Here is a 57,671-nt window from a genome sequence, read left to right as displayed (position 1 = left end):
GTTCAGGCATTGATTTATAGGTGACATCCAGAGTATTGATTCGGATCATTTCCCCATACTGCTCCACTCTTCGGATGAGATCCATGAAGCTTACATAGGTGCCAGAAAAAGGAAAGGTTACAATGCTGCTCTCTATGACAGACTGCTGCCCTTCTTCACTGATGAACTCTGTTGAGGGCTGATTTCCTGTGAAAGAAAGGCTCTCCACCTCCAGATTCTCATCGATGATTTCCGTCTCCATGACTTTGATGAAATGCTCCTGATTGGTGGTGGCAAAATACTGCTTTTTATAGGCATCCAAAGAAATTGCGGTTTCGTTCAGTTTCGTAAGAAGACCTTCCTTCTGGTTGATCACAGCAAGACGCTGGGTGTATTCACTCTCCAGGGTCTGATTCTCCGTTTCCAGCACGGCGATTTCTTCCATGGTGGGAAGAAGAATAAAGGTATAGAACCCATAAATCACTGCTGCGAATCCAAGAACAATGAGAAGGACCGTTTCTCTTGTGGTAAACTGTTTTCCTGGACTTTTCTTTCTTTTATCCTTCGCCATTGACATCATCCTCCCCTTCCAGCGGCTCTTCCGGCTGCCTGAATGTGAAGCCTAAGGTAAAGCTGTAATACTCGTCATCCAGCTTCTGGATGGTTGGAATGAACTGTCCGTCAAAACGTTCATTGCCACGAAGATTATGCTCAAATTTCGCAATTAGATCATAATTGATGGAAGAACCAGAAATGTTCACACCCTCTCTTGTGAAGGTGATGGCCTGGATGGCTACGGCGTCAGGCTTTGCTAAAGAGATTTCCTTCAGCAGCAAGCTGTTTATGACTCTGGAGGCAAGGACTTCATCATGGACCTTTTCAATGTCCATCTTTTCTTTCTCCATCTCCGCCAGCTGTCCCTGAAGAGACTGGGCCTCCTCATAGGCCTTTTTATGGTTTGGATCGTTCAGCTGCCCCTGAAGCATGGCGTTTTCATCCTTTAGAGCGCTGAACTGGTGAATATAATAAAATGAAATAAGACCAAGTACTGCAAACAGCAGGATGGCAGATAAAAGTATATAGGTGGAAGAGGAAGTTTTTTTCTTCCGGCTCACCACGAGTTCATCAAAAAAATTAAAGTCTTTCATCCACGTCACCTACCTTCTGATTAAGGATGCTGCGGTATTAAGAAACAGCGGCAATGGAAAATAAGCACAATCCTTATGCAGCTCCACATTCTCGATCTCCTTGATGATTTCAGCGGAAACTCCTGTGAGATCTGAGAAGTGCTTTTCGATATTCGGAATGAGCGTCCCGCCGCCATAAAGGAAAATATGGTCAATTCTGCGGTTCATTTCACGGCTGGTATAGAATTTGAACATTTGCTCCAAGGAACCAATCCATTTCCTGATATAGTCTAAAGACTCATCACTCTCCAGAATCTTGTCCTCATATGCACCATTAATGTTCTGGATTCCACCTTCAATGGTACGGGTGAACTTCAGAATGCCCTTTTCCAGAATGTGCAGCTTGATACTGGCATCTCCGATGTCAATGTAAGCATAGGTTTCCTTTTCCAGGTCTCTGACCCTTCCGTTGATTTTCAGATTCCGGTCAAAGAGTTTGGAAATGGCGTTGGACGTAAGGTCCAGCGCAAAAGGCTCTTTGCCAAGTTCCTGGACAAACCCATGATAAAACTGTCCTTCCTTCTTTGGAAGTGCTGCCACGATGAGCTTATACTTATCCAGTTCTCCTACCTTCACCTCTTCCACCACTTTGAAATCGATGAGATACTGCTTCGGATCGATGGGGAGAAACTCCTGAAGCTCGTAACTGACAATGCCTTTCAGCTTGTCCTCCTCCACCTTGGGCAGCACCATTTCTCTGGATACCACAGACCGGTCCCCCACAGTGATGATGACTTCCTCCGCTTTGATCTTCTTCTGTCTGAGCTTTTCACTGATTTCTTTTAGAAGCGCCGCTCTGTCAAACTCCGGTGTATAGGTTTTGTCCATATCCGAATAGGTGGAAGTTTCCGGCAATCTGCCTTTCGGGGTTCTCAATGAAAAGGTGTCTTTAATGAGGAGGCTTTCCCCGCCAGTACCGCCACGCTTTTTCTTTCCAGCGGAAGTGCCCACCAGCACTTTGGTCAAACCAGCGCCCACCTCTATGACAATTCTTTCTTTATCTCCACTGCTAAACATAGATCTCTGCCCCCTTTTATCCAATATTCAAGTACCACGATAGAATCGGTTCACCATAAAAAATCACCAGCAGCGCTGACGCGCAGATGAAAGGTCCAAATGGAATGTAGTCTTTCCGTTTCTTGATCTTCAGTAGAAGTAGGAGCGATGATAGAAATCCGCCTAATACGAAAGAGAGAAACATGAGAAGCAGCGTGTTTGCTGTTCCAAAAAGAAACCCAAGTGCTGCCATGAGCTTGATATCCCCTCCGCCCATGGCTCCTTTTGTCACCACCGCGATGAAAAGGAAAAACCCGCCTCCGAGAACCATGCCATAGAGAGGATTCAATAAATCCCTGAAGGCTGCGTTTCCGAGATACACTTCCAATAGAAGGAAGATCAGCGCTGTGAGAAATATCCCCACATTCAGCCGGTCTGGAATGATGGTGTGGTCATAGTCGATGAGTGCAACAGGAAGAAGGAGCGCAATGACCAGAAGATACTTCAGTCCTTCCAAGCTGACGCCAAACTTTATCACCGTCACAAGAAAGAGCAGTCCAGTAAGCATTTCCACCAGAGGATACCGGATGGAAATTGCGGTTTTACAGGTTCTGCATTTCCCCCCAAGAAATAGGTAGCTCACTACCGGAACCAGATCATAGGCCTTCAGCCTTGTATTGCAGGACGGACAGTGGGATGGAGGAAAACTTAAGGATTCCTCCCGGGGTACTCTGTACACCACCACATTGAGAAAAGATCCGATGAGTGTGCCTAAGATGAAAGTATAAACAAGTATCAATGGATGCATGGCGCCCTCCTGCTAAATCTGTTCTTTTGTCCCTGCTTCTTTCGTAAAAATGCGGAAGCAGATTTAATCTTTCTAAAAATCAACAGAAACTCTTTGAGAATTCTGAAGAAAAAAATTATTGAACATCTCTGTATGTTCTTCTTCTAAACAAATCCACTCAGCACATTTAGAAACTATCCTACGAAAATAATCGTCTATTCCTCTTCTCTATGCGCTTCATGGATATCTTTATCTATGGATTTATGCCGTTTATGTGGTTTATTACTCTTCCAGTGAATTATATATTGATTATACCATTGTATCAGAATCATTATCAACAGAACGTTCATTATTTTAGCGGAAAATCGAATAAAAACCGGAATTCATATTCAATGATTTTTAATTATATACAACTCTTGTAACCTCATTAGCTACTTATCAGGAATCATCACGAAATATGACGATTTCAAAGTGGTATCACCCAATGAAGACTGTTCACAGGTTCTTTCACATCTTTAGTCTGCGCTTTAGATATGAACATTCCTATTTTAGCTTTCCTGACTGGCTGTTCCATGATAGATCCTGTTTTTCTCCATGACCTTCGGCCATAGGACGAAAGGGCTCGCAATGAGCAGAAGATTTGCCTCCTCCTCTTCCAGCGGCGAACTCAACAGATACCCCTGGACCAGATCGCAGGAATGCTTAGCGAGGTAATCCAGCTGACCTTCTTCCTCCACACCTTCTGCCACCACCTGAAGACCCATGCCTTTTGCCATGTTGATGATGTCCTTGGTGATGAGGGTGGAAGGGTCTCCTTTGGACAGAGGACCAATGAAGAGCTTGTCAATTTTCAGCATATCCACACGAAGTCCTTTCAGATGATGTAGAGAGGAAGATCCTACACCGAAGTTGTCCAGAGAAATAAGAACCCCCTTCTCCCGAAGCACCTGAAGCTTCTCGTTTAAGGTATCCACATGGTCCACCAGGGAATTCTCACTGATTTCAAACATAAGGCTGCTACCGTCCACCTGCTCTTTTTCCATGGTTTTCAGCGTATCATCCAGAAACTCCTCACTGAGGATCTGAAGACCAGAAATATTCACTGAGACTCTGATATGGCCATAGCCTTTGTCTTTCAGTTTTTTTGCATATCGGCAAGCCTTTGTCAGGATGATTTTACCGATGGGCAAAATGAGATCCTTCTTTTCCGCAATCTCAATAAACTTCACCGGAGGAATCTCGCCGTACTTCTTGGAGACGAATCTCGACAAAGCCTCAAAGGCCACAATGGATCCATCTTCCATGGATACCAGAGGCTGGAATACCAGATAAAAAGAGGTCATGTAATCATCAGCAATGACGCTTCTCAGTTCCTGCTCCACCACTTCCTCCATCTGAAGTTTTCTTCCGGAAAGCTCAGAGAAGAAGGCATAGTTCACCTTATCTGCTTTGCTGATGGTGGAAAGAGCCACAGAAGCTTCTTTCAGAATTCGGTCCAGACTTCTTTGGGCGTTATCTTGCTTGATCTCTGTGATGCCGAATTTCACCTTCAGGATGTCGATACCCTTGGTGGTTCTTACAGGAAGCTCCATGACCTTGGTGATTTCCTTTGTGAGGGCCACCAGCTCATTTTTAGACTCATAGTCTTCCACTAGCACCAGGAACCGGTCTTCTGTATAGCTGAAGACCTGCACAGAGAATCTGCATTCTTCGGTGATCCGCTTCACCATGACTTTCACCAAATCTTTCAGGTGCTCATTGCCGTATTCATGATGAAGATTCTTATACTCCAAAGACTGTATTAATACCACTGCCTGCTTCTTCGGCTCTTCCCCCATCCGTCTTTCCTCCAGAATCTCCCGTAAAAGCCTCTGGTTCGGCAGCTCTGACGCTTCATCAAAGTACGCAGCTTCCAGAAGCTCCTTGTTCTTTCTCTGGGTAGACAGAAGAAGGAAAATAATACCAGCATAAAGGGACACTAAAATCACGATGCCCGCGTAGGAGACTCTGTCTATGAGTCTTCTGGTGGAGGTGAAGTCTTCTCCCACCATGAGGGTCCCAATTCTTTCCTCTTCATGATAGATGGGGACATAGGTCTGGTAGACTTCCCGATCCTCTACGTTAAAAAGTTTACCGCTTTCTATATTTCTCTCTAGGAGTTCCAACACCTCTGGATCTGTGACCACCTTGGACACATTGTCCGGATCGGTGCTTGCCACCACGCTATGGGAGGGATCGATGAAGCAGAGGCAAGTGAGGGCATTGCTCTTCTTGATTTCCCCAAACGCTTCCATGAGGGCAAAACTGCTGATGAACTCATTGATGGATTCCGCAGATACCCCCACCTGGAAAAACCCGCCATCCTGGAGGCGGAAGTACCCAAATTTAAAATCCAGTCCGGATATGGTGTCGGTTCTGATCTCTTCCACATAGCTTCGTTCACTGCTCTTATAGAAGCTGTACACCGGATGCCCCTCGTAGATTGTCCATCCAATGTTTTCAGGAATCGTGGAGGCAATAATGACGCCTTCCGAGTTATAAAGATCGATGGTATCCACCTTAAGATCTTCGGCAAGTTCTGTCAGATTCTCCTCCACAAGGCCCCCATGGATGAGAAGGGTCTCTCCGGCAATCTCAATCTTTTCATTCAGAAGAGTGATGAGCGCATCCCTGGCCGCGATGTTCTTGGACACACTATAGGAATAGGCTTTTGCGGTATTCACCGAGCTTTTCATTTTCTCTTGGAACGCATACCGCTCTATACTGCTCAGCATGAGATATCCCAGAAACAGGAAGATCCCCGTGAGCACCAGTGAAGAGAGTAAAAACAGCTTAATATGGGTTTTTGAAATCTTGCTTCGTATCATCAGGTTCCAGCTCCTTTCCCTACAGCTTTCCAGTTTTTCGCACTTACAGGTATTTTATCATAGTATGCTAGGAAATTGATATGGTTTTTATCTTAGAAGAACTCACTTGAGAAAAGCTTCTTAAGAAAAGCAGAGTGAAAAATAGTAAAGTGCCCCAATGAAAAGAAGCAGCGCTTTACCCTAAAAAGGACTGTGCACTGCTTCTATTTCCATCAGACTGCTTCTTTTAAAGCGTTCACAACCTTCGGGTCCAGAGTCTCCCCTTTTTCCTGGTCCAGGTGATGAAGCGCTTCTTCTATAGAGATGGGCTTTCCATAACTGATGCCCGTGAGCCTGTCAAACTTCTCTGCTACGGCGATGATTCGAGAAATAAGAGGAATCTCCTCTCCGGTGAGCCCTTTGGGATAGCCTGTGCCGTTCCATTTCTCATGATGGGACAGGACAGCTTTTGCGATGTCAGCGGTCTCCTCAAAGGAGTTCAGGATTCTGTAGCCGATGACCGCATGGTCCTTTCGGGTGGGATAGAAGCCCAGTTCCCCTTTATTTTTTCCAAGAAGTGTGGGAATTTTCCCCACGTCATGTAGATAGGCCGCATCCTCCAGAGCTTTCAGCTCATCCGGCTTCAGCTGGAGCGTTTCGCCAATGGCTCTGGCATACTTTCTTGTGTTTTCCGCATGGGCTCTTTCTTTGGGATAGTTCATGAGCTCCGAAATGAGATAAGACAGCTGCCTTTTTCCTTCCATTTTTGCCCGCAGCGTCTTTTCCCGGTACATATTCTTCTCCGCATCACTCAGCACTTCCTCCAGGGTCATAAGATCGTCCGCTTTCACCGAAAGCCCCAAGGAAATGCTGCCCCGGACGCCTTGGAAATCTTCCATCTCCACAGCCTTCTGAATCCTGTTCATGACGACCCTTGCGTCTTCTTCCCGTGTATTTCTCAGGAAGAGATAAAACTCATCTCCCCCTACCCGAAAGACCAGATCCTCCTCCCGGATGCTGTGCTTGATCACCTCTGCGATGCGCTTAAGGAACTGATCTCCCCGCTGATGACCGAAGATATCATTGGAAAGCTTCAGACCATTGACATCCCCCACCACCACACTCATGGGGTAGTTCTCCTCCTCTTCCAGATCCGGATATACCTTATCCAGATACGCCCGGTTGTAGAGTCCTGTCAGTGGATCATGATAGGTGAGATAGAGCACTTCTTCTTCCTGCTTCTTTCTTTCTGTGATGTCAGAAAAGGTAATCACCGCACCAATGATCTTGCCGTCTCTTATTTGGGGATGGGCAGAGTACTGCACAGAGAATGAAGTGCCGTCTTTTCTGAGGAACACCTCATCCTCGCAGGTGACGGTTTCCCCCTTGGGAATGGCATCATAGATTCTGCATTCCTCTTCAGGATACACCGTACCATCCTTACGTTTATGATGAATCATCTCATGACAGTTTTTACCGATGAGATCTGACACCTTCTCATACCCTAAAATGGACAGGGCACTCTGGTTGATGAAGGTGAAGTTTCCTTCCGTGTCCATGCCGTAGATGCCGTCGGCTGAAGAGTTTAATATGAGAGTCAGTTTCTCCTTGTTCTCCAGAAGGTCTGAATTTATATCCCGGAGAGCCAGAGTGAACTCACGGCGGTCTTTTGCGTTCCATACACCAATCATAAGAAGGGAAAGCTCTTCTGCATCCGTTTTAGTATACCCCTTGGGATTGTTCGCAACACCCACCACGGCCACCACCTGGTCTTCCAGAATCACGGGCACAGTCATGAGGTTGAAGTATTCTTCCTCCACCATATTCCTCGCAGTACGTTTTTCTCGGTTGAAGATGTGGGCTTCTTTGGTTCTCACAGACTGACTCCAAAGCCCCATATTCTCCAGGCGGTAGTTCTGTTTATAGGTCCTTCTTTTGGAGGATACTTTCCCTTTCACCGCAAAATTCTCCAAGGAGAAAAACTTTTCCTTTTCATCAAAGAGATAAATATAGCCATAATCAGACCCTGTAAGCTCCAGCGCCTGATAGAGCACATAGTCAAGCTGCTCATGGGAGGAGTCAAAGTCTTTGGCAAAGGCGCTGACAAGGATCTCATTTCGCCGGATGATCCTTGCAAGCTCTTTCTCATAGGCTATGTCTTCTGTGATGTCCTCCGCATTGATGCCGATACCCGCCTTTTGACCTGGAAGCCTCACAGGAAACTTCCTTATCCTGTAGACCCTCTCCTTGGCATAAACCACTTCCTCCAGGGAAGTGCCCGTGGTAAGGACATGGTCATCCATTCTTTCCAGAGCTTCTGCCAGGTCATTTCTCTGAAGCTCCCAATCTGTTTTACCGATGAAGTCTTCTTTCTCCTTTCCATGAAGAAGGAGAAATGCCCGGTTCACCATAAAATACCTCTTCTCTTCGTCTTTAAAGGTTAAAAACCGGTGATCGGCTTCAAAAAAATCCAGCGCCAGATTCACATACTCTGTGCATTCTTTTCTTCTGCCCCGGAAACGCATGGTGTGAAAAACCAGAATACCCAAGGCAGCGGCGATCATGATCACCATCACTTCCATGGGCATCACCTGATTTGTGATACTGAGGAGACTCATTTTCATTTACACTCTATCCTTCCCACTTCTCATTTTAAAATTCCTCCAATACTGGATCAGCTCCCCTTCAGGAAGCGGTTTGCTGTAGTAATACCCCTGAATGAACTCACAGCCTTCTCTTTGAAGATAAGAAAGCTCCTCTTCCGTTTCCACACCTTCTGCCACCGTATAGAGTCCATAGCGGTGCACCATTCTGATGATGTCCGAGGTGATGAGCTCCTCTTCCGGAAGATGAGTGATTCTACTGATAAAATAGCGGTCGATTTTGACGCCATCTACATGGAGCTCTTTCAGCCGCGCAAAGGAGGAATACCCTGTGCCGAAGTCGTCGATGGAAATGGTCATGCCCATTTCCCGCAAAGTCTTCAGCTTCTCATTGATGATGTCGTAATTGCCTAAAAATACCGATTCTGTAATCTCCAGAGAAAGAGAACCCGCTGAAACATCGTTCTCTTTCAGCACCTCCCGGACTTGCCGGATAAAGTCATCTTCCAGAATCTGAAGACCAGACAGATTCACAGAGATCTTCAAAGAAATGCCCTGCTGCTTTAGTGTGTTTGAGAAGGCGCAGGCTTTTTCAAGAATCCTCATGCCCAATGGACCGATGAGTCCATTTTTCTCCGCCACATCGATGAATTCCAGTGGTGACACGTCTCCTAGAGAAGGACTCTTCATTCTAGCCAGCGCTTCCACTGAAGAGATTTCGCTGCCATGTTTCCCGATGATGGGCTGATACAGAAGATAGACCGATTCCTCGTCCTTTTTCTTCAGCACCTGTCTCAGCTCTGCCTCCAGTTTGGTTTCCCGGTCCACTTTCCGCTCCATGTCCTGATCAAAAAAGCTGAAATATAGACTCTGATGAAGCTTTGCATGATTCAGGGCAATGAGCGCATCCTTCAGCACTTTACCAGGTGTGGTGCTTTGGTCTTTGATCTCCACAACGCCAAACCGCAATGTGCTGTATCGGGACTCCTGCTCCGACTCTCCAGAAGGAGAAATCGTGGCAAGGTTTGCCAGCAGTTCTATCAGTTCCTCCGGACTCTCATAGTTTTTTACAAGAATCAGAAACTTCTCATCAGAGTGCTTGAAAAACGAAAGATTCTCCCCTTCCAAATGGCTGAATTCTCTCCCCATTTCTTCCAATAGGCGCTCTCCCTGTTCATGCCCACGTGCCATGCTGATTTTGGAGAACCTGGGCAGCTGAACCAGAATCACAGCAAGTTTTTCTTTTCTCTTGGATATGAGGAGATACTCCAATTCGCTGCGGAAATATTTGAGGTTCGGAAGTTTTGTCACCTCGTCCTCATAGGCCATGGTATGGAGCCTGGCACTTTTGTAATGATACAGATACAGCATCAGAATGGCTGCAAGATAGATCATCACAAAGACCACGGTGAAAATCCGGTTGAGTTTTTCGATCTCTTTGATGGTTCTTTCCAGTGAAAGCCCAATGACAAGTCTGCCTGCTTCCACGCCTTCCATGAGGACAGGCTCCTCCAGCTCATAAATAGCGTCCACAGGGGCTGCCTGAATCTGACCTCCGCGCAGTGAATCGATGAGGCTGTTTTTCTGCTCTTTTTTAGGAAGATAGCTGCCGGACGCTCTGCCGGTGCTGCTGCCTAGGACAATCCGGTTCTGGTCTATGTAGGTCACATAGGAAACATCCTCATCATCCTTCATTTCATTCAACATACGGTCCAGTTCAAATCCCGTAAGAAGTCCTTCCAGATGCTTTGCGCTGATCCCCACCTGAATGACCCTTCCATCTTCCAGTCTCTGGTATCCATAGAGCACCAGTTGGCTGCTGATGGTATTTTCTCTCAGAGGGTCCACGTGAAAGGAAAGACTGGACGAGATGAACTGCTGTACCGGATGACCCTTTGGCGCAATCCACCCCAGATAAGAACTGATGCTGGAATAGAGAATCTCCCCTTTAGGGCTGTAGACATCAATCTCATCCACATCAATTTCCCTGGCGATCTTTCTCAGATCCTCATTGGAAAAGTCACCTGAAAGGGTGGAAACAAGGTCCACTCCGTAGCGCAGCTTCTCGTTTATGAGCGCGCGCACTGCAGAGCTGGCCTCCACAGTTTTCCGGAGGCTATGGGTATAGCCCCTCGCAAGATTTTGCGCATTGGCCTTCAGGTCAGAGACAAAATAGTCTTCGATGCCTCTGGACATGATGATAAGACCAAGACAAAGAACCACCGTCACCAAGAACATGGATCCCTTGGCCAGCTCCTTTACTTCTCTTGGTTTTTTCAGCATTCGTTTCATCTGTCTGCCAAATCTCATGGGTCTTTATCCTCTTCTCTTTCCCTGATTCTTTCCATCTCAGGCATTTCTACCAGATATCAGCACTGCTTTTTTTGAAGTACTGTAGTTTTTATAAACTTCCCATCTTTTTCTGATGATTCTTCTTTTTATTCCACTGTATCATACCGCTTCGTATTTGAAGAAGTCTTTCTTTCATCAAATTCCTCCACAAAAAGCATCGCTTTCTCTGGTGACAGAGGTTTTGCGTAAAAATAGCCTTGAAGAGCGTCGCATCCGAAATGGATGAGATTTTTCCGCTGATGGTCTTCCTCCACCCCTTCTGCCACCACCAGGAGCCCCAGGCGATGTGCCATGGTAATCATGTCGCTGACAAGGGTTTCTTCTTTCTCCTCTTTGATCCTCCTGATGAACGCCTGATCAATTTTTATGGTGTCCAGATGAAGCTCCTGAAGCCTCATGAAAGAGGAGTATCCTGTGCCAAAATCGTCCAGGGCTACACGAATACCAGAACTTCTCAGCTTTTTGAGTTTTTCGTTCAGGTGCTGGAAATTATCCAGAAGCACCGATTCTGTGATTTCCACCTCCAGCATCTGTGGACGGATTCCTTCGGACTTGAGCTTTTTTAACAGTCCCTCACTGAAGTCCTCTTGAAGAAACTGATGTCCGGATATATTCACCGCCACCCTCAAGTGGCCTTTTCCCTGACGCCGCAGCTCCTTCATAAACTCCAGTGCGCAGTCGAGAATACAGTCACTGAGCTTTTGTATGAGCTGATTCTTTTCAGCAATCAAAATAAACTCCATGGGGGACACGGGTCCAAAACTTTTAGAATTCATTCTGGCAAGGGCCTCAAAGGCAACAACCTCTTCCTCGGTCCCGGAGAGGATGGGCTGAAAGGCCAGGTACAGGGTACTCTTGTCTTTCTTCTCGATGGCCTCCCGCATTTCATTTAAGAGGATCTCCTCCCGCTGAAAAATATCGATCATCTCTTTTTCATAGAGCATCTCCTGGAGTTCTTTCTTTCTTCCTTCTTCCAGAGCCACCGTGGCGTACTTCAGAAGCTCTGTGATCTTCTCTCCTTTGCCTGTGGTGAGCGCTCCGCCTACGGAGACCTGTATGGGTAAATCCAGATCTTTTATTCTCAGCGGCTCTTCGAATAAATCAAGCACTTTCTTCACCATCCAGTCATAGGTGATCTTCTGATCGAAGTCCTTGCATAGAAGGATAAACCGGTCCATAGAAAATCGGAAGAGTAAGAGATTTTTCTTCTGAAGCTTCTGGAGCCTTTTGGACACTTCCTGCAAAATGAGGTCTCCAAACTCATACCCGTACGCCACATTGAAATGTTTGAAGTTCAGGATGTTCACCAGCATGAGCGTGCCTTGAAAGGTCCCTTCTTCATGCCTTGCGCTCCATTCCTGAAGGTATTCCCGGTTGGGCAGGTCCGTCAGGCTGTCATAAAAGGCGATACGCCGGAGTTTTCTGTTTTTCTCATAGGATACCCGGATGCTGTATAAAAGAACTGAAAATACCAAAACCAGGACCAGCAGTCCATAGGTGGTCACAGTGCGGATGGTGGACAGGGTTTCTTCCATGGTGTAGGAAACCGCCAGGGTATCTCCGCTTTCCACATCTTCCAATCGGAGAAACACCTTGTATATCAGGTCCTCCCCTTCCGAAAGTACAGCGCCATATTCTTTTTCTCCTTTCAGGGATTCTCTGATTTCTTTGAGATCTTTTTCTGTCATATTGAGACGCTTGTCCTCCTTGGTGCTGGCAAGGACAGAAAGATCTTCTGAAAGAAGACTGATGGAGAGTGCATCCTGATTTTCCTTCATCTCTTTCAGTAAATAATCCACCTCATACTGGGCCAGAAAGGACTGAACCCGGTCCGCATTAAGCCCCACCTGAATGAGGCCTCCGGTGGGCACCTTCAGATACCCGTACTTATAGTAGTTTCCAGTGATGACATCCTGACGCAGATCTTCCACGAAATACAAGGCCTCACTTTTTAAAAAGAGATCGATGGGATGTCCCTCATAAATCTTCCAGCCCACCACTTCGGGCAGATTGGAATAAAGAAGCACCCCTTCCTCATCGTAATAGTCCAGTTCATCGATATCGAGATCTTCCGCCATCTGTTTCAGAAGATCATTGGAAAGTTCTTCCTCCCTATTGGCGGCCATACTGGAGGATATTCTTATTTTCTCCTCCAGAAGATCTTCAATGATCTCTTCTGCCTCATTGAATTTTTTTAGGCTCTGACCATAGCTTCTTGCAACTTTCAGCGCTTCCTCTTTTTTCAGCTCATAATAATGCTGACGTATTCCAGACATCATAAAAAAGCTGGTCACGAGAAAAATTCCGCAGAGTAAAATCAGCGGAATTAGATACGGCTTCAAGTCCGGTGTTTCCAGCTTTCTATTGTTTTTCATATGCATACTCCCTGACGCCCAAAGAAATACATGGATACTTATTTTCATTTTTCCCATTATATCACAGGTATTCCTATATTACAGCAGATATCGTTCTACAGAAATCTACATGTAGAGTGCCGGAGTTCGAGATTTTTTTCAACTTATAAAGAAAGAACTAAAATCCTTTCTTCTGTCCTTTCCAGGGACGTGGCGCATTTGCGAGGTATTCATCCACCGAGGGACCCGCGAGTTTTTTCAGGCGAAAGATGCCATACACATAGCTGAGGACCAGAATGATTATGGTGGCTGGAGTGCCCATGAGAAAACTCACAAAAAACAGACGGTTTAGATCTCCGCCTCGAAAGAGATTCCACTGGACAAGAAGCCTTATGAGCAGCAGCACCGACCAGATGAGGGTCACTTCTCTGTAAGCGGGTTTCACGTCTTTTCTCAGAAACCATCCCATGGGCCACCCTCTGGAGAGATGACTGAGAAGTGCAGCCAAAGGACGTCCGAATACGATGGATCCGAAAGAAACGAGAACAAGGAGTGTTCCATTAAAGAGCTTTGGAAGATAATAGTTTTCTGCACTCCCTGATAAAGCCGCATAACCTGCAGCAAAAATCACACCTAAAACGCCCAGCAGTGCATAAAAGCTTTTCTGCTTTCTTAAAATGCGGTACCCCGTCAGAAGAAGAGAGGCCATCACCGCCACCAGTGCGCTGCTGGTAAGACCTAAAGGAGACTGGAGAAAGACAAACAAAAGCGAAGGAAGAAGCGCATCCAGCGTATTTCCTTTGAGGACCATTTTCAGTTCAGACAGTATTTCTTGATACCACATGGAAGCACCCCCTAATTCTTATGGTCTGTACTTGGACAGAACCTGATCTTTTTTGGTGCCAAAGACGAAGCTCATGAGATCTCCTTTGGACTGGTAAGCGGCGATGAGCATATAAAGACTTGCGGTGAAAAAGCCTAGAATCATCAGAAGAAGAACCCAGAGGACCTTCGGAAGAATCCCCGATTCTCTATAAACAATCCAAACCGCAAAAAGAATAAATCCGGTGTAGAGATCCACTAAAGACACAATGCCCCAGGGATTTTGCATCAGTTTGCCCCCGTCTTCAAAAAAATCTCCTTGGGTGAAGCCGTAGAAAAGCACCGCCGTCATGGCCAGAACCCCGAGAAAAGAGATGATTTTAACCCATTTCATCTGAAACACACTCCTTTTTCTTTCATTCTAACACAGTCTGAAATAGTATATGGATTTTATGCAATTTATACTAACAAATATCACATAATGCAATACAAACATCCCTGTAAAGCTTTTATACTAACACATCCTGTGCTAGTATAAGGAAGGTGAAGGAGGTGCTTCCTGTGCGTATCAACAAGCTCTTATCCAATTACGGCTACTGCTCCAGAAAAGAAGTGAATCAGCACATCAGAGAAGGCGCGATTCTGGTCAACGGCGTTCCCGCCTTTGAAGGACAATGGGTGACAGAAGAAGACAGCATCCTTTTTTTAGGAGAACCGGTGAAGAAGAAACCATCCATCTATTATCTGTACCATAAACCTCCCGGGGTCATCTGCACCCTGGAGAAAGAGGAAAAAAATGGACTTGCCTCAAGGCTTCCCCTTTCCCAGTATGCTTTTCCTGTGGGGAGGCTCGATAAAGATTCTGAAGGTCTTCTTCTATTCACAAACGACGGGGACCTGGCTCAGAAGCTGCTTCACGGTGAAGGCCAAGTGGAAAAAGAGTACCATGTTACAGTAAAATCCCCCATCTCCGATGACATTCTCAGAAAGATGTCAGAGGGTGTAGACATTGGCATCGGCATCACAAAACCCTGTCAGGTGAAAAGACTGGATGAATACAGCTATTCCATCATTCTCACAGAAGGAATGAACCGGCAGATCCGACGGATGGCAGGACATTTCGGTCATGAAGTGATTTTTCTCAAGAGGATCCGGATCCTCAGCCTTACTTTATCAGATCTGAAACCTGATGAGATGAGAGCCCTGACGAAAAATGAAGTGAAAGACCTCTATTTGTCCACCGATGCTCTTCCTATAGAAGAATAATCAAAAGAAAACCTTAAGAAAAACTGCAGTCTGGAAGTGCTCCGGACTGCAGTTTTTTAGGTCTCATTCATTTTTATGCTTTTTTCATCAATTCCAGAACAATTCTTGCAGTATCTTCCAGATCCTTAATATGCAGATGCTCTTCCAACGTGTGAGGCTTTCTTTCACCAATGCCCAGGTTTACGGCATAAATACCATTCTGGTTCAGGATGTTGGTGTCGCTGCCACCACCGGAGGTGGTGGTTCTGGTCTTTATGGACAGTTCTTTGCAGGCTTCTTCCACCATCTTTACCGCCTCATGGTCTACGGGGATGGAGAATGCGCCATAAGCGTTTTCCACAGAAGTGAGGACTTCTCCACCAAACTTCTTGGCCGCTTCTACGCAGCAGGCCACCATATGATCACTCTGAACCTTCAGCTTCTCATCACTGAGGCTTCTGGCCTCTGCAAAGAACTTCACTTCCTTGGTGACGATGTTGGTGGGACCGCCTCCCAGGATGGCGCCGATGTTTGCCGTAGTCTCTTCATCGATGCGGAGAAGCTTCATATTGGAAATGGCTTCTGCTGCCATCATCACTGCGCTGATGCCCTGCTCTGGCGCAACGCCTGCGTGGGCCTCTCTTCCAATAAAGGTCACATCAATCTTATTCTGTGCAGGTCCTTGCACGATGATGTCTCCAGGGTCTCCACCGCTGTCCAGAACAAAGCCCAGCTTGGACTTCAGGTTTGAGTAGTTCAGGTTCTTCGCACCAAAGAGTCCGCCCTCTTCAAAAATCGTGAAGATCACTTCGATGTCTCCGTGGGGAAGGCCTTCCTCTTTCAATACGGTGAGCGCTTCCATCACCGCAGCGATGCCCGCTTTGTCATCTCCACCTAAGATGGTGGTGCCGTCACTCCAGATGGTTCCATCCTTGATCACAGGCTTGATGCCTCTGCCTGGGGACACGGTGTCCATATGGGCGCTGAACAGAATGCTTCTTCTTTCCTTGTCTCCAGAAAGCTTTGCAATGAGGTTTCCGGAGTTTGAACCGGTTTTTTCTCCGGCATCGTCCATGGTCACCTCAAGACCAAGAGCGGTGAGCTCTTCCATGAGCACAAGCGCAAAGTCTCTTTCCTCTTTGGTGGGGCTGTCGATTCTCACATACTTCAGAAATCTTTCCAGAAGTCTTTCCTTATTCATTCTCTACCTCCATGTGTTTTTCTTTATTTTACCAGAATCCATGTTGAAAAAAATAGAGCTTACTGTTACATAAGCTCTATGGTTTGTTTTATACGAATAGTCCTGCTCCAGGTCCCAGTGGCAGATTCAATGCATACCAGAGGATCATAAGAGCTGTCCATCCAGCAAGGAATACCAGGGAGTATGGAAGCATGGTGGAGATGATGGTACCAATACCGCTCTTCTTGTCATATCTCTTGGCAAATACCACGATCATGGCAAAGTAGCTCATGAGCGGGGAGATGATGTTTGTGGAAGAGTCTCCGATTCTATATGCGGCCTGGGTCAGCTCTGGGCTGAGTCCAAGTCTCATCATCATAGGCACGAAAATCGGTGCCATGATGGCCCACTTCGCGGAAGCAGATCCCATGAAGAGATTGATGAAAGCAGAAATCAGTATGAAACCAAGAATCAGTGGAAGACCTGTGAAGCCGATGCTTTCGAGGAATTCCGCACCACTGACAGAAAGGATCAGTCCAAGATTGGACTTACCGAAGTACGCAACGAACTGAGCTGCAAAGAATGCAAGAACCAGATATCCGCCCATGGATTTCATCGCATCTGTCATGGCTTCTACGAGATCATTGGAATTCTTGATCTTGCCCACGGTTTTTCCATAGACATATCCTGGAATGGCAAATACCAGAAGAATCATAAAGATGAGGCCATTGTTCAGGAACTCATTGATGTTGAGGTCTCCTGCAGCGTCCACAGACTTCAGCATAGCGTTTTGTGGCACAGTGAGAACCAGCATTACGACGGCGAAAATCACAAGGGAAATCAGTGCGTTCTTCAGACCCTTATTTTCTACTTCTGTAAGCTTTTCCTGGCTAGGTACATAGTCTCCATCATACACACCCAGGTTCTTTTCTACGACCTTTTCGGTCACCAGAGTACCTAGAATGGTCAGTACAAAGGTGGAAACGATCATGAAGTAGTAGTTTGCTGTGGTCAGTACTTCGTAGGTTTCACCAGCACTGGCAAGAGCCGCATTGGTGATACCGCCAAGAAGCGGATCCAGAGTTCCGATGAGAAGGTTTGCGGAGAATCCGGCAGATACACCAGCAAATGCTGCTGCAAGACCTGCGATCGGATGTCTTCCAGCCCCTGCGAACATGATGGCACCCAGTGGAATTACCACAACATATCCAGCATCAGAAGCTACATTGGACATGATACCCGCAAATACGATGACCGCGGTGAGTAGTCTTGGATTCACATTCAGAAGCAGCTTCTTCAGGCTGGCATTGATCAGGCCAGACCATTCCGCTACACCCACACCCAGCATCGCAACCAGTACGGTACCCAGTGGAGCAAATCCAGTAAAGTTCTTTGTAGCACTGTTGAAGATATAACGAAGACCAGAAGCGGAGAGCATATTCTCAGCCATTATGGTGACGTCTTTTCCTTCCCGCGCATCAAAGTACGTAACAGTTGTTCCGATTTTGGAAACAATAAATGAAATGATGACGATAGCAACGCTCAGAAGAACGAAAAGGACCGCCGGATGTGGCAGGGCATTTCCGATTTTCTCGATCTTATTCAAGATCCCATTGCTCTTTTTGTTTTCTTTAGCCATAGTTACCTCCCTAAGGTTTTATTGACTTCGCCATTATAGCATCATGAAAACCTTTAACGCAACGAATTTTAAAATGTATAAGTATGTAATAAGTTTTTTTCGTAATTTTTTTGAATTTAATACGTTTTCGTTTCTATAATTTCGGGTTTATTGTTAAAAAATTCATTGACAATCTTATTTCTGTTATTTTTTAGGTGTTCACTTCGCTGTTACAGCAAAATCTTAAATGGTATTATACATGAAAATCCATAGAGTCTCAAAATCCATCACGGATTTTCTAAATGCTTCATGGATTCAGTGTATTCTAAAAATGCCCTTTGCATCAGTACGCATGTTTTTGTATAAAACACAAAATTAATACAAAATAAATACAAAAAAAGAAAAGACCGTCCTATCGACCTTTACGGTCCGACAGAGCGGTCTTCTACTTCGCTGCGGTGGCCCGCAGCATATCGATGGCACTATTCTCCGGTAAGGGTCTGCTGAAATAGTACCCTTGCATCACTTCGCATCCATGCCGGAGCAGGTACTCCCTTTGAATCCCAGTCTCCACTCCTTCTGCAATGACCTGAAGCCCCAGCTTGTGGGCCATGGAGATGATGTCATTGGTAAGGAGATTTTTCTCAGTACCCTTCACGATCTTCATAATAAAGTGTCTGTCGATCTTCACGATGTCGATGTTCAGTTCACCAATACTGGCCAGAGAGGAAAATCCCGTCCCGAAATCATCCATGGAGACTTCGATGCCCATGGCTCTCAGCTTCTCCAGGACATTGTTGATCATGGCGTAGTTCTCCAGAAGGATGGTTTCCGTAATTTCCAGCTCCAGGTTTCTTGTCTCAATACCAGTTCTATGGACGATGTCCGCCACGGTGTCGATGAAATCGTCCATGAGCAGCTGGATGCCTGAAACATTCACAGCCACGCGGATATCTTTAAAACCCATGCTCACAAGCTTTCTTGTGAAGATGCAGGCTTTTTCCAAAATAGCGGTACCCAGAGGCAGAATCAGCTGCTTCTTCTCTGCAATGTCAATGAATTCTGACGGCGAGACAAAGCCAAGCTTTTTGGAGTTCATTCTGGCCAGTGCTTCAAATCCTACAATTTCATTGGTTCTGGCATTGATTTTGGGCTGGTACTCCAGATGGACAATCTCGTCATGGATGTTCTTGTAAGAGCGTATGAGCTCCAGCTCAATGACCTCTTCCCGCTCCACTTTGGTGCGCATCTCCGCATTGAAGATCATATGGTCTGTGACGCCGTTGGCAAGATACGTGATGGTGATGCTGGCATCTTTCATCAGATCGTCCACATTGCGGTACCTGTCTGAAATTTCAACGATTCCGATTTCCGGGCGGATCTGCTTGTTTCTTTTGAGATATTCAAAGGGCCTGTCAAAGACCGAGGTAATGATCTTGCTTACTTTTTCCAAATCTTTGGCATCCTGATAGTTTTCCACATAGAACACAAAACGGTCTGCGGTGAACCTGAAGAGCATGCCCTTTTTCCCCAAAGCTTTTTCCAGCCGGTCTGCGATTTCTTTGATGATGAGATCTCCCACCTCAAACCCCAGAGCGATGTTGATGGTTCTGAAGTTTCTCATGTTGATGAGAAAAATCGCTTTGTTCTTGATCTTTCTCTGGCCGATCTTGGAAGAAAGGTATTCCTTCATATAAGAATCATTGGGAAGATCCGTCAAGGAATCATAATAAGCGAGCTTCAGCTGACTGGCGCTCTTGTTGTAGGTGATGACGATGAGAACGCCCATGACCACAATGACGCTGAAAAGAACCCAGACTCCTTTGCCAATGACGCCAAAAGCCGCAGCAAGGAAGGTCTCCGTATTCTGTCCCACGGCTAAGGTGCCGATTTTCTCTCCTTCCACATAGACGGGCACAAACACCTGGTAAGCATTTTTCCCTTCCATATCGGAGATCACATCGTACTCCTGATTGAGATACATGGCCTGGAGGACATTTTTATCAGAAATGCTGTCTCCCACCCGGTCCTTCAAGGTGGATTCCAGAATCACATTGTTATTGTCGATGAAATGGGCAAAGTCCACACTGTAGGCTTCCCCGATTTCTCCCAGAAGCTTTTCCATCTCAAAGTCATTGAGAAACCCCTGAATGCTTTCCGCCAGAATCCCCACCTGGTAAAACCGGCCGTCCGGCAGCTTCACATAGGCATACTTATAGAGGGCTCCGCTGGATGAATCCATCCGGATGTCTTCGATGGAGAAGGCATCTCCACTGGTGATGAAGCTGTGGATGGGATGTCCAGGCTCTGCCTGCCATCCTGGCGCTCCTCCGGTGCTGTCAAAAAGAAGAACGCCATCGGGTGAGAAAGCATAGATCACATCCACATTGAGCTCTTTTACGTAGCTTACCAGAATGTCATTGGAAAGGCTCCCTGTTTTCTGACCAAGGACTGTCCCCGCAAAGGTCAACCGGTCATCCATCAGTGTATACAAAAGAGTCTTCGCCTTCTCCGACTTGTGGAGATTCTGCGAATAGACTCTAGCCACATTAAGCGCATCTGCTTTTATGTAATTATAATTGTCTTTGATCCAGCTGACCATGGCGCTGTATACAATATAAGAAAACGCCATTGTGATGACCAGGAATGGAATCACAAAATATTTCAATTCAACGGTCTTGGATTTCATTCTTTTCTTCATTAAAAACTCCAATGCGCCATTTACCTTTTGTTCAAAAAGCGCTGATCTTTTCCATTTTTCATGGAAAGATCTCTACTTTACTCTCTATCGGCAGTACGCTGTGTATTTTAACCCCAGTAGTCATAATATGTTGAATTTTGATGGTTCCATTCTATGGATTCATAAAATCTATCCGAATCTTTTAGGTGTTTTTTTGAAACTTTCTGATTCGGATGGATATTTCACATTTCATTCACATAAGATTTGTAAATGTGATAATGTGTTATGAATTAGATATCAAAACATTTCACGGACTCATTATACAATACTTCGTATTTGAACAAAAGCAAAAATCAGCAACCTTTGAATCTGCTGTGAAAAAAACTGTACTTGAATCCCTCATAAACAGCGGTTTTTTTATGATTAAAGGAGAACCCTCAGGGAGGCTGATGAACTCCTGTCTCCACAGAAGCGTCTAAGTAGAAACTGGTCCTTTTTTTCAAACACATCTCAGTTCTTCTATGATAAAATAGGTTCTATGCACTCCATGCCAAAATAGAGATACAAAAGACAGACAGAAAGGAACTCAGTATGAAACAGAAACTGCACTCTTATCGGAGTTTACCCGCCCTAAGCTGGATGGGTTTTATATTCTATTTATCTTCTCAGGATGGAAACGCCTCTGGAAATCTCAGTGGTGGTCTTTCCGATGTGCTCTATACGCTCCTTCAGTTCCTTCGGATCCCACTGCCAGAGGAAACCTTCCATTTTCTTCTGCGTAAAGGCGCACACTTCACAGCCTATCTCTTTTTAGGTCTTCTTTTTGCCTTCTGGCTGGAGGCAAGAACCTTGAAAGACTATGCTCTTTGCCTTTTCTACAGTTTTCTCTACGCCCTGACCGATGAGCTTCACCAGAGGTTTGTGCCTGGCAGAAGCGGAGAGCTAAGAGATGTATTCATTGACACATCAGGCGCTTTCACTGGACTGGTTTTCCTTTCTATTGTATCGAGAATCCGAGCCTTCTATTCAGAAACAGCGAAGAAAAAAGAAAAAAGCGGCAGCCATGAGGTGTTCTAGCCTCAAAGCTGCCGCTTTACGCATATATAAGGTTCTTACAACGGAAGTTCTTCCTTTTCCTCCGCTCTTGTGTTTTTTTTCATAATATAATAGATGCCCAAATAATAGAGGCCCTTCAATAGAAGACCGAAGACGGTCCCGGCTTTCTGCGCCATGAAATCCGATGCCATGGATACAAGAAACACCGTGATGCCCTGACCGATGGTCACCGTGATGAGGGTGGTGGTGATATAGTCCCAAAGAGTGACACTGCTGACCCCAAAAAGAAGATTTCCCACCTGAAAAGGCATAAAAGGCAGCGCCCGGACAAAGAGCGCATAACTGAACCCATGGTCTTTGATCTTTTCGTAGAGCTCTTCCAGTGGAATCTCCCGTTCTTTTCTCTGATAAAGCTTCTCCACCCATCGGGTGGCATCACTCTTGAATATCTTTGCCAGAGCATAGGACACTAGTGCGCTGAGAAGGCCCGATATGGTAATGAGAAGAATACCATCCAGTTCAAATAAAAGCCCCGCTGTGGCAGCCACAGTGGACACTGGAACAAAGAAAATGAGAAGCACCGTGGCAACGCCTACAAAAACCAGCTTCACAAACCTCGTGTCTCCCATTACATGAAGATCTGTAAGGAGGCCCTCGGCATCAAAGATATTGAAATTTTTCAGAAGATAGGCAAAAAGCACAAAAAATGTGACCAGTACCGCTGTCTTCAAAAATCGTCCTTGGGGTTTCTCTTGCATCTTCATCAGACCCTTTCCTAAGCGTTTATTGATTCTTGTATTCTAGCATATTTTGACGCTTCTGTACTGAATTTTCTGTTTTCCAAAACAGTCTTCAAAAACACTGTTCTCAAGCGTTACGGCAGAATTTCCTCTTCCTCTTCCATGGCACTGGTGGAGAGCCCCAGCACTTCTGAGGTCATGGCCACGTCTTTCGTGATGATCCCGTCCACATCGTAGGAAAGCACATTCTTCAGATCCTCCTCTGTCTCGATGACCCATACAAACACACCACGACCAGCCTCGTGGGCTCTTCTGATTAAATTCTTCGTCAGCATGCTGCTTCTTACGGTGTAGAAGTCCACCGAAAGCCCCTCCAGTCTACCCAGGGCCGCATACATGATCTGTCCTAGCTGAATTTCTTCATCCATGGCCCGGATGGCTCTTAAAAAGTCATACTGAAAAGACTGAATGTAGGTGTGTTCCTTCATCTCCAGCTCCTCCAGAATCTCCAGGATCTCTTTGGCGGTCTCCTCTTCCTCTTCTTCCACTTTCACATCCAGAAGAACGCCTCCTCTTCCCTTCACCAGAAGAAGCGCTTCTTTTAAAGTGGGTATCCTCTCTCCGGAAAACTCTAAAGAGAAGCTTTTCCCCACATCAAAAGCCCTCAGCTCCTCATATGTATAGAAAGAAACCGGTTCGGGAACACCTGCCATGCGAATCAGGGAGGTGTCATGATGAAGAACCAGCACCCCATCCTTCGTTCTTTGGACATCCATCTCCACCATGGTGGCTCCATGAAAAAGTGCAGACTCAATGGCGCTTAAGGTATTTTCCGGAGCTCTCACCGCATCGCCCCGGTGGGCTGCGATTTCTAGAGAACGGCCACTGTACAAAAGAGCTTCATTGATCTGGCTGTTGATGAAAAAGGTCCCTAAGAATCCTAGAAGGAGAAATCCTATGAAGCTATAACTTCTGCGAAGGGATTTCTCATAGAGCCTCCTCTCTTTGTCCATGAGCCAGCGCCACTTCACGGTTTTGATTGGGGGCATCTTCTCCAGATTTTCCCTTTCTTTCCCCTTGAAATAGAGCCTTGTCAGGTAATGCATATTCACTGGAAAGAGAAGGAGAAAGTAGAGAAAGAATGCAGATGCGGCCAGAGTGATGAAATATTCCCGGACTCTTCTGGAAAGGACGATGTTTAGCAGTTCCGGAAGCTGACTCAGTCCATACAAAACAAGAAAGAAACCGCCAAGCAGCACTCCATTCAGCATCAGTACAGAGAAAACGAGGCCCACCTTTTTTCCCCTTGTCATTTCAGCACTGATTCTTAAAGCTTTCCGTAAGGGTCTCCTTACTAAAAACACCTCATGGAAAGAAAAAATCCATCGGATAAGGAGATAAAACACCCCTAGAAGAAGAAAGAGGTACAGCAAAAAACCGAACCGGACTTCCTGAAGATTTGTAAGAAGCAGCGGCGGCATTTCAAAAAAACGCTGAAGAAACGGACTGAGCTGCAGCTCAAGAAGCGGCAGGAGAAGAAGAAGAAATGCAAAGAGATACAAAAAGCCAAAGGAAAGAAGCCTTGGCAGGGCCTTTATCGAGGTTAGCACCGCTTCCGTCACAGTGACTTCAATCTCTTTAATCTTCTGATGAGACAGAATCAGCTGGGTCCCAAAAATCACCAGGAGATTCAGAATGACGACGACAAACAGCAACGCTACAAGCAGAAGCCCTCTGGTAGTTAGAAGAATCTGAAACACATCCAGATTGAGGAGTACGCCACCTTCTGCAGACAAAAGAAACCTGTTCAGAAGATAGGAAAAAAACGGCACAAGAAGAAGTCCGGAAACCATAAAATACAATAGACCGGAGTATACATATAGTTTGTGACTTCTTTTCAGATCTTTGAGGCTCTCCCAAAACGCTTTCATGGCTTCCGCTTCCTTTCCAAATCCCATTTCTGTTTCTATCCCTTTTTCTATCTCTGTTTCTGTTTCTGTTTCTAGAGTAACGCAAAATAAACGCACTTCCTAGAGGAAGAAGAAAAAAAGAGCATCTCATGATTTGAGACACTCCACTTCTTTACTCTTCCAGATTCTCTTCTGACTTCACCAGTTCTTTCACTTCCAGCACAATCTTCTCTTTTTCCTTTTTCAGCCAGGAAGTTCTGCTCCCCACAGGGGACTTGGCAAAGAATTTTCCGGATTCCTTTTTCATCATCTGCTCCATGAAGCCGCCTCTGAATCTGGTGGGTTCATAGGAAAGCACAAAAGCATTGGGCTCATATTCGTTGATGAGGGAAAACACTTCCCCTTCCCGGCTCCTTTTGGTCAGGATATCCAACCTGTATCTGGCTCCATCCCGGCCTTCCCCGCTGAAGATGGTCACGCCAAAACCTGCTTCTCTCAGTGCTCCCACAAAGCTGTCGTTCCGGTCCTTGATATTCACTAGAAAAGAGGTATAGCCAATGGCAATCTTGTTCTCGATCTGAATCCCCACAATGAGTCCCAGAGAAAACCCTACGGCATAGACCACCATCTGAAGAATACTCTGCTCTCCAGTAAAGACAATGGCCAGTCCAAAGACATAAATAACGCTCTCCAAAAAACCGAAAACTGCGGTCAGAAGACTCAGTTTCCTCACCATACAAATGGTCCTCAAAGCCAGCATCGGCACATAGGCCAGCTGCAGAACGAGCAGCAGAATCAGATCTTTCATATCAACACTTCCCTCCAAATCTCTAAAAAAATACTGTATCATGAGACGTTTGATTTATCAAATATTCCATGGAAAATTAAAAAGTTCCTCCCTCTTCCTCAGCGCCTTCTTCTTCGCTGCTTTTATCTTCTACAATAGATGAAAACCATTCGAAAGATTAGACCCCATCATAAAAATACAGAAAAAAATCTGTGGAAAATGAAATATATGTTTTTGAAAACAGATGAACCTATCCGGTGGACAAATATGAAAAGTCCTGTAAAATAGAACTATTAGACTGACATAAGAGAGGTGCTTACATGATTGCAGTCATCGCAGGTACGCCCACAGATACCCAAATGGGCGTGGACCTTCTACAAAAATACGGAAAAGCAGCCAAAGGCTACTTTGTCTCAAAGACACCCCAGGAACAGAGTCTTCTCCAAGTGGTTTATCCGGAAAAACTCGAGCACCTGGCCAGGCAGGTCATGACTACGGCAAAGGAACAAGGCGCTGAAGTTCTTTATGTCTACTGCAACTCTCTGGCGGCGGCTGTAGATCTGAAAAAACTTGCAAAAGAACTGTCTATGCTGTTAATCACGCCACTGATGGTCTATGAGAAGATGGGCGCACATTACCAAGCCCTTGGTGTCATTGCCGCAAACAACCAGAGTACCCATGGCATCGAGCGGGCAATTCAGACAGAAAACCCTTCCGTCCACGTCATCGGCACAGGTATGCTGAAACTGGTGGATGCTGTGGAGGAAGGAGCTGCACCAGATGAGATCATTCTACGGTACCAGCTTTCGTCTCTTCTCCACTTTTATAAAAATGCCGGATGCGAGGCTGTGATCCTTGGATGCACCCATTTCTCGTATTTCTATGACGCCCTACGCGAAATAAGTTCTCTACCTGTCATTGACCCAGGCTATGAGATGATGAGGATGCTGCCCTAACTGCATCGTGTCTTCAGCCTTCTCCTTCTATTATGGAAGAAATGGAAAGACCTGACTTTTTAGAAAAGTCAGGTCTCTAAATTTACAAGCATCTGCTGAAGAAGGGATCTCACTTCATTCACCTTCAGCTCTTCGATTCCACGGGTGAGGGTCTCTTCAATCTCTTTTTGGAGTGCAGCGGCTTTTAAGGATTTCGACTTATATTCCGGCTCCAATGAGACCAGCTTCATTCTTTTATCCAACGTGTCTGTTTCACATCGGATATATCCTTTGAGTTCCAGCCTCTTTAAAATACCAGCAATGGTGGCATGGGACACCTGGAAATATTCCTCCAGATCTTTCTGGGCTACCTTCTCCCCAGACCTTTCATAAAGAAAAGAGAGGATCCTCCCTTGGGTCAGGGTCATATCAAAATGTTTGAGCCTTTTGTTGGCTCTGCTCTCTATGGCATCCCCCACGAGCTTCAGTAAAAAATACAAGTCTTCCTTGTGCTCCATTTATCACACCAAGGAGAACAGCCTTTCCATTCAATGCCGCACGTATGAAAAGCGTCCACCCAAATCCCTTTCAATCAGTATCATCACTCCATACTATCGACTTCAATTATCTTTTGTTAAGTGCTCTTTCAGAAATACTCAAGAATTATCTATTTATTTCTTCCTATGAACAAGTTTTTGTTGTGATATCTCTAATAAAATGATATGTTATGGATAGCGATAAACTCCTATAGATTCAAAGCACACTTCACGAAAAGAATGGCTCTGTGCGCTGACGCATAACTGTGAAAGGAAGGATTCAAATGCTGAAAAACCATATGGAAGTTTTAGTGGAAAGCCATCTGAAAGGACTTCTGGAACACCATGAGCATATTGCTGCCTGTGGCTGCTGTCAGCTGGATGTTCAGGCCATTGCGCTGAACAATCTGAAACCCTATTACACACGAACAGGAAAAGGTCTCCTTTTCACCAAGATGAAGGAGCTGGATCACCAGTTTCAGTCCGACATCACCCAAGCGCTCGTAAGAGCCATCCAGCTGGTGGAGAAGAATCCCAAGCACGAGGAAAATGTTCCTTGCATCCCCGAAGACTGATCTTGTCATGAACTGCTGAAAAGGACAGAGCACTGAGCTCTGTCCTTTTCATTCGTATGAGTACCATTAAGTCAGGAATCCCAGGAGAATGACTCCAAGAACAATCAGAGGTGCTGGTATTTTCTTCCACAAAAGAAGGAGCAGCGTTCCGCCCATGACAAGGAAATTATCGAGAGTAAATCCGCTTTTCATCATGAGAAGCACTGCCGCTGTTAAAATGAGACCGCCCGCCACCGCTGTGACGCCTCTTAAGGAGATCTTGATTCCTCGAATGCTCTTCAGCTTTTCCCATACCGGAATGACAAAAAAGATGAGCAGCAGTCCAGGAAGAAAGATGCCCACGGCACCAAGAAGGCCCCCCATCACTTGGAAAAGAGCACTGCCGCCTCGGGCAGCCATGCCTCCAGCATAGGCGCTGAAACTGAACATGGGTCCAGGAAGGCCCTGCACCAGGCCAAATCCTGTGAGAAACTCCTGACTGGTCATATAGCTCTTCAATTCCACCAGTTCACTGTACATAAGAGGCACCACCACCTGTCCTCCACCGATGACCAGATACCCGTACCGGTAAAAGCTTTCAAAAATATCCAGAAGCACATGGTCAAATAAGGCGCTGAAAAGCAGAGCGCCTCCGGCAAACACAAAAAAGGCGATGAGGTACTTCCAAGGAGGACTGAGTTTTACCCGGTTCCAGACATCTTTCTCTTTTGAAGTCGCCACACTGAGAACCCCGCCTAAAATCAGCACCGTTGGATAAATAAAGGGCTCTCTCACAAGATAGGTGGCCACGGCACCAAAAATGAGAAGTGTCACGGTAAAAGAGTCCTTGGCCACTTTTCGCCCAATCTTGTAGGCGGCCATGACAATGAATGCCACAGCCATGGGGCCGATATACCGGAACCCCTCTTCAGATAGGGAAAAAGCCCCTAAAATCTGACTGAGAAAAGACAGGGCAATCATGAGCATCACCACTGGCACAGACCAGACCAGCATGGTGAGAAGGGCAAGTTTAGGTCCACCCATTTTATGGCCGATGGCCACGATGGTCTGGGTGCTGCTGGGACCAGGAAGAATACCAGTGAGCGCAATGAGCTCCACCAGTTCCTCCTCCGTAATATAATGTTTTTTATTGATCATCTGATCCGTGAAGACTCCATAATGGGCTTCAGGACCTCCATAGGCACCTAGAGAGCAGAGAAACACATCCCATAGAAAGGTCCGGTAGGATACTTTTTCTTTTTTATTTATCAGTTCACTCATGGATTTCCCTCCAATTTTCACTTCAATTTAACAAAACTTCACTTGACAGCCGAAAAACTCTTGAACCCTACAGCCAAAAGTGATATGATGAATTCAATATTCGATATCGGGTTTCGTTATTGATAATTATAAACAAAGGAGGACCAGAATGCAACAAAAAATCATGAGAAAATATCTGCTGGGATTCATGCAGATCCATATCCTGCATCACGCCAAAGAAGAACCCATCTACGGCACTTGGATGATGGAGGAGCTTCATCACCACGGGTATGACATCAGTCCAGGCACGCTGTACCCCCTTCTTCATTCCATGGAAAAGTCTGGTCTGCTCCTCATGGAAGAACGGAATGTGGAGGGTAAGATCAGGAAGTATTACACAAGCACCCCCCTTGGAGAATCGGTACTGGAAGAAGCCAGAAAAAAAGCTTACGAGCTGTTTAAAGAGATTAAGGACTAAAAAACGTTTTAGCCACCGGAACCATTCCGGAGCCAAAACGTTTTTTTTATCTCTTATTTTCCTTTTCTTTTTAAATTCTCCAAGCACTCTACCACTTTGAGAGAGTTGGCTTCTATGGCAGGCAGAATCGCAATGGCCTCTTCCACTTGACCACGGTTATACAGGGAGATGACTTTTCCAGCCTGGCTGTGGAGCTCTTTATGGGGCCCTTCCATTTTCTTAAAAAGAGCACTGAAGGAAGAGTTAGAAAGATTCTGGGTGCCAAGCCACTTGCCAAGTCTGCAGGTGGTATGGTCTCCTACAGATGCTTCATCCAGCTTCACATAGCCAAGAATCATATTATATACCTTCCACTTCCAGAGAAGATGGTCTGTGATGGTGAGATCCAGCATCACAGACCTGTCCGCATTGCCTTCAAAAGACAGTGCTTTCATCCTCAGCGCATCAATCCTCACAGAAATGTCATAGAAGGACTGTCCGGTATGATGCGTTTTGTCCTTCAGTACCGCAGCCTTCTCATGAACTTCCAGAATATTGGCAGTGATCTCCTCTGCCGTTGCTGTCTGCTCTTCCACATTGGCAGATATGGACATGAAGCTGGCACCAATGCTTTCCATGATGCCTCCGATCTGAAAAATTCCGTCTGTTGCTGCATCAATAGAAGACTTTGCTCCTTGAAAGTTTCCCACTACCCGATCTATCTCGGAAGACGCTTCCTGTATTTTTCCATTGAGGCTCTCTACGATGCCTCTGATGATGTCCACCTGCTCTTTTGTGCTTTGCGCAAGTTTTTTGATCTCGTCCGCCACCACAGCGAAACCTCTGCCGTTCTCCCCCGCTCTGGCCGCTTCAATGGAGGCATTGAGGGAAAGAAGATTCGTCTGGTCTGCCACGGACTTGATGACACTGACCAGCTCATTGATCTTCACCGTTTCCTTCGTCACCTCTACCATGATGCTTTTCACTCCATGGATTTCTTCCATGTTCTTTTCAATGCTTGTAAAAGTATTTTCCACCCGTCTCAACGCTATGTCGGTCTCTTCCATGGCCTTTTTCATGTTGGTGCTGGATATTTCCACATAATTGGAAATATCTTCCGTGGCTGCGCTCATTTCCTCACTGCTGGCAGACACATTGCCTAAGAGGTCCGCCTGACGCTCCGCATCCAGGATCATTTCCCGGACATAATCGAGCCTGGTCATATACTGAAGAAGATCATTGACTTCTTTCAGCATCTCTGAGATGCATCTGGTACTTTCATCGGATTCTTTACTCAGTATTTCTGTCACAGATTCTGAAGGAATTGAAACAGATTCTTTTTCTTTTTTCTTTTTTCCAAACATTTACGCTCTCCTCTTCTTTGGTTTTCTTCCATTCATAAACTTCTAACCTTATCAGTTACTATCGGTGAAATGCTACGTCTTTTAAGCTCTTGTGGCTGATTCCGAGAAATAAAAAAATCCGATGCTTCTGACACCGGACTTCCTTTATCTTATGCTAGAGAACAGACACTTGGTTCCGCCCAAGATTTTTGGACTCATAGAGGGCAAGATCCGCTCTTTTCAAGGCATCTTCATAGCTGCCGTCCATGGCTCTGAACATGGTGAATCCCATGGACAACGTCACTTTCAGCGGCTTTCCTGCAGACTCAATGTGGAGCTTCTCCACTTCTACGCTGATCTTCTCCCCAAACTCTCTCAGATACTCTTCTTTCATGCCTGGAAAGACCCCAACAAACTCATCTCCGCCCCAGCGGATGAGATGATCTGTATTTCGGATCATGTGATGGATGGCCATGGTGACCTTCTTCAGCACCTCATCCCCCACATCATGACCGTATGTATCATTGATGTTCTTGAACCGGTCAATATCCACCATCATCACCGCGGTGCTTCCCGGAGACCTCTTATGCTCCTGAAAGAGCTTCTCCAGATTCTTCGTCCCCCTTCTTCTGGTTTCCGCACCCGTGAGCACATCCCGGCTCACCTCATTCAAAAGAGTCCTCTGATTCTCTATCATCCTGGCTTTCCCAAGAACCTGTATGAAAAAGAGCCCACTGAGAAGGATCACAAGAAGGATCGCGAGGATTTGAAAAGCACTCTCACTGGTGAGGCCTTCAATGTCTCCAGTGACTTTTTCGGTATAGGCATGCACTTCATCCACATGGACGCCCATGGCGATGATCCAGTCAAAGTCCGGATAAAGCTTCGCATAGGTGATCTTTTCAGCAATATCATCAGAATTCAGCTTCTTGAAGTAGTAACTGAAAAAATGCTCCCCGTTTTCTTTCACGCCTTGAAGCTCCTCTTCATAGGGCCGATTGCCCGCGAGATCCTCCGCATGGGTGGAAAGATAGGTCCCTTCCGTTTCAGGAAGATTCGGGTGGACTCTGCGGATGGCATACCGGTCTCCACCCTCGTAGTTTAACACCTCATTGACCCAGATGTAAGAATCGTTGGAGAATCTGCGGTTTCGGATGGAGGCCGCCACTTCTTCCTTCACCTGATTCTCCACATAGGTTTTGCTCACCCCAAAGATTCCTCTGAGACTGCCTTTTCTGACTTCTCCTTTGCTTAGGAGCGTCTCTTCCAGCTCCTTTACCACTTGAATGGGTGTGTCCCCTTTTAAGTGATCTGAGGCATAGAGAAGCTCGTTTGTATCCTCGTTGATGAGAACCGCTGTCCAAAGATCCTGATTCTGGTCTCCCCGAAATCTCGTTTCATAAAAGGCAGCAAACTCCTCCTCAGAAACATAATACTCTTCGACAAATCGTCTTTGCCTTGCATCAGTGTTCAGCTGATAGGCCGCTTCTTTCTCTTCTCTGAGGCTGTCGATCTCCATGATGAGGTTATTCACCGTATCACTGAGAAAGTCTTTTTTCAGCATCAGGATCACTTTCTCCGTTTCTCCCAGATAGATTTCTTTCGTTTTCTCGTGGGAATATAAATGAACAAACATCACAGACGCAGCAATGACCATGGAAGCCAACACCATGATGAGCGGATACTTATTTTTCAACATCACAACACCCTTTAATTCTTTTGTTACTTCTCTCTTCCAAATATTATCAGTTTATCCTAAGGTTCCATCGTTTACAAGAAAAATACGCCTTTGAATTTTCGTAGAGAACAGAATTCTACCAGATTAAAAAGTGCCTTCTAGAAAGGGAGCTCATCTTCCTCATAAGAATCAGAAAGATGCACTTTTTCGTCTCTCTTTCTTTCGAAGGATTCCCCTTCCTCCTCTATGAGCCCATCCTCATAAGCCTCTTCCCAGGTGATGCCGAAGGAAGCGCCTCCACTGGTGTATCCCATGATCATATAGTGGAAGTCATCGGATCCGAAGAGTTCTTCTTCATAAAGTTCCCCTCCATGCACTTGCCTGGTTTTTCTTTTTTTCCTTCTCTGTTTTCTCTCTGTTTTATCCTGAAGAAGATACGTGGTGGGTTCTTCCGGCCGCCTTACATAATAAGCACCTACTTCAAGAATCAAACCCATCTGTGACGCAAAGGATACATGCGAAGAGCTCACCTCTATCCTGTCGCAGCTGAGGCGCTCAAAGAGGCAATAAAGCAGGCTTTTCCCGATGCCCTTTCTCCGGTATAGAGGCTTCACATACACGTCTCTCACCAAAGGCTCAAAGGGCAGATCCTCCAGCCCCCTTACAATTCCGACGAGGTCTTCCTCCTCATACGCCACATAGGTGACAGACTTGTTCAGGGATTGTCTCAGCTTTTCTTTTGTGCTTTTCTTTCTCAGGTCCCCCTTGATAAGCTCCTCGGTTATAAATAGCCCCAGGAGCTTCTTAAAGTCCCTGCTATCCGCATACTTTCTGATCACCATATCCCTTCTCCTTTGAAAACACAAATTTCCTTTATTTTCTCACAACTGAGGAAAAAAAAACACTTCTCTTCCTTTTATTAAGGGAGAAGTGGTTTTACTTTACTTATAAAATAATCATCTTGCTTTTGGATGAGGTATTGCTGTCACAGCTTTCAGAAGCGCAGGATTTTGCGTGCGCGCATCCAGAGCACTTAATGCCGTTCTTCTTATCTTTATATACTTTAAATCCAGCCAAAAACACAATGGTCAGGATGATGCCCAGTACGATAAAATCTCCCATTTAAGCCAGCTCCTTTACAGGTTCTTCTAAAGATCCTTCTTTTTTCCGAAACATCAGATAGACGATGTAGGAAACTATGGCAAGCACGGCCAGGAGTCCTACAAGGAACCCTTCACCAAAGGATCCCGTGGTGAGAAGTGTTCCAATCTGGTACACCAGAAATGCCAAGGTATACCCCATACTCAGCTGGAAGGAAACACCGGCCAGAAGCCATTTCTTACTCTCCATCTCCGCATTCATGGCGCCGATGGCAGCGAAACAAGGTGGCGTGAAAAGATTAAACACAAGATACGCCAGAGCGCTGACGGTGGTGAGTCCCATGATGGACGCCACATCGTTGGCCCCAGAGACCAAAACCAGCTCTTCTGTATTGATGAAATTGGTGATGCCGTATACCACTGCCAGGGTGCCTACCACATTCTCTTTGGCAATGAAGCCCGTGATGGCGGCAGCAGCCAGCTGCCATGCACCAAATCCCAGTGGAATCAGTAGGAAGGCAAAGGGCTTTGCGATGGAAGCCAGGATACTGGTGCTTGCCATTCCCTCTTCCACCATCTGGAAATTCCAGTTGAAAGTCTGCATGATGTGGATGGCAGCATTACAAAGAAGAATGATGGTGGCCGCTCTGATGACAAAGGCTTTTCCCTGATTCATCATGGAGATCAGCGCTCTCTTAATGCTGGGGAGTCTGTATTCCGGCAGCTCCATGATAAAGTAAGAAGTATTTTGGCTTTCACCAGTGATCTTCTTGATGATGAGTGCGCCTAAGACGATGATAATAATCGCCACAAAATACATGGAGGTACCCACCCATCCGGCATTTTTAAAGAAAACTCCGGAAAAAAGCGCTATGACAGGCAGCTTCGCGCCACAGGGCATAAAGGGAGTAAGCATTGCTGTGGTTCTTCTCTGACGTTCATCTTTGATGGTTCGGGTAGCCATGATGCCCGGGATGGCGCATCCGGTTCCGATGACCATGGGGATGATGGATTTTCCAGAAAGACCCACTTTTTTCAGATAGCGGTCCATGACCACTGCCACTCTGGAAAGATATCCGCAGTCATCGAGAATTGCCAAAAGGAAGAAGAGCACCATGATCAGTGGCAAAAACCCTACCACTGCGCCAACACCGCCGATGATGCCGTCCAGAAGCAGCGCGCTGAGAAGAGGAGAAACACTGTCTCCCAGAATACCTTCCACGGCGCCATAGAGCTGATCCATCCATCCGGTGAAGATGTCTGCAAGAAATGGACCAACGGTGCTCTGGGACAGATGAAACACCAGAAACATCACCAACGCAAAGACAGGAATACCCAGATACTTATGGGCGACAATGCGGTCAATGCGGTCTGAAAGGTTTTCTTTCTCACTTTCTACTTTTCTGATTTCCACTTCATGAACCAAAGACTCCACCAGCTGGAAACGCAGTTTTTCTTTTTCCTCATAGTGGTCTTCGGGAATTTTTGTGAACTCTTCTACGTGTTCAAAAGGAGCCTTCTGATCTTTCCCTTTTAAAGAAGCGCAGGCTTTTAGAAGCTCCTTCAGTCCTTCTTTACGGATGGAGGCTGTTTCAATGACCACACAGTGCAGTTTCTCTGAAAGCTTCTTCGTATCAATGGAAATCCCTTTTCTTCTTAAAAGATCTCTCTTGTTCAGCGCTATGACAACAGGAATCCCAAGCTCCAGAAGCTGCGTGGTGAAGAGAAGGCTTCGGCTGATGTTGGTGGCATCGATGATGTTGATGATGGCATCCAGATTGTCATTCTTCACAAAGGAAGACGTGATGCTTTCCTCTGAAGTGAACGGAGAAATGGAGTACGCTCCTGGAAGATCCACCACCCGAAGCGTCTCCTCGCCCTGGTAGAGTTCTTTCTTTACATTTCCTTCTTTTTTCGCCACGGTGACCCCTGGCCAATTGCCCACATGTTCAACCTGACCCGTGATGGCATTAAATAAAGTGGTTTTTCCACTGTTTGGATTTCCCGCTAGTGCTATTCTCATGATTTCCTCCCGATGTATCTCTAGAATACGATTCCAATTGTTAGCCTAGGCTAACAATTATACTGAAAATTTCTGGCGACAGAAGCGATTTTTTTAGATTAAAATCGCTCTGGCCAGTTCCTTGTCAATGCTATATCTTGCACCCTTGACATGTATGATGTAATTGTCAGACAGAATGGAGATGACGGTGATTTCTTCTCCTTCATAACAGCCCAGTGTGAAAAGAAAATCCTTCATGCCCTGATCCTTTGTATGAACCCCTAGGATCCGATAAGACTCATTTCTTTTGGCAAAGGTGAGGTTGTTCTCCTGAAAAGCCTGTTCCTTTCCGGCGGTTGTCTTGCGGCTGAACAATTTATGTACAAAAGCCATTTCCATTTCCATTCCTCCTAGTTCTTACTGACTTGGTGCTTCTCTTCCTGCAGGTACACCTTGATTGACCGCAGCATCTCTTCTGATATAACATGCTCCATCCTGCAGGCATTTTTGACTGCTTCATCGTGGGAAAGTCCTAGGGATCTCTCAAGATAGGAGACAATCATGGCTCTCTTCTTCACCACTTCTGTGGCAACTGCAATGCCTTCCGGTGTCAAAGTAATATTTCCATAGAGCTCTTTGTGGATATATCCTTCTTTCATTAAATGATTCATGGCTTTGGTGACACTGGGCTTTGTGACTTCGAGCTCTTCTGCTACGTCCACTACCCGCACATGTCCCAGTTCTTTCTCTAAAATCATGATGGTAGCCAAATACATTTCTGACGATTCTGTTAGATGCATCTTCTCCCATCCTTTGTTTGTTATTGTGTTCCAAAAGTTTACCTTAGCTAACAATAATAATGTACACTTTTGTCATAATTATGTCAATAAGTGGTCACGGGTGTATTTTTCAAAGCATAGTGGACTAGTTGGAATTATTCTTTTAACAGAACTCTTTTTTGCTGAACTTTTAAAAATTATGAAATTCTTTAACAGTATTCATGATTTGCTTTGTAATATTTATGAAATCAATTTTAAAATAGCGGTTATAATGTGATAATCATTATTCATTGGATGCAATTTAAAACTCTGGAGTTTCCCCCAGAGTCCTACTGATTTTGTTTCATATCGAGAAAGTGCACCACACAGTCTCTTCCTCTTCTTTTCGCCTCATATAAGGCCACATCTGCCTTCACAATGAGCTTGTCAGCGTCTTCCCCTTCTGTCCTGGTGGATACCCCGAAGCTTGCTGTGATCTTCAGCCCGCCATAGGTTCTTCCCGCCATGGCAGAGCGGAAGGCTTCCATTTGAATGATGGCCTCTTCTTTCGATAAGGACTTCAGAAGAAGAATGAATTCTTCTCCACCAAATCGCGCCACCACATGAGTATCGCCAAAGAACGATGTCAGGTGCTCCGAGAAAGAGCACAGCACCACATCTCCTTTGTGGTGTCCATGTTGATCATTGACCGCCTTAAAGAAATCCAGATCCATTATACAGGCTGATAACATCAGTGGTTTCATCTGAGCGCTCTGGAGCGTCAGATGAATCTCCTCCATGAAAGCCCGGCGGTTCAGGATCCCTGTGAGAGGATCCTGCCTGGAGACCACCTGAAGGGTTCTGTACATTTCTTCCAGCTCTTCCTGTTTTTTCAAAAGCTCTTCATGAAGAAGTATCTTTTCTTCCAGTGCGGTTTCCAGCTTTTTGTTGATGGTCTTAATTTCTTTCAGATACTCCTGCCTGGTTTCCATGGGAAGAATGATGCAGTCTATGACGGCTTCATCCTCCAGATAGAATCTCTTGGCATTGAACATCACGGGCACCGTTTGTCCATCCTTCTTCCGAAGGCTGAGATAGATTTCCTGACAGAGCCCTTCCATCTGGATCTTCGGATAAAGGATAGAATAATAATAAAACTGGGCACTGGTGCCAAGGAGCAGTTCAAACTCCCGGCCCCGCAGTTCTTCCTCTTTTTCATACCCCAGAAGAGCTAAGAGGGACTGGTTCAAAGACAGTATTTCAGATTTGCTGTTCAGTGTTAAAATGCCGCAAACCGCTTGATTCCATCGTTGTTTCGTTTCCATTCAAACCTCTCTTACAAATACTTCAGTATGGCTTCTGCAGTTTCCTCCGGATGGCTGATATGAGGATAGTGTCCTCTGGCCGAAAGAAGATGAAGCGTGCTGCCCGCAATCTGCCGGTGCATGTACTCCGCTACTTCCATGGGCACAAAGCTGTCTTTGGCACACTGGAGAATGATGATCTCACAAGGCACATCCAGAAGTTCCTCCCGGTGGTCCAGAAGAAGCGTGACTTTCAAAAAATGATAGGTGTACTTTGGATGGGACGCTTTAAAGTTCTCTTCCACATAAGCGGTATGCTCTGGCCCTTCTGATTCCGGCAGTGCTGCCCTTGAAATATAGCTTGCCCATCCTAGGAAGTTCTCTTCCATAAGATCCAGCACCTGGTAGATTTCTTCTTCTGTAAATCCGCCAAAATAATCGGGGATGTCATTTTTGTACCGTGGAGAGGCTCCAATCATGAATACTTTCTTCACCCGGCCTTCTGCGGCCTTTGAAAGAAGAAGCCCAATGAGTCCTCCCACAGAATGTCCCACGATGGTGACGTTCTTATAGTCGAATGCCTTCAGAATTTCCAAAAGATCTTCTACATATCCATGCAGTGTGGCATATTTTTTCACATCATATCCCGTGTAATCCGAATCGCCGCATCCGGCCAAATCCAGAAACACCAGTTTATAGTCCTTTTTGAAGGAGTCTTTGATCCACTGCCAGGTCTTCTGGTTCGATGCGAATCCATGGAGAAACAAGAGGATGTCTTCCCCCTCTCCCTCTTCTTGTATAGCAAATCGGTTTTTCAGTTTCTCTCTCATATGATCTCCTTTCTTTTGTATACTTCCTTGTTGTTTCATCTTTAGTTGGTATCGGCAGATTCAGATCCCGTACTGTGTTCTTCCAGACTTCTCCCATCCTCTTCTCTACGCAGCTGTGCAAAAATGCTCGTAAGATAGAGTCTCACGAGTATGGAAAAGAGAAGCACAAAGGCCATGATGGATGTGAGATACAAAACGGAAAATACAAAGTACAGACCTGCCTGAACCGCCAGCAGGACAGTTACTCTTCTCTGAAGGCGAAGTTTTTGTTCTCTCTCTTCCTTGTCTCCATTCATTTCCAGGGAAAGAGCATAGCCTCCCAGAACATGATAGAAGAAAAGCAGCTCCAAAACGCCGAATAGAAGGGGGCCAAATGAGGAGAATGGCGCAAAAACAGACCCTCCCATGAAAAAGAACAGGCTCTCCACCAGGCTGAGCACACCTAATACCCCAGCGATGTGCTTTCCCTTCTGAAAGAGTATGAAACCATACCGGTCAAAAAGCATGGCGCTGGCACTTGCCATGAGAAAGTACCCTACAAAGTTCGGCAGGATCTGAAAAGGCCCCAGATTGATATGAAACGTGAGGATCAGGATCCCCCAGAAGATTTTACGATAAGCTTCACCCATCTAGATCTCCCCCCTTTTTATCAGATAGCGTATGAGGTCTATAGCTTCTAAGTTCAGCAGTCTTTCATAGACCATCTCCAGGCGGAAGAATTTTTCTTCCAAGGTGGTGTCCTTGTATCGGAATCTTGGGGAAAAACGGAAACTGGCATACCTTTCAGAACCAGATATTCCCAGACCTTCAGCAGTGAAGTGCACTACTTCTCCTGTGTTTATCCGAAGATCCATATCTTCTGCCAGTTCTGCCCCATTGACACTGAGATGAAAACTACTCTTTGCTTCCTCCAGAAGAAGCGAGGATGCGCCAAGAATCTGCACCTCTCTATTGGTTCTGCCTTCACGACTTTGCTCCCGGTCGCTGCTGCTGGAACTGCTGAATATGCCAACAGGATCCTCTTCACTCTCCTCTGCTGGAAAAAGAACCAGTTTACCAAGGTCTGTTTCCAGCACGCTGTCATCATTGAAGTGAAGTTTTACTTTTGTAAGAAGCTCTTCGTCCTCCAGTGCGGATTCCAGAAAGAGATTGAATTCATAGGTGGTCCTTCGATAGGGTCCAATGCCTTCCCCCATCTCTTCTGTACCGTCAAAGCTCCAGAATCCGGAGTTCCATGGTTCTATGAGCTCTGCCTGAACCTCTTCTTTTTCCGGAAAGCTGAGATAGAGAAGTTTTCTCTGGTCCTGTCGGTTCTGGAGAAGATCCAGGGTGAAGTACTGGCCTTTTATGCCCTGGTCCTGCGGAAACAGAGGCAGTTCTGTGTACTGGTGAAAAACCACTGGCCGGTCCAGCTGAAGCTTCATTGCCATGATACTGAAGATCACAACAAGAAGGCCAAGGACCGTCAATGAACCAACCAGCACATTCCTGCTTTTTCGCATAACACCCTCCTCAATCATATAAAAGCTCCATGACTTCCTTTGCCCACCGCACCGCCTTCATGTAATATCCATACACATCTTCCTCACTTACGTTCAATACCGTGGCCAGAAGATCCAGTTTCTGCCAATCCCCTCTTTCTTGAGATTCGATGATCTCTCGGATCACAGAAAGCTCTCCTTGGGAATGAATGAGCGCCTCGGAAATCCTAGGGGATAGATTTACCCCTCTTAGCGCCTCCTCCATATCCATATCCAGGAGTGCATCCAGTGTGCTGAAAAGCCCCATCATGGACGCCTCGTGTCTGGCATTTTTCAGGTGGGTGGCTACGGCAATCTCCTCTGCCAGTTTTGACCGGATGAGAGATACATAGACAAGCTCCTTGGGCTTTTCTGACCCCAGGTCCTGAATCATGAGGATTCTGATCCAACGGTCCAGTTCTTTCAGCCCCATGTAGCTCAAGGCTTTTTTAATCGAATACACCAGATCACCTTGGGATTTTTCCCGGATGACCCGAAGGAGTTTATAAGAAAGAGCCACATCCTTCTCGATGATTTCAGCCAGCACCTGAAAAGAGGGTTCTTCTTTTCGAAGTTCTTTGAATATCCGCAAATACTGATTCCGGGTGCTGGTTCTCACTGCATTATTGTTTCCTACAATGGTGGGTCTGGAAAAGAAAAAACCTTGAAAAAGTTTGAACCCCATGGACTTGGCCAGAAGAAACTCCGCTTCTGTCTCCACTTTTTCTGCCAGTAGAATCTTGCCTTCAGAAAGAGCGTCCCGGACGCTTTCCCGAATGGTCTCCAAGGGTGTCCGGATGAGATCAAATTTAATGATTTTCGCATAGTCATTCAGTGGATACCCTTTGTAGTCGTCCTGAAAATCATCCAGGGCAATCTCATACCCGGCCTTCTTCAGCTCCCGCATCCTGTTTTTGACGGGTTCACTCACTTGTACTGTTTCTAGAATCTCAATGACAAGGGTATCCTTATGGATAAGTTCCACCACATCGGAAATGAGGAGCTCTTCATTGAAATTGATGAATGCTCTTTTATTGTCCACAATGGTGGAAAACCCCTCTTCCATAAGACCCGAAATCACACTGGCTGTAGCAGCGGAGGAAGAGAGCCCATCATAAGCCAGAGACTCTTTTTTCGCGCGGAAAAGAAGCTCATATCCGTACACATCCATATTTACTTTAAAAATCGGCTGTCTTGCAATATACATCGTATCCTTCACTCCGCCACAACAGGAAGCATACGGGTCATTGAAGCCGGTTCTCTTCCTGTATTATATTTATGCATCTCCAATTGATTTCATTATATCAGTAGCTCCATCCATTTACTATCTGATGTATTCTTTTCCGATACATTTTCACTTATTTTCATTGAAAAAGATCCTGGGGATGGACACAGAAAAACGCAGTTCCTTCTTCTTTAGGAACTGCGTTCTTGCTATCTACCATAAAACGGCATACGTGATTATTTACAAAGGGTTTCTAGAAAGAAAGGATCCCCAAGGCACCCAGGATCTGAGTGATCAGGATGAGGAGCGGTATGGATAAGAGGGTTCTAAAGAGGAACAGCTTCACCACGTCAAGGAAGCTCATACCAATCTTCGTCTTTACTAGTATCATACCGGTCTCAGACATAAATACCAGCTGTGTGAAGGCCAGAACACCAATGAAGAATCTGGACGCTTCGGAGGCGGATCCGCTGATGAAAAGAGCGGGCAGATACATATCTGCAAATCCTGCAACGGAGGCTGGTGCCATGGAGGCTGCCACATCCTTGGTATAGCCGATGAACTGGTAGAAATATAAAAATGGAACACTGATGATGTCAAAAAATGCAGTGTATTCCGCGATGATCAGAGAAAGAGTTCCAATGGCCATGATGGTAGGGAGAAATCCCACATAGATGTTCAGAATATTCTTCAGCGCTTCTGTAATCACCTTGAAGATCTTTGCAGAATCTGCCTGCTCCAGAGCTTCTTTATATGCATGGGCAAGGATGCTGGATCCTTGTGGCACTTCTTCTTTTTTGGGTTCAATCCCGCCATAATACGTGGGTTCGAACTTCTTCAGTGGCATTCTGGACATGATGAAGGCCAGAACCACCGTGATGAGCGCAATGGATCCATAGAATATTGGGAATATACTGCTGAATCCCAGTTCTTCTGCCACTGCAGAAGCAAAGGCAATACCCACAATGGAAAAACTGCTGGCGATGATATAAGCCTCTCTCTTGTTGTAGTATCCTCTTTGGTACTGCTGATCTGTCAGCACGATGCCGATGGTTCCATCTCCAACAAAAGAAGCGATGGCATCCACGGTGGAATAACCTGGCACACGGAAGACTTTCTCCATGACAGGCCCCAGTAGCACTCCCAGAAACTCCACAATACCAAAATGTGTCAACAGTGGCAGTGCGAGGATCCCGACAAAAAAGGTGATATAGAGTGTTGTGAGAAGTCCGCCCTCTCCCGCCATGAGGCCCCCTGTGTTGGGGTCCAGGATCATGTTTCCGATGGCAGTTCCTTCAAACCAGCCGTTCAGAACCATGAGGTAGAGAAAAGATCCGGCAACTCTCAATAAAACATTGAAAGGACTCGCTTTAAAGATTTCATTCCATTTTTCATTCTTGGACGTATAGAATATAAAGAGTGCTGTCATAAGCAGCACAAACCAGGCAAAGGCCTGTGTGAACATCATGAAAGGTTCCAGGAAATTTCCTGTCACAAAACTGACAATATGAGATATGAGGATCTTGTTTTCTCCTTGGATGGTAAATGGCATCAGGAAAAAAATAAATCCAAAGGTGGATAAAAAGATAAATTTCAACTTATTTTTCATGCATAGGCCTCCTTTTTGTGTAACGGTGCTTAGGATACCATATACAACCCTACAAAACAATGATATACATGCATAATTCTTCATTTGGATGTATAACTTTTACTTCATTAAGAGTTTATTGACAGAATGGCTCAAAGAACAAACATTTCTCAATCCGCTGTATAAACCCATGAATAATTCACCTAAAATAGCAATTATGCAGATTATCCTGGGATTTCCTGCAAAGTTATCCAGTATTAATACACCTGTCCAAGGGGAACTTACAATCACCACTCTAAATAGAGGTCCTGAAAATGCATAGTTACTCAGAAAGATCTCCGACCTCTTCCACCGGCGCAGCTTCATAAAAGTACTCCGCTTCTTTGAAATGATAAATCTCCATCTCCACTCTGAAAAACCCCTCCTGATAGCGGTACCCTGAAAACACACTGCGGTTATAGCCATAGCTTTCATCTACGATTTCAAAGCTGCTCTCTTCAAGATCCGCCGTAAACTCCTCAAAGGACCTCTCCTTGACAGCGTCTCCTTCATAATAGCGGATTCCTGAGAAGTCCCAGTCGATGCCGCCAAGGCGGACTTCTGCAGAGCCTGTGATGTCCCACTTCCCTTTCATTTCCGCTCTGATACCCTCTGGAAAGTATAGAACCAGTTCTCCGGATAGAGGCTTCTCTCCCCGTCTCATGGCAATCTTTTCGACGCGGGCATCGTGAAGACTGACGGGAAGCATAAGATTTGGCTTTCTATAGAAATTCATATGGATTGACCCTCCTTCTAAAAACACAGAAACCACAGAAATTTCCCTCTGACGGGAAGATGCTTCTTGTTTCATCCGTCCGTCAGAGGGAACCTTTTTTCTTTATTTCATTCTACCCCTCACCACTGCCCAGTGCAATGCCCAAAGGCGTCACCAGGAAGGGGTTTTGAGGCTTATGGACTGGAACGCAGAGGTAATCCTGGAAAATCTTCTCCATGCCCGTAAGACAGCAGGTGCCTCCTACGAGATAGATGTTCTCTATGGCATAGCCTGATATATGACGCTTCACGATACTGGCCATTTTCTCCAGCACCGGCCGCACCACAGGAAGGATTTCCTGGTGCCTGTCATTGTCTTTCTTCAGACTTTCTGCTTCCTCATATGGGATTTTATAATGGCCTGCCAGCACTAAGCTGAGGTGTACACCGCCCGTGGCTTCATCTGCCACGTATACCACTTTGCCTTCCTGCAGTACCGAGATTCCTGTGGTGCCGCCTCCGATGTCTACAATGGCTCCTGATCGGATGCCAAGAACCCCATTGGCGGCGGTGGGTTCATCCAGAATCTCCGTCACATCGAACCCTGCGCCTTCCACCACATATTTGTGACTTTTGCAGTCCGCTTCCTGGGTTCCAGGCGGCACGGCGATGGCCGCATGAAGAAGTTCTCTGCCGAGCCTTTCCTCCAGTTTGTCTTTGAGTCTTGCGACAATCTGACGTGCCCCCACAAAGTCCACCACAAGTCCGTCCCGGACCACCTGGGCATACTGCATTTCCACAGCCAGAGGCCTGTTCTTTTCTCCGAGAGCCACAAGAACAATATAAGCGGTGCCTAGATCCACACCCACTTTGATTTTCTCATTCTTTCCGGGAAGACTGGTGTTTCTCTCCACTTCCTCCAGTGCTCTGATTCTATTATTTGCAGCCTGCAGTTTTTCCGCCATTTCATCACCCTTTTATCTACTCAGCAGTTCAGATACCGTAGTAAGCTTCTAGATAAAGCCTCACGAGATCTTCCGGCTTTGGTTTTCTAGGATTGCTTGCCGTGGTGAAATCCGCCATGGCATTTTTCACCATACCTGGAATGCTCTTTATAAATTCTTCTTCGGAAACGCCCCATTCTTTGATACTTATTGGAATCCCCAGGAACGCCTTCAGCTGTTTCAGTTTTTCTTCCATCCCCTTTGCCTCACACAATGGAGATCTGCGGAAAACCATAGCGCTTCCTAAAGCGTCATACCGCTTGCCGGTCTCTTGACCATACACTTCCTCCTGCCGGTTGTACCGGATGATCTGAAGAAGCAGCATGGCATTGGCAAGACCATGGGGCAGTTTATGGGTTGCACCCAAAGCATGGGCCATGCCATGATTGAGTCCCAGTCCGCTGTTCTCAAATGCAAGCCCTGCGTAGAAGGACGCCAGGTGGACTTCCATCCGGGCCTCATCTTCACTGACCTTTTCATACATCTCGGGTAAAGACGCCGATGCAAGTTTCACAGCCTCCAGGCTGTACTGATCCGACATCAGATGATGCTCCCGGGACACATAGGCTTCTATGGCGTGGGTAAAGACATCCAGTCCTGCGTAGGCGATGACTTTCTGGGGCAGCGTGCTTGTGAAAACGGGATCCAGCACGGCCACATCAGGCAGCATCCTCGCATCTTTCAGCGGAATCTTCAGCCCGTTCTTCTCATCTGTAATCACCGAGTAGGAGGTCACTTCTGATCCCGTTCCGCTGGTGGTGGGGACTGCCACAAAATAAGGCTTTCGTATTTTTTCAGGTTTAATCACTTCTTCTTTCACTTTCAGGCAGAAGAACATGATGGCTTTCGCCGCGTCGATGACAGAGCCGCCGCCCACAGCGATGAGAAGATCCGGTTTGGTCACAAGGATATGCGAAAGCCCGCTGAGAATGGTCTGTAAAGACGGATCCGGCTCCACCTCATCAAAGATGCGGTAGGATACCCCAAGATCTTTCAGAATTCTCTCCAGTGGCTTGAGCATGCCCAGTGAAACCATGGATTTGTCTGTGACAATGCATGCTTTTTTAAAAGACAGGCCGTAAAGCTTCCGCAGGCTGTATTTCCCGTACCAGACTGTGGGGCCCATCTGAAATTCATACCTGCTCATACGCACTACTCCTGTTCTGCCCAATCGGCAGGATATGTAACATACAAAAATCTGGTTTTGCCTGGTGCGACGAAGGAAATGGAGCTGCCTTTGGGAATGAAGAGGATGTCTCCTGCCTCTCCCCGGATGACTGCATCTCCAATTTTGATTTCCAGTGCCCCTTCGATGATATAGTCCACTTCATCATACTGGAGAGTCCAGGGAAAACTGGACTCCTCCATTTCCATGATGCCCGCCATAAGACGTGGACTTTCTTCTAAGGTCATCACATCAGACAGAAATACTTTCGTGCCTGGTTTTCCTGTGTCAAAGGGTTCCGGTCTTACGCTTCTTCCCTTCACCACAAGAACGCCGCTCTTTTTGTCCACACATTTGTCCATGGGCTTCTTTTCTACACCCATTTGCTCCTGGAGCACCTTACGGATGACGGCTTCCAGCTGTTCCTGACTGATTTGCATATGGATCCCTCGCTTTCTAAGACTCCTTCACATCGGATTCATTAGGCAGAACCTCTGCTTCATTTTTAGGTGTAAGCATCATGGCCAGAATCACCGCTGTGATACCACCCACAAGCTTACCGACGACCATTGGGAAAATCATATCACGGTTGACACCTGCAGTGAATCCCAGATGGTCACCGAACACAAAAGCTGCACTGACTGCGAAAGCGGTATTGATGACTTTACCTCTGTTGTCCATATCTTTCATCAATCCGAACATTGGAATATTATTCGCAAGTGTTGCCACCATACCTGCTGCAGCCACATCTCCCATGCCAAGAAGTTTTCCAGCGGCCATAAGAGGCTTCTTGAAGACTTTTGTAATCACGTGAACCATAGGGAATGCTCCAGCAAGAGTAATGGCGATGGCTCCAACAATCTGAATACCATCAGAGATTGGGGCCATACCTGGGATAACAACAAATCCTGTGAGTGTTTCGATGATGATGGCTGCAGTGGCGATGGTGATGACTATGACAACACCCTGACCAAAACGGTTGAAGCCGCTGATCATCTTATTGGGCATTTTCCAGAGCCCCACCGCAATGAGTGCTGCTACAATAATAATTGGTACAAGATTTGCAACAACCATACCAAGACTGAATCCAGCTACAAGTCCACCAACGAAGGATCCAATAGGAATGGTGATGATACCGGCTAGGATACCTTTGGCAAGATAAGGATGGTCTTCTTTTTTAATGATGCCCAGAGCTACAGGAATGGTAAATACGATGGTAGGTCCCATCATTGCGCCTACAATAAGTCCAGCAAAAAGTCCTGCTTCCTGGGTTTTTGCCAGCTCCATGGCCAGAGGATATCCGCCCATATCATTGGCAAGAAGAGTGGTGGCGAACATGGCAGGGTCTGCACCAAGGAAGGTGTAGACAGGTTCGATGATGGGCCCGAGAATTTTAGCCAGAACAGGTGCGATGGAAACCACACCCACCATGGCAACGGCCAGAGTACCCATGGCCATGATACCTTCATCAAATTTCTCACCAAGTCCGAATTTGTTGCCGATGATCTTGTCTAAAGCACCCAGTGCCATGAAGACCACCATGATGTAAATAATAATGGTACTGATATTCATTTTTATCCCCCCTATTTGTTACGTAGTATCACAGCGATTTTTTCTGCAAGTGCCGGGTCTGTGACTGAAAATTCCTTCGTGAGAATCCGCTCAATACGAAGGGCAAGATCCTCTTCCTTCACGCAGGGACATTCCTCCTTTTTTTCGACGGACACTTCTTCTCCATAGACAATGCGGATCTGCTTTTCTCTCAGATAATCCATGGCTCCAGGAGTCAGAATGGTCCCCTTTGCAGCCACGAAGCACTTTTCATCCGGTGTCAGAAGTGTTCTCAGATTTTCCTTTGTAACGAGACATTTTTTCATGGTGTACCCTCCTAGTCTCTTACAGTAATGCATCATAGAGCTCTTTGGTCGGTGATGGAATCACCACAGACTCCAGAAGAAGCCCTTCTTTGGCAGAGATACGCTTCCCTGCCTCAATGGCAGCTTTCACAGACCCCACATCTCCTGTCAAGGTCACAAAAGCTTTACCGCCGATGGCCATACCCAGCCGTATTTCTATGAGCTGGACAAGACCTGATTTTACAGCAGCATCCGCCGCGGACACTGCGCTGGTGAGGGAATAAAACTCCATGACACCAAGGGCATCAAAAAACTCTACATCCTGAAAGCCTTGAACGCTGCGGATGGTCTGTGGATGAGCATTGGCTAGAACCAGACGGTCCACCACATACTGTTTTCCCACTGCCTCTCCCGCTTCCACGGCAGATTTCACTGCGCCCACGTCCCCTGTGACAAGAATCATGTATTTTCCCGGACAGGCTGTCTTTGCGGTGATGAGTGTAACGTCTCCCGCTTTTACCATGGCGTCGCAAGCTTCAATGCCTCTGCAGATGCTGGTGAACTCCAGCATACCGATTGTTTTCATGCATTTTCCCTCCTTTCCCGCACAATCGTGATGGCGTCGTCCACTGCGGTGACTCTGCCGGTGATGGATGCATGCACTCTGGATCCAAGATCTGTCATTGGAAGATCTCCGATGAGTGCGCCTTTCTCCACAAAGTCCCCTACTTTCACACAAGGCACAGCAGGTTTCCCGATATACTGGCCCAGTGGGATTCTCACTTGATCCGTTTCAATTTCCATATAGGTAGGTTTTCCAAGATCATAATATTTTCTGATATCCAGTCTTGAAAGCAGCCTGTCCACTGGAACGTAACGGTTTTCTCTTTCCGGCTGCACCGGACCTGTTTCAAAGCTCATCCGGATGCCGTTTTTTCTCAGTTCCTGTTTCAGGAACACATTGACGATTCTTGGAGAGATATTCATGGGGCAGGCAAAGAGCTCGCATATGCCGCACTCGCAGCAGAGAAGAGCCTCCGCAAACCGCTCATCATACACATCATGGATGCCAAAGGCACGCATGATCTTATGGGGATGCAGCGGATGACCGATGAGATATCTCGGGCAGTACTGGGTGCAGAAACTGCACTGGATACAGGCTGCCCTGGTTTCATTTTTGATGGCGGTGAGAGACTTGGTTCCTCTTTGCACCAGAGCATGATGCTTCGGCACGATGAGAATCCCTCCTGTGGTTTTTCTGACCACCACATCTTTGGCCTCTTCCTGGGTCACGAATTTTCCCATCATGGGGCCACCCGTGAGAATCATATACTCCTTCAGGGTGCTGCCTCCGGCTCTTTCAATGACTTCTGAAAGGGTCATGCCCACAGGCACTTTCAGGACCTTCGGTTCTCTCACTTCACCCGTGACTGTCAGGTATTTATCCGTCACAGGAATGCCATTCTGGGCATCATAGATACTTTTCATGGTGGCGATGTTGGAGACGACAATGTCCACATGAAGCGGAATCCCTCCTGCAGGCACTGCTTTCTGAAAGGCCTCGTAGATGGTGATCTGCTCATCCCCTGCAGGATAGAAGTTCTCCATGGAGAAAATTTCAATGTCATAGTTTTTGTCCTTGATTTCCTGCTGAAAAAGTCCGATGAGATCCTCATATCTTTTTTTCGTGGCCAGCACCGCGCGCTCCGCTTTCAGGAAAACCTTCGCCGCCTGAATGGCCGCGAGCATTTCTTTATAATAGTTTTCCATCTGAAACTTATCCGTATAGAGCAGAGGTTCACATTCAGCACCGTTGATGAGAAGATACTTGGGAGAAGCCGCATATTTGATGTGGGCAGGAAACCCCGCTCCACCTTCTCCTATGACCCCTGCCAAGTAGATATTTTCAAGAAAGCTCAATTCCCATCACCTGCCTCCACTTCCACTTCATCAATGATTCCCACAATGGTGGCGTCCACAGCCATATCTTCCCGTCCGAGAATCTTTCTGGCAGAACTTCCACTAACCACAATGACAAGCTCACCAATGCCTGCTCCCACAACATCTGCGGCAACAATGGCCTTGGATGTTTCTCCTGTCCGGGGATCATAGGGACTGACAATTAGAAGCTTCAGTCCGTTCAGTGAGGGCTCTTTTTTGGTGGCCCAGACATTCCCCACCACTTTACCTGTCAGCATGGTCTTTTCCTCCTTCCTTCAGCACAGTACAGATGCCATATTCTTTCATGAGATCCTTCGCTAGAGGGGTGATCAGTGTCTGTTTTGTCACACAAATCGTCTTTTCCCCTTTTGTGATGGTGCTCTTCACTTCCCTTTCTGTCACAAGGTTTCTTCCGCTGCTTTTCCCTGCCTCAGGGGCTCCCTTTTGTCTCTTCTCTTCATAGACGAGAAGCACTCCATAGCTTTTCAGGGTCTTCACTGCATTTTCATAAAGATCAAACAGTGTTTTTTTACAGGTTTCTTTGTTTTTGACATGGGCTAGGCTTTCCGGCTCCAGATACACAGGCTTCCCAGCCATGAGCCATTCCATCACCGGTCCCAGACATCCGTTCTTTCCTTCTGCAAGAAGCATCAGTTCATCCGGTGTCAGGTCCTTGAGTACCAGGGCATCCGGTGCATCCTCTTCTCTGAAGCTCTTCGCAAATAATACATCATAAGCATCCGAAAAGCGGTTTATGATGTTTTCACAAGACGCAGCATCTCTGGAAAGCACCATCATTTTCTTTTTCATCTTATTCTTCTCTTCCAATGCTTTCAGTTCTTCCAGCACCTTCCGGATGATCTCTTCCATCATGGCTGCCTCCTCCTTTCCACTAAACTTCACTCTCCCTGCCCGTACTGGGCAAGAAGCATCAGATAATATACTGCACTGGAAAGTCTGTTGAGGCTCTCCACAATGTCGTTTCTATGGGTTTCCAGCTCTTCCTTGAAGGCTTTCACCGCAATGATTTCCACTTCACGGACCCTGGTTCTCAGACAGTTCAGGTGGATCACAGCCGGTCTTTCACCACCGGTGAGAACCAGATGCCCTCCACTGAAATAGTCACTGGGTCTGTGGGTGACTCTTCTTACTTCTTCATAGTCCATGCCAAGGAGTTCAAAACTTTTGAGAGGTTCTCCAAGCACTTCTGCCCGCATGATTTTCCGAAGATGAAGATACGCATCCTTCAGCCCTTTATAAAGACGCTCGTCTTTCTCATGATTTAGAAGAAGCATTCCACGCAGGAACTCTGCTTCCAGAGAGTCAATCCGACCTCGGAACTCAATCCTCGGGTCGTCTTTATAGACCAGAAGATTTGCATAAAGCTGGGTCATGGCTTCGGGCTTTTTGCTGTAATATTCCCCTGTATAGAAATTTTTGTATTTCTTGGGATCCTCAGGCGCATTGGAAGTGGCCTCTCTTTCATGCACCGGATGGGGCACTTTGTGGATGGCTTGGGGCTCCTTCATTGCTTCCTCCTGGCTCACAATGAGCGCCACACCCTTCTCCTTCAGAAATTCTCTGGCGGAAGGGGTAATCACTTCATCTTTTCCAGCAATATACTCTTTGAATTTTCCACTTTTCCATTTTGTCCGAAGTTTTGATTCGGTCAGTACGGCCATTTCTTCACATCCTTCCTTTGTGAACCCGGGGACCGCAAAAGCGGTCCCGTTTCACAGTTTTTGTGTGAATTAGATCTCCTGTTTCTTTGGAAGAATGAGTTCCACTTCCTGATGAGGTCTTGGAATCACATGTACAGAAATCAGTTCCCCTACTCTTTCCGCTGCTGCTGCGCCGGCATCGGTTGCTGCCTTCACTGCGCCTACATCTCCACGTACAAGAACGGTCACAAGTCCTCCACCCACATGCTCTTTTCCGATGAGTGTCACATTGGCTGCTTTAACCATAGCATCTGCTGCCTCGATTGCTCCAACGAGTCCCTTTGTTTCGATCATTCCTAGTGCGTTTGTGTTTGCCATTTTCATTTCCTCCTAATTTTAACTTCTTCTTATTTTTTTGTTTTGATACCAGGTTTTCATTTACTTTGTCATTTCCCGAAGGATTTTGCGGACCACTTCTTCCAGGTCCAGATCACTGGATGGGCTCGAAGAAGACTTGTCTAATGCTTCCGCACTCTTTATCACATCTTCCACTTCTCTCACACCGTAAGCCATTCGGCGCACATCGATGAGATTCAGTGGCGAGATGTTGTCTGAGGTGGCACTGCCGCCAATGGCTCCGCAGCCAAGGGTCAGTGCAGGCATGAGATTGGTGGTGGCGCCAACGGCTCCATGGGTGGTGGAAGAGTTGACGAGGATTCTGGATGCGGGTTTACGAAGGGCGAACTCTCTGATGATGGATTCATTATTGGAATGGATCCCTAGGGAGTGTCCTTCTCCACCATATTCCAGAATCTCTATGCACCGGAGACAGGCTCTTTGCCAGTCCGGTTCCACATAAAGAGCCAGAAGTGGTGAGAGTTTTTCTCGGGAGAATGGGTAATCCTTACCCACGCCCATTTCTTCTGCCAAGAGCACTTTTGTGTCCGGCGGCACTTTCAGCCCCGCCATTTCAGCAATCTCCAAGGCAGACTTTCCAACGATTTTTGTGTTCAGCGTCCCCCGTGGTGTCTGCACCACAGGATCCAGAAGCTTTTTCTCTTCAGCGCTGAGATAGTAGCATCCCGCTTTCTGAAGCTCTTTCAGCATAGGTTCAATGACAGCGCCTTCGATGACCACGGACTGTTCTGATGCACAGATGGTGCCGTAATCAAAGGACTTTCCCTGAACGATTCTCTTCGCGGCCAGCGCAAGATCTGCTGTTCTTTCCACAAAGACGGGCACATTTCCAGGTCCCACACCCAGGGCTGGCGTTCCAGAGCTGTAGGCGGCTTTCACCATGGCTGAGCCACCCGTGGCTAGAATGAGATTCACATCGTCATGTTTCATCAGGCCGTCTGTGGCTTCCATGGTGGGGGTGGAGATGCATCCTATGAGGTCTTCCGGCGCATGCTCCTCCTTGAGCACTTCTTTCATGAGATTCACCGCAGCCAGAATACATCCTTTGGCTGCTGGATGGGGGGAAAGCACAATGGCATTTCCCGCCTTCAGCGAGATGATGGCTTTGTAGATGGCTGTGGATGTGGGATTGGTCGAAGGCACAAGGCCTGCGATGACCCCCACTGGAATCCCGATCTCGTAGATTTTCTTTTCATGGTCTTCATGGATGAATCCTACGGTCTTCATATCTTTGATGCTTTCATAGAGAATTCTGGAAGCCACCAGGTTTTTCATGGTCTTGTCCGGCACATTTCCGTATCCGGTCTCTTCCACTGCCATTTTTGCCAAGGCTTCGGATTCTTTGTCCATCCGTCTGGCCAGAGCAAAGACCACCCGGTCAACCTCCGCCTGACTGTAATTCTTGAATTCTTTCTGCGCAGACTTTGCTTTTCTGACAAGATCCCGCATTTCCTGCAAGGATGCCAGATCCCGATCTAATACTGTCACGATTTACCCCTCCTTTCCTGCGCGGTGATGATTTCTTTCAGGAGTGTTTCCTTGTTTGCAAATTTGATCTGATTTTTCGGGATCCTCATGCCTTCCACCCCTCGGGCGATACGTCTGAGTTCCACTACTTTCAGCTTCTCCATCATGTCTTTTGTGAAGTTTTCCTGTTTCGGGAGAGGCTTCTCCATGATCTGGCTTCCCTCTTCTTCTATGGGTTCCAAAGGGCGCTCTTCTTCGCTTACTTCCTCTTCTGCAGGGAACGGTTCACTGTTCTTGTCTTCTTCTGGATCTTCCGGAGGAGGCTCTGGATCTTTTTCCTTTTTCAGAACCATAGGCCAGACTTCCTCATCCAGTCTTGGAATCACATGACTGGAAAGAAGAACCCCGAGCCTTTCTGCTGAGGCTGCACCGGCATCCACCGATGCTTTCACTGCAGACACTTCTCCTTGAAGAGTCAGGGTCATGATGCCGCCCTTCACCTTCACAAGATCCACCACATATACTTCTGCTGCTTTTAAGGCTGCATCCGCCGCTTCCACAGCGCCTACAAAACCATATGTCTCTATGAGACCAAGTGCGCTGTTTTTCATCTTTTCACCTTCCTATAGAACTAGTACTTTGTAGGCTGGTCGGCCACGAAACAGACAGCTTCCTGGAATGCATCACAGGCTGCTTTACAGGCGGATTGGCTTCCGGTGAGAAGACCGCCGCCAAAGTTCGTTTCCGATGGTGGGCCATAAAATGCGGCCATTTTCACATCAGCAGCTTTCAGTGCGGCATCCAGAGCATACATGGCTTCCAGTGGTGGTGCGATGAGATACGCAATGGCTTCGCCTTCTTCAATACCTGCCACCTGGGACAGATAGGACCCGGATCTTGAGATGCAGTGGGCATAGTAGGCGATGGTGTCATCTTCATTGGCGCTGTAGAACGCAGCTTCATTTTCGATGAAGTCCACGATGGCATTGAGCCCGCTTCTTACTTCTGCAGGGTTAGGTCCGGAGATGATGCCGATGACTTCACCAGCAAGCTTCGTATTGGCATTGGCTGCGCCACCATAGAAGGATTTCGCGTAGACCACCTTCACATCGGCTTTCTTTGTGGCTTCATCCAGGGCGGTATAGGAAACATCATCACAGTCGGATGTGAAGAGCCCAAGACTCATATGGCCCTCTGGAAGATTGAATTCTTTTACCATATCCGGATTCACATTGGGGATTATTTTCATGCTGAGTATGCTGGGTTGCAGTTTATCGTATTTCACGGTTTATTCCCTCCTTGTTCTTATAGATTGAGACCCACACCGGTCATTTTCTTTTCCAGCATGATCTTGATGAGTGAAGCGATATGTGCACCTGCTTCTGTGGCAGGGGTACCTTCTTTATGGATGTTTGATACTACAGTTCTCTTGGCTTCCGGAATTCCCGGATAGGCTCTGTAGGTCATATAGCAGCTCATACTCTCTCCAGTGGCAAGCCCTGGTCTTTCTCCAATGAGAAGGATGGTAAGTTCTGCATCCAGCGCCTGGGAGACCTCATCCATGGAGCCCACACGGCCGTACTTAATGAAAAACGGTGTCCCGCATTCAATGCCGTACCCTTTCAGTCCGCTCATGATGGCAGGAAGAATATCCTTGAGATTGGCTTCTATGGCGGTGGAGCTGAGGCCATCGGCAACGATGATCTGCACTCTTGGCTTGGCTTTCGCAATCTCTTTGATTTTCTTTGTGTTCTCTTCATCAAACTGTCTGCCGAGGTCTGGCCTTGTGATGTACTCTTCTTTGTCGTGAATCTTTGTCTGAACCATTGGCAGGTTCAGTTCTTTCAAAAAGTCCTCATCCACATGGGACCATACTGCATCCTGAGCCACCGCATGGTCTGCCCGGAATCGGAGAAGGGTCTCTGTGGTGTTTCTTGGACCTGTTCTCCAGATACCTACACGGGCTGGTGTTTTTTTCTTCAGCTTCATGTACTGGTCTCTGTTTTTGGGGTTTGGCACATAGAATACTTCCTGAATGGGTTTTGCGGTGATGTCGCGGATGGTGCCGTCATCCACAGGAGCACTCTTTTCTCCTGTGCTTTCTTCTTTGCCCATTTCTTTCATGACTTTTTCAATAACTGCTCTTAATTCCTGATCTGTAATCATTACTTGTTCCCTCCTCTCAATCCAAGAATATGGATGCATCTCCAGCGCGCTCTGTGAGTTTTCCATCCTTCAGGATGCCCATCTTTTCCAACCAGCATTCAAATTCTTTGATGGGAGAAAGATTGAGAAGTTCTCGCAGGCTAGGCCCGTCATGATAACTGGTGCACTGGTAGTTCAGCATGATATCATCACCGTTTGGGATACCCATGAAATAGTTGCATCCTGCGGTGGTGAGCAGTATAGCCAGATTCTCAATGTCATTCTGGTCTGCTTTGATATGGTTTGTGTAACAGGCATCCACACCCATTGGAATTCCAGTGAGTTTACCCATGAAGTGGTCTTCCAGACCAGCTCTTATGACCTGTTTGCTGTCATAAAGATACTCAGGTCCGATGAATCCTACCACAGTGTTCACAAGGAATGGTTTGTAGCGCTTTGCAAGTCCATAGCATCTGGCTTCCATGGTCACCTGGTCTGCACCGAAGTGCGCATCAGCAGAAAGCTCTGCGCCTTGTCCTGTTTCAAAGTACATGACGTTTTCTCCATGGCTTGTGCCATGTTTCAAAACCAGGGCTCTTGCTTCATCCAGCATGGCCACATCAATACCAAAGGCTTCATTTCCCTTCTGGGAACCGGCGATGCTCTGGAAAATCAGATCTGTTGGGGCTCCCTGCCTGACGGCTTCCATCTGAGTGGTCACGTGGGCCAGAACACAGGCCTGGGTAGGAATTTCCCATTTGTCCTTGATGGACTTGAAAAGCTCCAGAACTCTTTTTACATTGTCTACGGTGTCATCTACCGGATTAAGACCGATGACCGCATCTCCAGCCCCATAACTGAGACCTTCATAAACGGAAATGGCGATACCGTCCAAATTGTCTGTGGTGTGGTTGGGCTGCAGCCTGATACTGAGGGTGCCGTCCAGACCGATGGTGGTGTTGCAGGTGGCTGGCACGCGGATCTTCTTCGCTGCATAGATCAGGTCCATATTGCTCATGAGCTTTGCAACACTTGCCACCATTTCACTGGTCAGGCCTGCGCTGATTCTTCTGATCTTTCTTGGCGTTGCCTCGTAGCTGAGGAGCCATTCCCTTAGTTCTCCAACGGTCCAGTTTTTGATTTCGTTATAGATGGTTTCATTGACACCATCCTGAATGACTCTTGTGACTTCATCCTCTTCATATGGGACCACTGGATTGTTTCTAAGATCGCTGAGAAGCAGATGCGAGAGTACTTCCTTGGCTGCAACACGTTCTGTCGAATTTTCAGCCGCAATGCCTGCCAGCTGGTCGCCGGATTTCTCCTCATTGGCTTTTGCGAGGACTTCTTTCACAGAACCGAACTGATAGACTGTGCCGAACAACTTGGTTTTCAAATTCATGTGTTAATTCACCTCTTTCAATAATTGAATACTATGGTTTTAATAATGACCGATAATACAGATCCGTTTCCAATGGGTTTCCCAATGTCGATGTAATCGCCACTGGAGACCTTGATGCCATCCATGGAGATGATGTCCCTTTTCGTTTTCATTTGAAGCAGCATGCTCTGACCCAGAACTTTCCCAAGATCCTCCTCCACCAGAACGATGAAGGGCTCTTCGTCTCTATAGTGGTCTTCCAGTGCTTTTGTGATGATTCTTGCAAGGGTTTCCACCTCTTTATAGGGCATGTTCCGCTTCCCGTGAAGAAAGAGGGCAATGAGATCTTTCCCATCCTCCAGGGTGTACCAGGAGAGCTTTTCTTTTAGTATCTCCGGAAGATTCTCCGAAGCCTCTTCTTCTCTTGTGAGAGCAACAATGGGGAGATTCTTTATGGGAAACAGATTTCCCGTGAAAGTAATGGTGCTTCCACTGAGCTCCATCGTCTGGGTTCCAGCGCCCACCACCGTGGCCATGATGGTCTCCTTGGGCACCATCAGTTCCAGATGTCCTTTCTCAAAGCGTTTTCGTATGGCCCTTCCAAGAAGAATCCCTATGTCACCGTAGCGGTAGACTTCTTTCTCCTCTTCGTGGAAGTAGATATAATCGGAAACACCGCCAGAGAAGCTCACCAGCTCAATGGGAGTTTCCTTCCGGAGAAGTTTTCCTTTTCTGCTCATGGTAAGATCAAGATTTCTGGATTTTTTCAGGGTGATGGATTCAAAGAGCACTTCAGCCATGGCTTCCACCACGTCCCTAATGACCTTCTCATCCAGGACCATCCCCTCATAAAGCGGGATCTCTCTTTCTTTCGCAAGCTTCTGTATGCTCTCAGACACATAATCCACTCGGCCGGCGTCATCAAAATATATGAGTCTGCCTCCGATATCAAGACATGCTGTGTCCAAAGGCTCTCCATCTTTAAATACTGCGATGTTGGTGGTGCCGCCCCCGATGTCAAGATTCACCACATACTTTCCTTCCTTGTCGGATACCTGGGCTGCACCGCATCCCTTTCCAGCAAGGATGCCTTCCAGGTCCGGTCCTGCTGTGGCCACCACAAACTCTCCGGCAAAATGAACCAGGCTTTTCATGATCTTCTCCGCATTTTCCTTTCGTGCGGTTTCCCCGGTGATGATCACAGCGCCACTGTCCACATTCTCCGGATGTATGCCTGATTTCTCATACTCCTTTGCGATGATGGCCTGGAGTTTTTTCTCATCGATCTGAGTTCTGGACAGGAGAGGGGTAAAATAAATGTCTCCCCGATAGATCACCTCTTTGTCCACAATTTTGAACTCCGGCACTCTGGCTCCTGAAGCCATATTCTCCACCTGAATTTTCGAGAAGATGATCTGAGTGGTGGATGTGCCCACATCGATGCCTACGCTGACAAGACTTTCTCTCACATTGTGCTCCCTCCTTTTTCCTCCAAAGAAAAAGCCGCAAAAAAGCAAAGCGGTACTTCACTCTTTTGCGGCGCCTATGCCACAGTCTCTAAACACGTCATTGTGTTCTGCTTCTATATATACGGAAAACCAAACAGCGGTCTTCCATCAGGTATGCATGAAATCAAACCGGATATGGGT

The 57,671-nt window shown here is 46.5% G+C and carries 54 protein-coding genes and 1 pseudogene (2 of these 55 running past the window's edge); 5 read left to right on the top strand and 50 right to left on the bottom strand.

The window, feature by feature from the left end; translation table 11 throughout:
* From T487_RS16120 to T487_RS0114670, 10 genes and pseudogenes are all read right to left on the bottom strand, one after another.
* Positions 1-550, bottom strand: the 5' end (the start) of a protein-coding gene (locus T487_RS16120) for a LysM peptidoglycan-binding domain-containing protein (protein WP_051651759.1). Its footprint begins 593 nt before the window's first position; the window shows 550 of its 1,143 coding nt (coding positions 1-550); the start codon lies at positions 548-550; its stop codon lies beyond the left edge, outside the window.
* Complete coding sequence (locus T487_RS0114710; protein WP_031577895.1) at positions 537-1,127, bottom strand: PilN domain-containing protein; 591 nt, start codon at positions 1,125-1,127, stop codon at positions 537-539. The genes T487_RS16120 and T487_RS0114710 overlap by 14 nt, the downstream gene beginning before the upstream one ends.
* Before the next feature lie 9 nt (positions 1,128-1,136).
* Entirely contained in the window at positions 1,137-2,183 is a 1,047-nt protein-coding gene (gene pilM / locus T487_RS0114705) for a pilus assembly protein PilM (protein WP_031577894.1), read from the bottom strand.
* 16 nt (positions 2,184-2,199) lie between these two features.
* Entirely contained in the window at positions 2,200-2,970 is a 771-nt protein-coding gene (locus T487_RS0114700; protein ID WP_031577893.1) for a prepilin peptidase, read from the bottom strand.
* A 527-nt stretch (positions 2,971-3,497) separates the two neighbouring features.
* Entirely contained in the window at positions 3,498-5,816 is a 2,319-nt protein-coding gene (locus T487_RS0114695) for a GGDEF domain-containing phosphodiesterase (protein WP_031577892.1), read from the bottom strand.
* 212 nt (positions 5,817-6,028) lie between these two features.
* Positions 6,029-8,419 (bottom strand): diguanylate cyclase, encoded by a 2,391-nt coding sequence (locus T487_RS16115; protein ID WP_051651758.1) that lies wholly within the window; start codon positions 8,417-8,419, stop codon positions 6,029-6,031.
* Positions 8,420-10,708, bottom strand: a complete 2,289-nt coding sequence (locus T487_RS0114685) for a putative bifunctional diguanylate cyclase/phosphodiesterase (protein WP_031577890.1) — start codon at positions 10,706-10,708, stop codon at positions 8,420-8,422.
* Positions 10,709-10,836: 128 nt separating this feature from the next.
* Positions 10,837-13,125 carry a putative bifunctional diguanylate cyclase/phosphodiesterase gene (locus T487_RS0114680; protein ID WP_031577889.1) on the bottom strand — a complete coding sequence of 763 codons (2,289 nt, stop codon included), beginning with the start codon at positions 13,123-13,125 and terminating at the stop codon, positions 10,837-10,839.
* 157 nt (positions 13,126-13,282) lie between these two features.
* On the bottom strand, positions 13,283-13,948 hold the full coding sequence (locus T487_RS0114675) for a DUF3159 domain-containing protein (protein ID WP_031577888.1): 666 nt from the start codon (positions 13,946-13,948) through the stop codon (positions 13,283-13,285).
* Positions 13,949-13,966: 18 nt separating this feature from the next.
* Positions 13,967-14,332: pseudogene (locus T487_RS0114670) on the bottom strand (DUF1475 family protein); the annotation flags it as partial.
* Positions 14,333-14,487: 155 nt separating this feature from the next.
* Here T487_RS0114670 and T487_RS0114665 point away from each other — a divergent pair.
* Positions 14,488-15,192, top strand: a complete 705-nt coding sequence (locus T487_RS0114665; protein ID WP_051651757.1) for a pseudouridine synthase — start codon at positions 14,488-14,490, stop codon at positions 15,190-15,192.
* A 73-nt stretch (positions 15,193-15,265) separates the two neighbouring features.
* On the opposite strand, the gene T487_RS0114660 is transcribed toward T487_RS0114665, so the two are convergent.
* From T487_RS0114660 to T487_RS0114650, 3 genes are all read right to left on the bottom strand, one after another.
* Complete coding sequence (locus tag T487_RS0114660) at positions 15,266-16,372, bottom strand: M20/M25/M40 family metallo-hydrolase (RefSeq protein WP_031577885.1); 1,107 nt, start codon at positions 16,370-16,372, stop codon at positions 15,266-15,268.
* An 88-nt stretch (positions 16,373-16,460) separates the two neighbouring features.
* Complete coding sequence (locus T487_RS0114655; protein WP_031577884.1) at positions 16,461-17,990, bottom strand: AbgT family transporter; 1,530 nt, start codon at positions 17,988-17,990, stop codon at positions 16,461-16,463.
* A 424-nt stretch (positions 17,991-18,414) separates the two neighbouring features.
* Positions 18,415-20,670 (bottom strand): putative bifunctional diguanylate cyclase/phosphodiesterase, encoded by a 2,256-nt coding sequence (locus tag T487_RS0114650; RefSeq protein ID WP_031577883.1) that lies wholly within the window; start codon positions 20,668-20,670, stop codon positions 18,415-18,417.
* Positions 20,671-21,240: 570 nt separating this feature from the next.
* Here T487_RS0114650 and T487_RS0114645 point away from each other — a divergent pair.
* Positions 21,241-21,726 (top strand): VanZ family protein, encoded by a 486-nt coding sequence (locus tag T487_RS0114645; RefSeq protein WP_074542617.1) that lies wholly within the window; start codon positions 21,241-21,243, stop codon positions 21,724-21,726.
* A gap of 35 nt (positions 21,727-21,761) precedes the next feature.
* On the opposite strand, the gene T487_RS0114640 is transcribed toward T487_RS0114645, so the two are convergent.
* From T487_RS0114640 to T487_RS0114630, 3 genes are all read right to left on the bottom strand, one after another.
* The gene (locus tag T487_RS0114640; protein WP_031577881.1) at positions 21,762-22,469 is read right to left on the bottom strand and encodes a TVP38/TMEM64 family protein; all 708 of its coding nucleotides are present in this window, start codon (positions 22,467-22,469) and stop codon (positions 21,762-21,764) included.
* Between the two features lie 110 nt (positions 22,470-22,579).
* Positions 22,580-24,403: a glycerophosphodiester phosphodiesterase family protein gene (locus T487_RS0114635; RefSeq protein WP_143004600.1), complete on the bottom strand. Its 1,824-nt coding sequence runs from the start codon at positions 24,401-24,403 to the stop codon at positions 22,580-22,582.
* Between the two features lie 124 nt (positions 24,404-24,527).
* Complete coding sequence (locus T487_RS0114630) at positions 24,528-25,163, bottom strand: DUF2179 domain-containing protein (protein ID WP_074542616.1); 636 nt, start codon at positions 25,161-25,163, stop codon at positions 24,528-24,530.
* Positions 25,164-25,462: 299 nt separating this feature from the next.
* Between T487_RS0114630 and T487_RS0114625 the strand changes: the two genes are divergently transcribed.
* Positions 25,463-26,098: an aspartate/glutamate racemase family protein gene (locus T487_RS0114625; RefSeq protein ID WP_031577877.1), complete on the top strand. Its 636-nt coding sequence runs from the start codon at positions 25,463-25,465 to the stop codon at positions 26,096-26,098.
* A 68-nt stretch (positions 26,099-26,166) separates the two neighbouring features.
* On the opposite strand, the gene T487_RS0114620 is transcribed toward T487_RS0114625, so the two are convergent.
* Positions 26,167-26,595, bottom strand: a complete 429-nt coding sequence (locus tag T487_RS0114620; RefSeq protein ID WP_031577876.1) for a MarR family winged helix-turn-helix transcriptional regulator — start codon at positions 26,593-26,595, stop codon at positions 26,167-26,169.
* Between the two features lie 317 nt (positions 26,596-26,912).
* On the opposite strand from T487_RS0114620, the gene T487_RS0114615 reads away from it, so the two are divergent.
* A complete protein-coding gene (locus T487_RS0114615) occupies positions 26,913-27,188 on the top strand; it encodes a late competence development ComFB family protein (RefSeq protein ID WP_162178268.1) in 276 nt (91 codons plus the stop codon).
* 66 nt (positions 27,189-27,254) lie between these two features.
* Here T487_RS0114615 and chrA read toward each other — a convergent pair whose 3' ends face one another.
* Positions 27,255-28,448, bottom strand: a complete 1,194-nt coding sequence (chrA, locus tag T487_RS0114610; protein ID WP_031577874.1) for a chromate efflux transporter — start codon at positions 28,446-28,448, stop codon at positions 27,255-27,257.
* Between the two features lie 148 nt (positions 28,449-28,596).
* On the opposite strand from chrA, the gene T487_RS0114605 reads away from it, so the two are divergent.
* The gene (locus tag T487_RS0114605) at positions 28,597-28,905 is read left to right on the top strand and encodes a PadR family transcriptional regulator (RefSeq protein WP_031577873.1); all 309 of its coding nucleotides are present in this window, start codon (positions 28,597-28,599) and stop codon (positions 28,903-28,905) included.
* Positions 28,906-28,958: 53 nt separating this feature from the next.
* Here the strand turns inward: T487_RS0114605 and T487_RS0114600 are convergent, their stop codons facing one another.
* The 32 genes from T487_RS0114600 to T487_RS0114445 form a co-directional block, all read right to left on the bottom strand.
* Entirely contained in the window at positions 28,959-30,248 is a 1,290-nt protein-coding gene (locus T487_RS0114600) for a methyl-accepting chemotaxis protein (RefSeq protein WP_031577872.1), read from the bottom strand.
* A gap of 154 nt (positions 30,249-30,402) precedes the next feature.
* Positions 30,403-31,926: a diguanylate cyclase domain-containing protein gene (locus T487_RS0114595; RefSeq protein WP_051651755.1), complete on the bottom strand. Its 1,524-nt coding sequence runs from the start codon at positions 31,924-31,926 to the stop codon at positions 30,403-30,405.
* Positions 31,927-32,063: 137 nt separating this feature from the next.
* Entirely contained in the window at positions 32,064-32,747 is a 684-nt protein-coding gene (locus T487_RS0114590; protein ID WP_031577870.1) for a GNAT family N-acetyltransferase, read from the bottom strand.
* Between the two features lie 103 nt (positions 32,748-32,850).
* Positions 32,851-33,027: a FeoB-associated Cys-rich membrane protein gene (locus T487_RS16330; RefSeq protein ID WP_081827671.1), complete on the bottom strand. Its 177-nt coding sequence runs from the start codon at positions 33,025-33,027 to the stop codon at positions 32,851-32,853.
* On the bottom strand, positions 33,028-35,028 hold the full coding sequence (gene feoB, locus T487_RS0114580; RefSeq protein WP_031577869.1) for a ferrous iron transporter B: 2,001 nt from the start codon (positions 35,026-35,028) through the stop codon (positions 33,028-33,030).
* Between the two features lie 93 nt (positions 35,029-35,121).
* The gene (locus T487_RS0114575; protein ID WP_242848072.1) at positions 35,122-35,406 is read right to left on the bottom strand and encodes a FeoA family protein; all 285 of its coding nucleotides are present in this window, start codon (positions 35,404-35,406) and stop codon (positions 35,122-35,124) included.
* A gap of 11 nt (positions 35,407-35,417) precedes the next feature.
* Positions 35,418-35,807 (bottom strand): metal-dependent transcriptional regulator, encoded by a 390-nt coding sequence (locus T487_RS0114570; RefSeq protein ID WP_031577867.1) that lies wholly within the window; start codon positions 35,805-35,807, stop codon positions 35,418-35,420.
* Positions 35,808-36,115: 308 nt separating this feature from the next.
* Positions 36,116-37,090: a sensor domain-containing diguanylate cyclase gene (locus tag T487_RS0114565; protein WP_031577866.1), complete on the bottom strand. Its 975-nt coding sequence runs from the start codon at positions 37,088-37,090 to the stop codon at positions 36,116-36,118.
* An 11-nt stretch (positions 37,091-37,101) separates the two neighbouring features.
* Positions 37,102-37,899 (bottom strand): alpha/beta fold hydrolase, encoded by a 798-nt coding sequence (locus T487_RS0114560; protein WP_031577865.1) that lies wholly within the window; start codon positions 37,897-37,899, stop codon positions 37,102-37,104.
* 41 nt (positions 37,900-37,940) lie between these two features.
* Positions 37,941-38,528, bottom strand: coding sequence for a hypothetical protein (locus T487_RS0114555; RefSeq protein WP_031577864.1), 588 nt, complete (start codon positions 38,526-38,528; stop codon positions 37,941-37,943).
* Positions 38,529-39,401 (bottom strand): hypothetical protein, encoded by an 873-nt coding sequence (locus T487_RS0114550; RefSeq protein ID WP_031577863.1) that lies wholly within the window; start codon positions 39,399-39,401, stop codon positions 38,529-38,531.
* A 10-nt stretch (positions 39,402-39,411) separates the two neighbouring features.
* Positions 39,412-40,626, bottom strand: coding sequence for an EAL and HDOD domain-containing protein (locus T487_RS0114545; protein ID WP_031577862.1), 1,215 nt, complete (start codon positions 40,624-40,626; stop codon positions 39,412-39,414).
* 271 nt (positions 40,627-40,897) lie between these two features.
* The gene (locus T487_RS0114540) at positions 40,898-42,253 is read right to left on the bottom strand and encodes a YjiH family protein (protein ID WP_031577861.1); all 1,356 of its coding nucleotides are present in this window, start codon (positions 42,251-42,253) and stop codon (positions 40,898-40,900) included.
* 301 nt (positions 42,254-42,554) lie between these two features.
* A complete protein-coding gene (locus T487_RS0114530) occupies positions 42,555-43,007 on the bottom strand; it encodes a hypothetical protein (protein ID WP_031577859.1) in 453 nt (150 codons plus the stop codon).
* 112 nt (positions 43,008-43,119) lie between these two features.
* A complete protein-coding gene (gene eutJ / locus T487_RS0114525) occupies positions 43,120-43,950 on the bottom strand; it encodes an ethanolamine utilization protein EutJ (protein WP_031577858.1) in 831 nt (276 codons plus the stop codon).
* Between the two features lie 28 nt (positions 43,951-43,978).
* Positions 43,979-45,136 (bottom strand): 1-propanol dehydrogenase PduQ, encoded by a 1,158-nt coding sequence (locus T487_RS0114520; RefSeq protein WP_031577857.1) that lies wholly within the window; start codon positions 45,134-45,136, stop codon positions 43,979-43,981.
* A gap of 5 nt (positions 45,137-45,141) precedes the next feature.
* A complete protein-coding gene (locus T487_RS0114515) occupies positions 45,142-45,594 on the bottom strand; it encodes a cupin domain-containing protein (RefSeq protein WP_031577856.1) in 453 nt (150 codons plus the stop codon).
* A 16-nt stretch (positions 45,595-45,610) separates the two neighbouring features.
* Positions 45,611-46,726 (bottom strand): ethanolamine utilization protein EutH, encoded by a 1,116-nt coding sequence (gene eutH / locus T487_RS0114510; protein WP_031577854.1) that lies wholly within the window; start codon positions 46,724-46,726, stop codon positions 45,611-45,613.
* 11 nt (positions 46,727-46,737) lie between these two features.
* A complete protein-coding gene (locus tag T487_RS0114505; protein WP_031577853.1) occupies positions 46,738-47,031 on the bottom strand; it encodes a hypothetical protein in 294 nt (97 codons plus the stop codon).
* A 19-nt stretch (positions 47,032-47,050) separates the two neighbouring features.
* The gene (locus T487_RS0114500) at positions 47,051-47,596 is read right to left on the bottom strand and encodes a BMC domain-containing protein (RefSeq protein ID WP_031577852.1); all 546 of its coding nucleotides are present in this window, start codon (positions 47,594-47,596) and stop codon (positions 47,051-47,053) included.
* Positions 47,593-48,930, bottom strand: a complete 1,338-nt coding sequence (locus T487_RS0114495; RefSeq protein WP_031577851.1) for a 4Fe-4S dicluster domain-containing protein — start codon at positions 48,928-48,930, stop codon at positions 47,593-47,595. Before T487_RS0114495 ends, T487_RS0114500 begins: the two co-directional genes overlap by 4 nt.
* The gene (locus T487_RS0114490) at positions 48,927-49,208 is read right to left on the bottom strand and encodes a EutN/CcmL family microcompartment protein (RefSeq protein ID WP_031577850.1); all 282 of its coding nucleotides are present in this window, start codon (positions 49,206-49,208) and stop codon (positions 48,927-48,929) included. The genes T487_RS0114495 and T487_RS0114490 overlap by 4 nt, the downstream gene beginning before the upstream one ends.
* Positions 49,195-49,824, bottom strand: a complete 630-nt coding sequence (locus T487_RS16525; protein WP_143004599.1) for a hypothetical protein — start codon at positions 49,822-49,824, stop codon at positions 49,195-49,197. Before T487_RS16525 ends, T487_RS0114490 begins: the two co-directional genes overlap by 14 nt.
* A gap of 26 nt (positions 49,825-49,850) precedes the next feature.
* The gene (locus T487_RS0114485) at positions 49,851-50,633 is read right to left on the bottom strand and encodes a hypothetical protein (protein WP_031577849.1); all 783 of its coding nucleotides are present in this window, start codon (positions 50,631-50,633) and stop codon (positions 49,851-49,853) included.
* 69 nt (positions 50,634-50,702) lie between these two features.
* Positions 50,703-50,990, bottom strand: a complete 288-nt coding sequence (locus T487_RS0114480; protein WP_031577848.1) for a BMC domain-containing protein — start codon at positions 50,988-50,990, stop codon at positions 50,703-50,705.
* Between the two features lie 60 nt (positions 50,991-51,050).
* Positions 51,051-52,517 carry an acetaldehyde dehydrogenase (acetylating) gene (locus tag T487_RS0114475; protein ID WP_036909590.1) on the bottom strand — a complete coding sequence of 489 codons (1,467 nt, stop codon included), beginning with the start codon at positions 52,515-52,517 and terminating at the stop codon, positions 51,051-51,053.
* The gene (locus tag T487_RS0114470) at positions 52,514-53,107 is read right to left on the bottom strand and encodes a BMC domain-containing protein (RefSeq protein ID WP_036909587.1); all 594 of its coding nucleotides are present in this window, start codon (positions 53,105-53,107) and stop codon (positions 52,514-52,516) included. The genes T487_RS0114475 and T487_RS0114470 overlap by 4 nt, the downstream gene beginning before the upstream one ends.
* A gap of 20 nt (positions 53,108-53,127) precedes the next feature.
* Positions 53,128-53,781, bottom strand: coding sequence for an ethanolamine utilization microcompartment protein EutL (gene eutL / locus T487_RS0114465; RefSeq protein ID WP_031577845.1), 654 nt, complete (start codon positions 53,779-53,781; stop codon positions 53,128-53,130).
* A gap of 20 nt (positions 53,782-53,801) precedes the next feature.
* A complete protein-coding gene (gene eutC, locus T487_RS0114460; RefSeq protein WP_031577844.1) occupies positions 53,802-54,662 on the bottom strand; it encodes an ethanolamine ammonia-lyase subunit EutC in 861 nt (286 codons plus the stop codon).
* Between the two features lie 16 nt (positions 54,663-54,678).
* A complete protein-coding gene (locus tag T487_RS0114455) occupies positions 54,679-56,043 on the bottom strand; it encodes an ethanolamine ammonia-lyase subunit EutB (protein WP_031577843.1) in 1,365 nt (454 codons plus the stop codon).
* Positions 56,044-56,060: 17 nt separating this feature from the next.
* Positions 56,061-57,491, bottom strand: a complete 1,431-nt coding sequence (gene eutA, locus T487_RS0114450; RefSeq protein ID WP_031577842.1) for an ethanolamine ammonia-lyase reactivating factor EutA — start codon at positions 57,489-57,491, stop codon at positions 56,061-56,063.
* A 147-nt stretch (positions 57,492-57,638) separates the two neighbouring features.
* Positions 57,639-57,671, bottom strand: the end of a protein-coding gene (locus T487_RS0114445; protein ID WP_031577841.1) for a sensor histidine kinase. 1,377 nt of this gene lie beyond the right edge of the window; the window shows 33 of its 1,410 coding nt (coding positions 1,378-1,410); its start codon lies off the right edge, out of view — the gene reads right to left on this strand; its stop codon occupies positions 57,639-57,641.

Source organism: Proteiniclasticum ruminis DSM 24773 (assembly GCF_000701905.1).
Taxonomy (GTDB): domain Bacteria; phylum Bacillota; class Clostridia; order Clostridiales; family Clostridiaceae; genus Proteiniclasticum; species Proteiniclasticum ruminis.
The sequence above is the reverse complement of the archived record's forward strand: the minus strand, read 5'-3'. Positions and strand labels throughout refer to the sequence as shown.

Excerpts from the sequence above, each read along its gene's own strand:
- T487_RS0114710 (WP_031577895.1), bottom strand. The coding sequence starts at position 1,127 with ATGAAAGACTTTAATTTTTTTGATGAACTCGTGGTGAGCCGGAAGAAA.
- pilM (WP_031577894.1), bottom strand. The coding sequence starts at position 2,183 with ATGTTTAGCAGTGGAGATAAAGAAAGAATTGTCATAGAGGTGGGCGCT.
- T487_RS0114700 (WP_031577893.1), bottom strand. The coding sequence starts at position 2,970 with ATGCATCCATTGATACTTGTTTATACTTTCATCTTAGGCACACTCATC.
- T487_RS0114695 (WP_031577892.1), bottom strand. The coding sequence starts at position 5,816 with ATGATACGAAGCAAGATTTCAAAAACCCATATTAAGCTGTTTTTACTC.
- T487_RS16115 (WP_051651758.1), bottom strand. The coding sequence starts at position 8,419 with ATGAAAATGAGTCTCCTCAGTATCACAAATCAGGTGATGCCCATGGAA.
- T487_RS0114685 (WP_031577890.1), bottom strand. The coding sequence starts at position 10,708 with ATGAGATTTGGCAGACAGATGAAACGAATGCTGAAAAAACCAAGAGAA.
- T487_RS0114680 (WP_031577889.1), bottom strand. The coding sequence starts at position 13,125 with ATGAAAAACAATAGAAAGCTGGAAACACCGGACTTGAAGCCGTATCTA.
- T487_RS0114675 (WP_031577888.1), bottom strand. The coding sequence starts at position 13,948 with ATGTGGTATCAAGAAATACTGTCTGAACTGAAAATGGTCCTCAAAGGA.
- T487_RS0114660 (WP_031577885.1), bottom strand. The coding sequence starts at position 16,372 with ATGAATAAGGAAAGACTTCTGGAAAGATTTCTGAAGTATGTGAGAATC.
- T487_RS0114655 (WP_031577884.1), bottom strand. The coding sequence starts at position 17,990 with ATGGCTAAAGAAAACAAAAAGAGCAATGGGATCTTGAATAAGATCGAG.
- T487_RS0114650 (WP_031577883.1), bottom strand. The coding sequence starts at position 20,670 with ATGAAGAAAAGAATGAAATCCAAGACCGTTGAATTGAAATATTTTGTG.
- T487_RS0114645 (WP_074542617.1), top strand. The coding sequence starts at position 21,241 with ATGAAACAGAAACTGCACTCTTATCGGAGTTTACCCGCCCTAAGCTGG.
- T487_RS0114640 (WP_031577881.1), bottom strand. The coding sequence starts at position 22,469 with ATGAAGATGCAAGAGAAACCCCAAGGACGATTTTTGAAGACAGCGGTA.
- T487_RS0114635 (WP_143004600.1), bottom strand. The coding sequence starts at position 24,403 with ATGGGATTTGGAAAGGAAGCGGAAGCCATGAAAGCGTTTTGGGAGAGC.
- T487_RS0114630 (WP_074542616.1), bottom strand. The coding sequence starts at position 25,163 with ATGAAAGATCTGATTCTGCTGCTCGTTCTGCAGCTGGCCTATGTGCCG.
- T487_RS0114625 (WP_031577877.1), top strand. The coding sequence starts at position 25,463 with ATGATTGCAGTCATCGCAGGTACGCCCACAGATACCCAAATGGGCGTG.
- T487_RS0114620 (WP_031577876.1), bottom strand. The coding sequence starts at position 26,595 with ATGGAGCACAAGGAAGACTTGTATTTTTTACTGAAGCTCGTGGGGGAT.
- T487_RS0114615 (WP_162178268.1), top strand. The coding sequence starts at position 26,913 with ATGGAAGTTTTAGTGGAAAGCCATCTGAAAGGACTTCTGGAACACCAT.
- chrA (WP_031577874.1), bottom strand. The coding sequence starts at position 28,448 with ATGAGTGAACTGATAAATAAAAAAGAAAAAGTATCCTACCGGACCTTT.
- T487_RS0114605 (WP_031577873.1), top strand. The coding sequence starts at position 28,597 with ATGCAACAAAAAATCATGAGAAAATATCTGCTGGGATTCATGCAGATC.
- T487_RS0114600 (WP_031577872.1), bottom strand. The coding sequence starts at position 30,248 with ATGTTTGGAAAAAAGAAAAAAGAAAAAGAATCTGTTTCAATTCCTTCA.
- T487_RS0114595 (WP_051651755.1), bottom strand. The coding sequence starts at position 31,926 with ATGTTGAAAAATAAGTATCCGCTCATCATGGTGTTGGCTTCCATGGTC.
- T487_RS0114590 (WP_031577870.1), bottom strand. The coding sequence starts at position 32,747 with ATGGTGATCAGAAAGTATGCGGATAGCAGGGACTTTAAGAAGCTCCTG.
- T487_RS16330 (WP_081827671.1), bottom strand. The coding sequence starts at position 33,027 with ATGGGAGATTTTATCGTACTGGGCATCATCCTGACCATTGTGTTTTTG.
- feoB (WP_031577869.1), bottom strand. The coding sequence starts at position 35,028 with ATGAGAATAGCACTAGCGGGAAATCCAAACAGTGGAAAAACCACTTTA.
- T487_RS0114575 (WP_242848072.1), bottom strand. The coding sequence starts at position 35,406 with ATGGAAATGGCTTTTGTACATAAATTGTTCAGCCGCAAGACAACCGCC.
- T487_RS0114570 (WP_031577867.1), bottom strand. The coding sequence starts at position 35,807 with ATGCATCTAACAGAATCGTCAGAAATGTATTTGGCTACCATCATGATT.
- T487_RS0114565 (WP_031577866.1), bottom strand. The coding sequence starts at position 37,090 with ATGGAAACGAAACAACGATGGAATCAAGCGGTTTGCGGCATTTTAACA.
- T487_RS0114560 (WP_031577865.1), bottom strand. The coding sequence starts at position 37,899 with ATGAGAGAGAAACTGAAAAACCGATTTGCTATACAAGAAGAGGGAGAG.
- T487_RS0114555 (WP_031577864.1), bottom strand. The coding sequence starts at position 38,528 with ATGGGTGAAGCTTATCGTAAAATCTTCTGGGGGATCCTGATCCTCACG.
- T487_RS0114550 (WP_031577863.1), bottom strand. The coding sequence starts at position 39,401 with ATGCGAAAAAGCAGGAATGTGCTGGTTGGTTCATTGACGGTCCTTGGC.
- T487_RS0114545 (WP_031577862.1), bottom strand. The coding sequence starts at position 40,626 with ATGTATATTGCAAGACAGCCGATTTTTAAAGTAAATATGGATGTGTAC.
- T487_RS0114540 (WP_031577861.1), bottom strand. The coding sequence starts at position 42,253 with ATGAAAAATAAGTTGAAATTTATCTTTTTATCCACCTTTGGATTTATT.
- T487_RS0114530 (WP_031577859.1), bottom strand. The coding sequence starts at position 43,007 with ATGAATTTCTATAGAAAGCCAAATCTTATGCTTCCCGTCAGTCTTCAC.
- eutJ (WP_031577858.1), bottom strand. The coding sequence starts at position 43,950 with ATGGCGGAAAAACTGCAGGCTGCAAATAATAGAATCAGAGCACTGGAG.
- T487_RS0114520 (WP_031577857.1), bottom strand. The coding sequence starts at position 45,136 with ATGAGCAGGTATGAATTTCAGATGGGCCCCACAGTCTGGTACGGGAAA.
- T487_RS0114515 (WP_031577856.1), bottom strand. The coding sequence starts at position 45,594 with ATGCAAATCAGTCAGGAACAGCTGGAAGCCGTCATCCGTAAGGTGCTC.
- eutH (WP_031577854.1), bottom strand. The coding sequence starts at position 46,726 with ATGAATATCAGTACCATTATTATTTACATCATGGTGGTCTTCATGGCA.
- T487_RS0114505 (WP_031577853.1), bottom strand. The coding sequence starts at position 47,031 with ATGAAAAAATGTCTCGTTACAAAGGAAAATCTGAGAACACTTCTGACA.
- T487_RS0114500 (WP_031577852.1), bottom strand. The coding sequence starts at position 47,596 with ATGAAAACAATCGGTATGCTGGAGTTCACCAGCATCTGCAGAGGCATT.
- T487_RS0114490 (WP_031577850.1), bottom strand. The coding sequence starts at position 49,208 with ATGCTGACAGGTAAAGTGGTGGGGAATGTCTGGGCCACCAAAAAAGAG.
- T487_RS16525 (WP_143004599.1), bottom strand. The coding sequence starts at position 49,824 with ATGATGGAAGAGATCATCCGGAAGGTGCTGGAAGAACTGAAAGCATTG.
- T487_RS0114485 (WP_031577849.1), bottom strand. The coding sequence starts at position 50,633 with ATGGCCGTACTGACCGAATCAAAACTTCGGACAAAATGGAAAAGTGGA.
- T487_RS0114480 (WP_031577848.1), bottom strand. The coding sequence starts at position 50,990 with ATGGCAAACACAAACGCACTAGGAATGATCGAAACAAAGGGACTCGTT.
- T487_RS0114470 (WP_036909587.1), bottom strand. The coding sequence starts at position 53,107 with ATGAAAAACAGCGCACTTGGTCTCATAGAGACATATGGTTTTGTAGGC.
- eutC (WP_031577844.1), bottom strand. The coding sequence starts at position 54,662 with ATGATTACAGATCAGGAATTAAGAGCAGTTATTGAAAAAGTCATGAAA.
- T487_RS0114455 (WP_031577843.1), bottom strand. The coding sequence starts at position 56,043 with ATGAATTTGAAAACCAAGTTGTTCGGCACAGTCTATCAGTTCGGTTCT.